A 55,492-nucleotide genomic window follows, 5' to 3' on the forward strand; every position below is an offset into this window, starting at 1 on the left:
CCCCCCCCCCCCCCCCCCCCCCCCCCCCCCTCCTTTTTTTGGGGGCGTCGCGTTATTTCGCATCCTCGCCCATGATCTCTTCAAAGTTTTCCGCCGTCACCATGACCGCGCTGAACGGATAGACGCCGTAGGCCTTATCCGTCTTGTACTCCTCAAAGATGGGCGTACCGTTGGCGATCTTCTCATAGAGCGCCTTCACCGACTCCTGTCCGGGCACCGACGCCTGAATGTAGGCGGAGGCGATGAAGCAGGAGTAGTCCTTGCGGAACTCGTCCTTCGCGTGGTAGCCGCCCAGGCCGATCACGACGGCATCCTTGTCGAGGCCCGCCTGCTCGAGCGCGCGGGTCGCGCCCTGCGCGCCCTCGTCGTTGGCCGCGGTCACGAACCAGCGCTTGATCTGGGGGTTGGCGGTGATGGTGGCCGCGGCCGCGTTGTAGCCCTCGTCGGACGAGCCGCCGCCGTAGTCGATGCGGATGATGTTCTCCTCGGGGAACTCGGGGAACGCCGCCTTGAAGGCGTCGTACTGCCCGTCGGAGCGCGGCACGCAGCTTGTAACCTTCTCCATCGCGAGGATCATCATGCCGGTGGTCTCCGGCTCGGTCATCAGCTCGTTTTTGCCGATGTAGTCGGCCAGCCATTCACCCATCGTCTTGCCAGAGAGGTAGGAGTCGAGCTCAATGGCGGGCGCGAGGTAGTTGCCCGCGTCGTCGATGAGCGGGACGTCGACCGCCACGACGGGGATGCCCGCCTCGGCGCACTTGTCCACGGTCATCTTGCTCAGCTGCTGGTCGCAGATGTTGACGATAAGCCCCTGGATGTCCTGCGAGAGGACGTTGTCCAGCACGTTGACGTAGACGGAGGGGTCCTCCTTCGAATCGCCCACGATGAGCGGCTCCATGCCGAGTTCCTCGGCTGTGGCGGTCGCGGCGGCCGCCTCCTGGATGAACCAGGACTGGGTCATGTCGCGGTAGATCGCGGCGATCTTGATCTTCTCCCCGGAAGCGGGCGTCTCGGCGGGCGCGGGGGTTTCCCCGGCCGGGTCAGCCGCGCTGGCGGGCGGGGCCTCTGGAGCGGCTGGTTCGGGCTGCGCGGACGAGCATGCCGGCAGGGCGAGCACCATCAGGAGGGTCAAGAGCAGTGCGGTGAGCTTTCTTTTCATTACGTTCTCCTTTCCACATCGGGTTTTAAAATACGAATCTGATCGTCATCCCTCGCGGGAACATCGGATGGGGCTACCCCTCCCTTCGCTGCTTTCTATAGAAGTCGAAGGTCAGTGCAAACATCATCAGCAGGCCGCGCGCAACGTCCTGCCAGAAGGTGGAGACGTTGAGCAGCAGCAGGCCGTTGTTGAACCCCTGGAGGATCAGCACCCCCAAAAAGGTCCCGCTGAGCGAGCCGGTCCCGCCGGTCATCGCGATGCCGCCCAGCACCGAGGCGGTGATCGCGTCGAAGTCGACGTCGCTCGCCGCGCCCGGCTGCCCGGTGTTCATGCGGGAGGCCAGGATGATCCCCCCCAGCGACGCGAGGCAGGAGGAGAGGATGAACAGCCCGCGCTTGACCGCGTCGGCGTTGATGCCCGCCAGCCGGGCGGCGGCCGGGTTCCCGCCCACCGCGTAGACGTTGCGGCCGAAGCGGGTCTTGGAAAGCGCGACGCCCCAGACGAGGAACATCACCACGAGGATGATCACCGGCAGCGGGATCCCCAATATGCGGGTGATGCCGATTTTGATATAGGTGTTGTGGCTGATGAAGACGGGCTTGCCCGCGCAGATGATGTAGGCCAGCCCGCGCGCGATCGACATGACCGCGAGGGTCGCGATGAACGGCTGGATCTTCAGCGCGTTCACCTGGAAGGCGCTGACCGCGCCGAAGAGCGCGCCCACCGCCACCGTGATCAGGATGATCAGCAGGATCGGCATCCCCCGCTGGGCGAGCAGCGCGGAAAAGACGCCCGCGAACGCCGCGATCGCGCCGGGGGAAAGGTCGATCTGGCCCGCTATGATGAGGTAGGATTCGCCGATAGCGATCAGCCCGCTCAGCGACGCGGCGGTCAGAATGTTCAGCAGGTTTTTCCCGGTGAGAAAGCCGGGCTTCAGAATGGTAAAGACGACGCACATCAGGATGAGGACGACGAACAGCCCCAGCAGATTGGAGGACAGCGCCCGCCTGCTCATCTCCCGCAGTTTCGACTCTTTCAAGTGGTTCCCTCCCTGTTATCCAGCATTGCGTACCGCAGCACCTGCTCCTCGGTGGCGGTGTGCCCGTCGAGCTCCCCGGCCACCCGTTGGTTGCGCATCACGACGATGCGGTCGCTCAGGCCGATGATCTCGGGCAGCTCGGAGGAGACGAGGATCACCGCGACCCCCTGCGCTGCGACGTCACAGATCATCCGGTAGATCTCCGCCTTCGCCCCCACGTCAATGCCCTTGGTCGGCTCGTCAAGGATGAGGATCTCCGGCTTGGCGGAGAGCCAGCGGGCGAGCAGCGCCTTCTGCTGGTTGCCGCCGCTGAGCTGGTAGATCGGCTTTTCAATCGAGGAGGTCTTGATCCGGAACTCCTCCACATAGTCCCTCGCAAAGGCGTTTTCCCGCCGGCTGCTGATGAACGGCCCCCTGCACAGCCCGCGGAGCACCACGACGCTGATGTTGTCCCTCACCGGCCGCAGCGGGATGATCCCCTGCTGCTTGCGGTCCTCGGGGCAGTAGGCGATCTTTTGGTCGATCGCGTCGCGCGTGCGGCGGATGCGGCAGGGCTTCCCCCGCAACTCGATCTCGCCCGCCTCGGCCGGGACCGCCCCGAAGAGCGCGAGCATCACCTCGGTGCGCCCCGCGCCCACAAGCCCGAAGAACCCGAGGATCTCCCCCCGCCGCAGCGAGAAGCCGACGTCGGCAAAGCCCCTGCCGGTGAGCCCCCGCACCCGGAGGATCTCCTCCCCCGACGGTTCGGCGCGCACGAGCCCGCTGAACATGCCGCCCACCGGACGGCCGACCATTTCGCCCACCAGGCGGTTTTCGTCGGTGTCGGCGGCCCGGTGCTCCGCGATGAACTCCCCGTCCTTGAGCACGACGATCTTGCTTGCGAGCCGGAAGATCTCGTTCATGCGGTGGGAAACGTAGATGACGATGAGCCCCTTCTCCCGCAACCGGTCGATCAGCGTGAAGAGCACCTGCGCCTCCTTGTCCGAAAGGCAGGCGGTCGGCTCGTCAAAGGCGAGCACCTTGGGCCGCCGGGAGTAGGCCTTCATGATTTCCACCATCTGCTGCATCGCCACCGAGAGGTCCCGGACCTTGTCCCCCGGGCGCAGCGGCAGCCCGAATTCCGCGATCAGCTCCCGCGCCATCCGGTTGAGGGCGGGAAAGTCGACCCGCCCGCCCCTGATGGGCAGGTTGCCGACAAAGATGTTCTCCGCCACGCTCAGGTCGGGGAACATCTGGCGTTCCTGATAGATCAGCCCGATGCCGGCGGCGATCGCCTCCTGCGGGCTGGAAAAATGCCGCTCCTGCCCGTCTAGCAGGTAGCTTCCGGACGTCTGCCGGTAGTCGCCGTTGAGGATTTTCAGCAGGGTGGACTTTCCGGCGCCGTTCTCCCCCACGAGCGCGAGCACCTCGCCCCCCTCCACGGAAAAGCTCACCCGGTCAAGCACCCGGACGCCCGCGAAGGATTTGCAGATTTCCCGGAATTCCAGTGTATGCTTCATGGTCATTTCTCCTTTGGCATCTCCGCGAAGGCGCGGACCGTCTCCTCCGGCGCGGCCAGCAGGTTCCACGAGGCCACCGCGCCCGCCGCGCCGCCGCGCGCCGCACGCCTCACGCTGTCCCCGACCTGGCCGGCCGTGACGGGCGGCCTCCCGGGGACCGTGTGCAGCTCCATTCCTGCGAGCACCTCGCAGGCGCAGAGCGCCCGCGCCGCCGCGAGCTCGGCGGAAAAGCACGCCCCGCCGCCCTCTTCGGGCCGCGCCCCCGCCGCTTCGCAGAGCGCGCGGAAGTAGGCCTCCTCCCGCCCGGCGGGCGCGAACGCGCGGGCGATCCCCCGCAGCTCGTAGAAGATCCCGGCGGGCGTGTCGGTATAGCGGTAGAGCATCGGCTTCACAAAGTCCGCCTTCTTGGAGAGGGCCCCGTAGTCCTGCCCCACAAAGGGCGCGAGCAGCGGCGAAAAGAGATCGAGCCCGACCGCGAGCCCCCGCTCGTGGAACCAGTCGGCCAGCCGCCCCGCGAGGGCGGTGACCAGCCCGGCGCGGCAGTCGAGATAGGACGCGAACGCCGGGTCGGCAAAGCGGTAGCGCCCCTCCCGGCGGCTTTCGATCCCGAGCGGCTTTTCCTCCGCCCGCAGGCGGTCGCGGCACGCACGCAGCATCTCCTCCGTCAGCCCCGCCGCCCCGTAAGCCTCCCGGCAGGCGGGGCAGAGGCAGGAAAAGAGCGCCTGCGGCCCCGCCGAGGGGGCGGGAAAGCGAATGCGGTCGAGAAACACCCCGTCGAACTCCGCCCAAGCGAACCGTTCCTCATAGATTTCCAGCAGGAACCGCCCGGTGTCCCGCCGGGTGGGGCAGCAGAAATCGAACGTCTCGTCGCCGTCGAAGCGCGCGCCGCCGAGCGGCTTTCCGCCGAACCCCTCGACGCCCCGGAAGGGGCGCAGCTCTCCGAACTCCGAGAGGACCGGGAGCCAGAGATAGAGCTTCAGCCCCCGCTCCCGTGTGAAACGGCGCAGCCACCGATAGGGCTCCGGCCGGACGGTCCAGCCGGCGATCACGCCGGCAAACGACTCCGCGCGTTCCATCGGAGCCAGCGCCGCGCGCATGGCCTCCTCCGAAACCGCCCGTCCCCCGGGCCCGCCCAGATAGAGCTGTACATACTTTTTCATCGGCTTCCTCTCTTCCACAAGCGCCGCGCCGTTTCACACGGCCTAGTCCAGCGAAATGTAGGGGTCCAGCCCGTCGGGCATGTCGGGGTTGTGGCCCCGTTCCACCGCCTTATAGAAGGCGATCATCTGGCACAGCGCGATGAACGGCAGGCCCCACGCGGCGTAATCCGCGATCCCCCGCACGGGGAAATAGAAGTCCGCGCCCCAGATGTTCTCCTCCTGCGCGCCCAGCGCGGCCACGGCGGCGCCGCGTTTGCGGATATCCGCCACCATCTGCTTCTGGTAGCTCTCCTCCCACGGTCCCATCGCGGCGATGACAAGCTTTTTGCCGTCCGCCACGACGATCGGGCCGTGCCGGTAGTCGAGCAGGCGGAAGTATTCCCCCCGCAGCATACAGACCTCGGTGAAGGCGAGCGCGCCCTCCTTGGCGATCCCGCAGAGTTCGCCGTCCGCCAGGACCGTGACGTTGTCCCAGCCGACGGAGGCGATCCGCCGGCAGTCACCGCTGTGGCCGGAAATCCACGCCCCCTGGCCCTTGACCGCCCGTCCAAGGCTCTCCCGGAGGCTTTCGTCGCCGCTGTACACCGTGAAGAGCTCCAGCAGGGCCGCGTAGAGGTTGGTGACGGTGCGCGTCTGGCAGACGCTCTCGTCGAACGCCCAGGGCAGCTCGAGCAGCAGGTCGGTCCGCCCGCGCAGGCTGCTGTCCGCCTTCATGGTGATCCCCAGCGTCCGGAAGCGCGCCCGCTGCTTCATCCGCTCCAGCGCGAGCAGCACCTCGCTCGTCTCCCCCGAGCGGGAGAGCGGGAGCACAAGCGCCCCCTCAAAGAGCCCGGCGTACCGGCCGGGGGCGAGCATCACCTCGCCGCCCGCGAGCGCGACCGCCTGCGTCCCGCCCCGCACGGAGAAGAGGTGCGCCGCCCCAGCGGCGAGCATGTAGCTCGAGCCGCAGCCCAGAAAGACGAGCTTTTCCGGCCGGTCCTCCCGGAGCGCCGCGCGGATGCCGCCGGCATATTCCTGCAAATACCGCGCCGTCCGCCCGAGGGCGCGGTCCTGCGAAAAGATTTCCTGTTCGATTGTAAACATCATTTCCGCTCCATTTCTTCAAAGCTCTTGAGGGTCTCCGCGATCTCCGCGGGATCATCGCGCCCGTCCGCCTGCGCGGCCAGCAGTACGCCCCCGCACAGCGGCGGCAGCGCCGGCGGCGTGCGGACCGCGCCCATTTCGCCGAGCAGCCGCCCGAACGGCGCGAGGATCCGCGCTCCCGCCCGGTAGACGCCGCCGTAGTAGGAGACGCGCACCGGCTCCCCCTCCGGGAAATCCAGCTGCCGCAGCACGCCGCCGACCGTCCGCGCGAGGGCCCGCGCCGCCTGTTCGTAGAGCCGCGCGGCATCCCGGTCCCCGGCCTCGGCGGCGCGGCAGAGCAGCTTCTGCACCGCCGCGATCCGTTCCCGCCGGTTCTCCAGGTTTTCGCGGTAGTAGCGGATCACCTCGTAGTCCGATTCCAGCCCCCACTCGGCCCGGAGCAGCTCATAGAGCGGCCCGCGTTCCCTGCGGCGGTCCGCCTGCTGCGCGAAGAGCGCCAGCGCCTGCCGCCCGAGCCAGTAGGCGGAGCCTTCGTCCGAAAAGAATTCGTGCCAGCCGTTCGCGCGCGCGGTTTTCCCGCCGGGATCCCGTCCCATCGCGATCGCGCCCGTGCCCGCCACGACATGCACCCCCGGCCCCAGCAGCAGCGAACCGGCGAGCCCCAGCTCGACGTCGTTGCAGAGCCTGTGCGCGCAGGGCAGGACACGGGGGAGCCTCCGGGACACATAGCCGTCGAACGCCCGGTCCTCCCCGTAGCAGGGGATTCCCCAGACCGCGCACGCCACCTCGTCCTCCCCGGCCGCCGCGTCCCGCAGCAGGAGCCGCGCGCCCTCCTCGAGCAGCTCGCACACGCCGTCCTGACCAATGTAGGAGTAGGTGCAGCCGCCCAGCCTGCGGCGGGCCACCGGGCGCCCCGCCCGGTCGGTCAGCAGGAAATCGGTCTTGGTCCCGCCGCCGTCCACGCTCAGGTAATAGTTCATCTTGTTCCTCCCGGATCAACGTTACTTCAGTTCCACAGTGTAGACGAAAAAATCCCCCTTGATGATGTTGATCGTATACTCGATGCACCGCTCCCCGCTGAAGGTCGTCCGCTCAATCTGGATGGCGCTCTCCTTCGGCTTGATGAGGAGCAGCTCCGCGTCCTCGGCGGAAACCTGGACGAGCCGCAGCTTTTCGACCGCGCGCTGGGGGATGATGTTGTAGGTCTGCATCGACCCGTACAGCCCGTGCTCCCGAATCAGCTCCCGCGTCATGCCGGGATAGACCGCCGCCGGGATGAAGGAGGTCTCCACCGTGTAGGGCTGGCTGCGCGCATAGAGGCAGCGCACCAGCTTGTAGACCCGGTCCCCGGGCGAGATCAGCAGGCTGCGTGCCAGCGCCTCGTCCGCCGCGACGGTCTCGAAGGAGAGGATCCGGTTGGTGTGGGGAATCCCCTTGGCGGCGAACTCCTCCCGCAGGCTGTAGAGCTTGGTGAGCTTCTGCTCGATCTGCCGCACCGCCACAAAGGTGCCGCGGCCCTGCTTGCGGTAGATGTACCCGTCCTCCTCCAGCCGCTTGAGGGTGTCCCGCACGGTGATGCGGCTAACCCCGTACAGCGCGCACAGCTCCCGTTCGGGCAAAATCTTGTCGTGCGGCTTCCAGCAGCCGGAATTCATCTTTTCCACGAGGGCGTCGTAGAGCTCCTCATATTTGTACTGGGTTCCCGTTTCCTTGTGATTCACGCCGATTCAAGCTCCCTTCTCTTCTGTCTCTGCCCTGATCCGCTACGCCCGCCCGTTTGAACCGCACAGGCGGATTTTTTCGACGCACAGCCGTTCCACGGCCTCCCGGCCCCGTCCGAGGTACTTTTTGGGGTCGATGACCTCCCGGTCCCCCTCCATCGTTTCCCACACGGCCGCGGTCATGGCGGCGCGCAGCTCGGTGGCGAAGTTGACTTTCGCGATGCCCAGCCCGATCGCCCGGCGGATCATCCCGTCCGGGAGCCCCGAGCCCCCGTGCAGGACGAGCGGGACGGAAACCAGTCTGCGGATCTCACCCAGCAGCGCGAAATCCAGCCTCGGCTCCCCCTTATAGAACCCGTGCGCCGTGCCGATCGCGGGGGCGAAGAGCCCGACGCCCGTCTCTTCCGCGAATGCCCGCGCCTCTTCCGGGTCGGTGAGGGCGGCCTTTGGAGCCGCGGCGGAATCCTCCTTGCCGCCGACCCGTCCGAGCTCCGCCTCCACCGTGAGGCCCATCGGACGCACGGCCTCCACCACCCGTCCGGTCAGGCGGAGGTTTTCCTCATAGGGCATCGCCGACCCGTCGAACATCAGCGAGGTGTAGCCCGCGCGCGCGGCGCGCATCACCTCGTCGAAGGAATTGCTGTGGTCGAGATGAAGCGCCACCGGCACCGGTGCCTCCTGGGCCAGCGAGGCGGTCACGGCAACCGCCTCGTCCATCCCCCAGTAGCGCGCCGTCGGCAGGGTGGTCTGCAGGATGACCGGGGAGCCCTCCCGGCTGGCCGCCTGGATGATCGCCTGCGCCATCTCCAGATTCTCCGCGTTGAACGCGGGGACCGCATAGCCCTCCTGCCGGGCTTTTCGCGTCATCTCACCGGTCGATACAAAGGACATCTCTCCGCCTCCATGTGGTCATATTTTAATATATCCTTATTGTGCATAATGTGTTTAAATAATAATATAATAAAAATTTATATGTATATTAAGCTCATGTGGTATTGTTATAATAATACCACTTTTGGCGTTTGTCAACCCCTTTTTCGACATTTTTCGGTACTGGGAAATCATCCCTGCCACCGGCCCGGGCGTGCCCGGGCCGGGGTTCCCCCGGGCAAATCCGCCGAAAAAGGCCCCGGACGGCGGGTTGCCGTCCGGGGCCGATAACAGTGTTTGGCAATGGGTTCGTGTCCCGGTTTGTCGCGCAGGGCTGCACGGCGTGGGCTTCGACGGAGATGAACGACAAACGAACGACAAATCCAGCCCCGCGGAGAGGGAACGAAAAAGCAGAAAACCCGCAAGGCGGCTTGCCTTGCGGGTTTCCGTGGAGCTAGTAGTCGGACTCGAACCGACGGCCTGCGCATTACGAATGCGCTGCTCTACCAACTGAGCCATACTAGCACGCTGATGCCTAAATAGTATAGCATCCCGCGCGAAAAACGTCAAGAACCTTTGCATAAATTCTTCCCGCGCGGGGCAAAAAGTTTTCGTTGACGAACGCTCTCCCCTGCCTTATACTGGTTTGAGAAAAGACGGCGCGGCCGCCGTCTTTACGCCGGGCGCGCCCGGAGGACGGAGGAAACAGGATGCTGCTTGCAATTGATATCGGAAACACCAACATGGAATTCGGCATATTCGACGGGGAGCGGCTCGCGGGCTCATTCCGGCTGGGGACCAACCGGGACATCACCTCCGACGAGGTGGGGCTTTTCACCTCCCAGTTTTTCCGTGAAAACGGCTTTGACCGCAGGGAAATCGAGGACGTGGTCATCACCTCGGTCGTGCCGCAGGTGATGTATTCGATCAGCAACGCGGTTAAAAAATACTTCTACGGCAAAGTCCCGCTCGTGGCGGGGGACAACCTCCCCTTTCAAATCGAGAACCGCTACGAGCAGCCGAAGGAGGTCGGCGCGGACCGGCTGGTCGCGGCGGTCGGCGGCTTCCACAAGTACGGCGGCCCGCTGATCGTGGTCGATTTCGGCACCGCGACCACCTTCGACGCGGTCGACGCGCGGGGCGCCTACCTCGGCGGCGCGATCTTCCCCGGCATCCGCATCTCGATGGAGGCGCTGTTCACCAAGACCGCCAAGCTCCCCCGCGTCGAGCTGGTTGCGCCGGGGCGTGTCATCGGGCGCAACACCGTGGCAAGCCTCCAGGCGGGCGCGGTATACGGCTATGTGGGCGCGGTGAGCAGCATCGTGTCGCGGATGAAGGCGGAGCTGGACGGCGACGTGAAGGTCGTCGCGACCGGCGGGCTCGCGCGGCTGATCGGGGACGAAACGGGCGTCTTCCACGCGATCGACCGCACCCTCACCCTCGACGGGCTGCGGCTGATCTATGAAAATTTCCGCAAATAAGCCAAAAAGAGCCAGCCGCCCGGCTGGCTCTTTTTCCCGCGCGCCGGCGCGAAAGCAAAATAAAAAGCGGCTGCATGTGCAGCCGCTTCAGGCAGATTAGAGAGAGATTTCCGGGCTGATCAGACCCGACGCCATTTTAAAACTGATTTTTCAGGAGGAGGCTTTACCAGAGCCCTTACCCTGTATTTATTATATCCCCGGAGGGGTTCCGATTCCGCCTTTTTTGATTACAAAGCGGTTACAATTCGGTTACAGCCTCCCGGGAAAAATGACAGAACCGTAACAACGCCCTTTCCCTCTCAACCGCTTCCTTTTTCCTCCAAATCCTTGGCCTTGACCGTGATCCTCCCATCCGTACGAAAACCCTCCGCCCACCGGCGCGGAGACGGCGGCGCAAAGATGGCCGTGCACTTTCGCATAAAAATCCCCTTTTTCCGCCACTCTTATAAAGGAGCGGCGGAAAAAGGGGGAAGCCCCACATCGATTCGTCAGCTGATATAGTCCTCGATGAGCGCGGTCAGTTTGTCGTAATCCTTGACGCGCACCCCGCGTTCCAGCTGCTGCTGGTCGTACTCGGGCAGCGTGCGCACGTAGACGTCGAACACGAGGTCCGGCTCCACGAGGTCGTCGGTAAACACCGCCAGCTTGCCGTCGTAGCTGCGCAGCAGGTAAGGATAGCCGGAGGTGTCCTCCGAGGAAAGAGCTTCCGCGGAGGCCCCGGAAGAAAATTCCGCGGGGGATTCCTGGGGCAGGGCGTAGACCACCCCCACGGTGAGCAGGGAAACAGCGACAATCCCCACCAAAGTCAGCAAAATCGCATTGCGCATAAGAACGCACCTCTTTGATTCGTTCAAGATTCCGGGAAGACGGATTCGTTTACAATATTTTGGACACAGTATAGGCAGAATATACAGATTGATGGAATTGTTGCTTTCCCGCGCCTTTTCGCGGAAATTCGTTTAAAAAACCGTAACACTTTGCCTTTCGATTGTGGTATACTATAGGATATGCTAAACTGCCGGAGTGTGACTTTTTCCTGATAGATGGGAGGATTCTGTTTTGGGATCTCGCAAAGATAAAAAGGGCGGGGGTGTCATCCGAGGCACCCTTGCGAATATCGGGCGGGTCATCGCCGCGCTGATTATGGTGGGGATCATCACCGGATGCATCATCGCGTCGGTGCTGACCGTCTACATCCTGCGTTATATCAACTCGGACGAGGAGATCAGCTTAAGCGACCTGAACCTGCGCTACTCCACCATCCTCTACACCGAGGAAACCGATCCGGAGACGGGCGAGCCCAAGGTGCTCCAGCAGCTCCAGACCACGGAAAACCGCATTTGGGTTTCACTGGATAAAATCCCCAAGCACATGCAGGAGGCGGTTGTCGCCATCGAGGACCAACGCTTCTGGACGCATCAGGGCGTCGACTGGAAGCGCACCTTCGGCGCGTTCGTCAACATGTTCATCCCGATCTATCCCACCCAGGCCGGCGGCTCGACCATCGACCAGCAGCTCATCAAAAACATCACCGGCGACAACGAGGTGCGTATCGAACGCAAGGTGCAGGAGATCTTCCGCGCCCTCAACCTGGAAAAACGCTACTCCAAGGACCAGATCCTGGAGGCCTATCTGAACACCATCTACTTCAACAACGGCGCCTACGGCGTGCAGGCCGCCGCGAACACCTATTTCGGCAAGGACGTCAGTGAGCTGTCGGTCGCCGAGGCCGCGTCGATCATCGGCATCACCAACGCGCCCGGCGCCTATAACCCGCTGGCCCATCCCGAGGCGAACAAACGCCGCCAGGAGAACATCCTCTTCGCGATGCACGAGCAGGGCTACCTCACCGACAAGGAGTACGAGGAGGCGCTCAACGAAAAGCTTGAATTCAAGACCGAGTTCGCCGCCTCCCGCGTCAACCCTGTCTACAGCTATTTTACCGACTATGTAATCGATCAGGTCATCGACGACCTGATGGAGCAGTACGGCTACACCAACCAGGTCGCCCAGCAGATGGTCACAAGCGGCGGTCTGCGGATCTATACGACCGTCGACGAGCGGGTGCAGGACATCGTCACCAACTTCTACAGCGACGTCAAGAACTTCCCGACCGTCACCAACGAGGGCGAATACCCGCAGTCGGCCGCCGCCATCCTCGACCCGAACGGCAAGATCATCGCCCTCGCGGGCGGCATCGGCGAAAAACGCGGCATGCGTGAATTCAACCGCGCGACCGACGCCTACCGCCAGTGCGGTTCGTCGATCAAGCCGATCTCCGCCTATTTGCAGGCGGTCGAACGGGACGTGGTCACCTGGTCCACCAAAATCGACGACGGCCCGGTCGACCTCGGCACCCACACCCTCGTCAACCACTATTCCGGCTACCTCGGCCCCATCACGGTCGACGAGGCGCTTCAGCGCTCCACCAACACCGTCCCCTATAAGCTGATCCAGCAGATTGGCCCCAAAACCTCCTTCGACTTCCTCACCGAGAAGCTCGACATGTATTCCCTCGTCGACCGCAAGGTCACCGACAGCGGAATCAAATCGGATATCGACGTCTTCCCGATGGCGCTCGGCGGCCTGACCGACGGCGTTTCCCCGCTGGAAATGGCGGGCGCCTACCAGATTTTCGCCAACGGCGGCTATTTCACCCGTCCCTACGCCTACACCCGCGTGCTTGACGCGGACGGCAACCCCATCCTCGAGCGGGACACCACCCCCCGCCGCGTCATCACCCCCGAGACGGCCACGATCATCAACCGCTTGATGCAGCGGGTCACGACTGGACCGCACGGAACGGGCGGGCGCGCCCCCTGGAACTCGGCGAGCTTCCCCGTGGCGGGCAAGACCGGCACCACCGACGACGACAAGGACCAGTGGTTCATCGGCGACACCCCCTACTATGTCTGCGCGATCTGGATGGGCTATGACGAGCCGGAACGCATCCGTTACACCGGCGTCTGGTATCCGCCGCCGGAGGTCTACCGCACGCTGATGCAGCAGGTCCACGAGGGGCTCGAGCCCAAGCAGTTCCCCATCTGGGGCGATGTGCAGCAGGCGGAATACTGCACCGAATCGGGCGACCTGGCGGGCGACAGCTGCGCCACCACCGCCACCGGATGGTACAAAACCACCAACATGCCGCCCGTCTGCACCTACTGCGACGCGATCGGCGCGGAGGACCTCGACGACCGCCGTTCCAGCGACGACGATGACGACGACCGCGGGCGCAGCTCCTCCAGCAAGAGCGGCGGCCTCATCCGCCGCTCCCCGAGCGGCCTGCGCATCATCGATAACGACGACTGAAAATGCGCGTCATTTGCGGTTCCCGTCCGCAAATGACCTATCTACATTGCCGCTGGCGGCAATGTACTGGCGCATTTTACGGGCAGGGGGCGGGCCGCCCCCTGCCGTATGCCCACCCCTGACAGACTGCAATAAAGGAGCGGCCGCCCGAAATGGGCCGCCCATTTCGGGCGGCCGCTCCTTTTTTTCATTTCCATGGCGCAGGCGGGACGCGCGTGCGCCTCACGGGCGGAGGGCAAGCCGTCCTCCCCCGTGTGCCCCCGCCCGGCAAGCTCTCCACACCTTCCGTTCCCTCAGGAGAGCGGCGAATAGCTCTGGATGATCTCATAGAGTCTGCGGTCGAAGTAGGCGGGCGGCAGGTACCGCCCGGGGTCGAGCGGGAGGTTGCGGGAGCTGTCGTAGAGCACCGCCGAAACCTGCTGGCGCTCGATCTCGACGACCTCCACGCCGCGGGCGCGCAGCTCGTCGAAGGCCGCCGCCTCCCTGTCGGTATAGACCCGCTCGAGCCCGGCGAGCAGCCCGGCGCAGGCCTCGCTGAGCACCGCGCGTTCATAGTCGGTGAGAGACGCGAGCGACTGCTCGTTCGCCCCCAGCCAGAGCGGCGCGGCCGCGTGGTAGCTCTTGATGAAGAAGAGGGTGTTGGGGTCGGCCTCAAGGGCGAGCGCCTGCTCGGTATCCACCTCGATCGTGTCGACCGTCACCTCCTCGGCGGGGCCGTCCGCCCCCTCGGGGAGCAGCTCCGCCTGCGCGCCGAGCATGTTGGGGATGGCGGAGGCCGAATAGGGCAGCACCCGCGCGCCGAGCGAGGAGAAGACCGCGAGCTTGTCCGCGTTGTCGGTGCGCAGCGCCGCGGCGATCCCCTTGTAATCGGAGGGGGTACGCAGCTCCCCCTTCGTCGAGACGAGAAAGGCGCTGCCGGAGTAGAAGGCGTTCAGCAGGCGGATCCCGCGCGGCTGGAGGCCGGTGTTGAGCCGCCCGAGCAGCTCCTCCGAATTGAGCGCGAGGCTCAAATGCTGGTGGTCGTCGTAGAGGAAGGGCAGCGCGAAGGTCGAAAAGCGTTCGTCGAGCTGGGCCATCTGCGCGTTGCGCAAAAAGGCGAGGTCCGCCTCCCCGCCCGTGAGCGCATTGGCGGGCGCCCGCCCGGTGCGCACGTCGATCACGAGCTGCCCGCCGCTCAGGCGCGCGGCGTCCGCCGCGAACGCGTCCGCCTGCTCGAGCACGACCTGGTCCAGCGTGTTGGGCACCAGGAGGGTCAGCACCCGCACGACCCGCATCGGCTCGGATTCCTGCGTCCCCGGTTCCATCGGCGCGCAGGAACAGAGCAGCGCCAGGCTGAGCGCCAGCGCCAACGCGCGTCTCCCGATTTTCATGCCGGTTCCCCTCCTTTATCCGCCGCGCGGCCGCAGCCTGCGGGGACGGTCCCCCTCGTCCGGCGGCTCCTGTTCCTCCTGCTCCCGCGCGTCCTCGTCGGACTCCTCCGGTTCCCCGGCCTGGGGGACGTCCGCCTGGAGGGCGCGCGGAACGAATACCTGGTGGCGCATGTTGTCGATGCACCGGATGTGGTAGGGGGTGCAGACCGCGAAGGAATTGTTCGCGAAGACCAGCTCGTTGATGCCGTGCTCCCTGATGAAGTCGACGAGCGGGAGCTGGAAATACCGCTGGTCGACGATATACACCTCGTCGTAGTGGTTGATCAAAAAGGGCGCGAAGGCGTTGCCGAACGACTCCTTGACGACCAGAATCCTGCGCCCGTTGCCGATGCCCGTCTTGACCTGGACGAGGGGGAAATCCCCGTGCAGGAAGACGGAATAGCTGTTGGGGCTCTGCGCGTACTCCCCCCAGAGGGTACTGTCCACCCCGCTGTAGGGGGCGTCCACCAGGAACCGCTGCGCCTCGTAGGGCTGCTTGAAGAGATAGTAGTCGACATAGTCGGGGTTCTTTAGCAGGGTGGTGTCCTGCGTCTGGGAATACATCGTGCCGATGAAATCGTCGAGCCGGCGCGTCTCAAAATCGCTCAGCTCCTTGGGCGTCAGCCCCGCCTCCCCGCAGAACGCCCGGTAGGCGTAATAGGCGCCCAGGCCCGTCCAGTGGTGATCGGTGCGGAAGTAGATATACTCGTCCGTGTGCGCCGCGAGCTCCGAATAGGCGTCCACCTTCTTGATCGACGGGTCGAGCGTCCCGTAGACGAGGTCGATCATCGCCTTCTGGGACTGGGTGAGGTCGCGGTATTTGTCCGGGACGTAGAACTCGATCGCCGTGGGGATGATCATATTGTAGATCTGAACGTCGGGCAGCTCCTCATGGTAGGCGTTAAGCACTTGCGCGTACCATCTCCCGCTGTCGGGACTGCCGCCGAAGAGGGACATCGCCATCCCCCTGTAGACGAAGGTGCCATTGTTGATCGCGCCGGGCGCGGCCCCGTCGTCCACCGGCTGCGGCGGCGTTTCGGGCGCGGAGGACGCGTCGGATTGGGATTCGGGCGCGGAGGAGGAATCCCCCGATTCGGCGGGCGCCGGCTGGGGCTCCTGCGGCGCGGCGGGCGGCTGGTTGGAGGCGTCGGGAAGGTCCTGCGCCTCGCCGCCCGAGGGCGCGACGATGCGCACGTCGTCGACACGCACGCCGTGCGCCTCGTCCACGACGGCGGAAAGGCCCACGAACCCGTCCCGGAAGGGGAAGGTGTCGGCGTACCACGTTTCGATGTCCCGCGTGAACGTCCCGCTCCTCAGCGCCTCGGCCGAAAAGGCGGGAAACCGCGCGAGGTCGCGCTTCTCCACCGCGGAGCGCTCGGGCTTGGGGCCCAGCAGCGAGCCGAAGAAGAAGGCCAGCAGCGCCCCGCAGAGCACGGCAATGTTGACCCAGCTCAGCCTGTGCAGCCGCTCCGGATCGATGCGGTGGCGGATGAGCGCGTAATACCGTTCCCGCTCCTCCTCGGGGCCGCGCGGGCGCGCGGCCCGCTTGGGAGCGGGACGGTAGACATAGTTCTGTTTGCGGTACTGGTCCATAAAGCCTCCGGAAACCGGGGATTCCCCCGGTCAGAAACGGTAATAGAGGAAGGGGTTGTAGCTCTGCCCGACCAGCTGCGCGGTGCAGACGATGAGCAGGAGGAAGCAGAGCGCTGGCGAAAGCGCCAGCAGGACGGCGGATTTCCCCGGGTCGAGCCGCTCGGAGACCGCGCGCTTGAGCCATTTGACGGCCGGCATGCAGAAGAACGCCGCCAGCGCCACCCAGAAGATGTTGTTGAGCAGGGTGATCTGCACGTTGCTGTCCCAGCCGCGCGCGCCCGAAAGGCCGAACATGACCGAGAGGTATCCGCCGAGCTTGCCAAGGTCGGTGAAGTAGAAGATCACCCAGCCGGTCGTGGCGAGCAGCAGCAGGTAGAGGTGCCCGAACACCGCCGGCAGCCGGTCGAGCAGGTCCCCGAGGAAGAGCCGCTCGAGCGCGATGAACGCGCCGTAGTAGAGCCCCCAGAGGATGAAGTTCCAGCTCGCGCCGTGCCAGAGCCCGGTCAGCAGCCACACGGCCAGCAGGTTCAGATACTGGTGCTTCCGGTTGCCGCCGAGCGGGATGTAGACGTAGTCCCGGAAGAAGCTCGAGAGGGAGATGTGCCACCGCCGCCAGAACTCGGTGGCGGAGCGGGCGACATAGGGGTAGTTGAAGTTCTCCTTATAGTGGAAGCCGAACATCCGCCCCAGCCCGATGGCCATGTCGGAGTAGCCGGAGAAGTCGTAATAGATTTGCAAAGTGAACATCGCCGCGCCGAACCACGCCCCGCCGACCGAAAGGCCCGAGGCGGGGGCCAGCAGGAACTTGTCCGCGAGGGAGCCCGCGGTGTTGGCGACGAGCACCTTTTTCGCCAGCCCGAAGCAGACCCGCGTCAGCCCCTCCGAGAAGGAGACGGCGTCGGTCGTCCGCGCGGTGATCTCCCTTGCCACGTCGGCGTAGCGCACGACGGGGCCCGCCACCAGCTGGTGGTACATCGACAGGTAGAGCAGGTAATAGACGGGGTTGGGCTGCGCCCTGGCGTCCCCGCGGTAGACGTCGACGACGTAGGAGATCGTCTGGAAGGTGTAGAAGGAGATGCCGATGGGCAGCGCAAAAGCGGGCACCGGAAAGGCGGTGCCCAGCAGGGCGTTCAGGTTCTGAACGAGAAAGCCGCTGTACTTGAAGGTGCCGAGCAGCCCGAGGTTGAGCGCCAGCGAGGAGGCGAGCGCCGCCTTGGCCGCCCAGGTCCCCCGGTAGCGCTCGATCAGCCGTCCGTGCATGTAGTCGAACGCGGCGGAGGTCAGCAGCAGCAGGAACCACACCGGCTCGCCCCAGGCGTAGAACAGGAAGGAAAACGCCACCAGCACCAGGTTGCGGTAGACGAGCTTTTTCGAAAGAAAGTAAAAGAGGATATTGAGCGGCAGGAACAGATAGATAAACAGCAGATTTGCAAAAACCATGCGGCGCTCCTTCAACGGGTGATGATAGGTATTATTATACACAGTTTTTCCCGTAAAATAAAGCAATTTGTTGAATAAGGACCTTGTATTTGAGGCTTTTTTACGATAGGATAGGAACTGTTGTAAATCACTGAAACGGAGGTCTTCCCCATGAGCTCCCAAAAGGCGCAGCAGCGCGCGATCTTCCTGATGATGATCTGTGCCACCCTCTGGAGCGTCGCCGGCATCTTCATCAAAATGATCCCCTGGAACGGACTGGTCATCGCGGGATGGCGAAGCCTCATCTCCGCGGGCTGCGTCGTCATCTACCTGCGCGCCACGAAACAGCGGCTGCGCCTCAACCGCGCCTCCCTCGTGAGCGGCGTCTTTCTGGCGCTGACCTTCCTCGCCTTCGTTTCCGCCAACAAGCTCACCACCGCGGCGAACGCCATCGTGCTCCAGTTCACCGCGCCCGTCTTCATCCTGATTTTGTCGGCGATCTTCCTGCGCCAGAAATTTTCCCGCGCGGACGTGATCACCGTGTCGGTTACGATGTGCGGAATCGCGCTCTTCTTCCTCGACCAGCTCGCGCCCGGCAACCTGCTGGGAAACTTCGTCGCGATCTTCGCCGGCCTCTCGATGGCCTGCATGTATATCATCACCGGCAACACCGACGAGGAGAGCCGCATGAGCGGCATCCTGCTCGGCCATCTCTTCACGGCCGCCGCGGGCATCCCCTTCATGTTCGTCTTCGACACCCCCGTCACCGCGCCCGCCGTCCTGAGCATCCTCGCGCTCGGCGTCGTCCAGCTCGGCATCCCCTACGTCCTCTACGGCATCGCCGTCAAGGACTGCCCCGCGCTCATGTGCTCGCTGCTCGGCGCGATCGAACCGCTTCTAAACCCCGTGTGGGTCTTCCTCTTCACCGGCGAGCGTCCCGGCGTCTTCGCCCTCGCGGGCGGCGTGATCGTCATTGTCACGATCACCGCCTGGTGCGTCTGGCGCGACCGCTCGCTCGCCGCGCAGAAAACCGTCTGACGGGAGGGCTATGATGAAAACGTCCGCCCTGTTCGCCCTGCCGCTTTCGCTCGCCCTCGCGCTCACCGCCTGCGGCGCGCCAACGGCGGCGCCCGCCCCGGAAAGCGCCGCGTCCGAAAGCGCCGTACCCGAAAGCGCGGCGGCTCCGGAGGCTTCTCCGGCGCCCGCCCCTGCGGGAACGGAAGTTCCCCCGCCGCCCGTGGCGCTGGATTCGCTCGAATGGAAGAGCGACCATGTCCTGCTCGCGCTCGAATCCGGGGAGTACGAGGCCGGGGAGGACAACCTGCCCGTGGGCTTTTCCCTCCCGGCGGAGGCGGAGGACTTCTTCCTCGCCGGGTACGCCGAGGAGTTTGGGCCCGAGGTGCTCCCGCTCATGCGGTACGACATCGCGGCGGGCGACGTGAACGGCGACGGCGCGCGGGACTATATCGTCTCCGCCCTGCCGCAGGCCATGTGCTTCGGGAATTCGCCCGCGCCCGCCTATTTCTTCCACTCCCAGCCGGGCGGGGGCTACCGCATGGCGTATTTTTCCCTCGCGCAGCCCGTTTACCGCTTCCTCGACACCGGTGAAAACGGCCTGCCCGACCTGCTCTTCAACGCCTCCGGGCGGACGCTCTCCTATGACGGCGCGAGCGCCTACGAATTTTCCGACGGTTCCCCGGAATCCCGCAGCTACAATCTGCTCTCCTCCAAACCGGAGGCCGACGGCAGCGCCCTGCGCGTCCCGGTCTGCCTCAATTACGGGCTCCCGGAAAACTGCTACATCGCGGCCTATTTCAAATCGGAGGCCGACCGGCTGGAGGAAGCCGCCGTCTGGCTCACGATGCCCGACGGGTCCCGCGCCTTTACCGGAAGCGAAGGCTTCAGCCTGTGGGACTGCGGCGCGGACCTCCGGCTCCGGGACGGCGCGGCGCTCGGGGAGGACGAACTCCTCTTTCCGGACGAAATCCAGTTTGTTCCAGCCGAATAAGGCCGCGCCCTTTGACGGACGGACGGAAACGTTGTATAATCTTGGTGATTGAACCTCACAATAAACAGGTAATTTAAGATAAGGGATGGTCAACATGTCGAACGAACAAACCGCGCCCATCGGCGCGCAGCCGGAGGACGCCGTTCTGGACGCCGCGCCGGAGACCGCGGACGCCCCCGCCGGGGACGCATCCGCGCAGGAAGCGCCCGCGGCCCAACCCGAGCGGGAGGAGACCCCGGCGGGCTATGTGGTGAACCCGGAAAAGAACGAGGTCATCGAGGTGGACGGCGTCGGCTACCGGCGGCTGTGCATCAAAACGCACGTCATCACCGATCAGGACAACATCTGCGACGTGGTGGAAAAATACGTTTCCCCGCTCACCGAGCCGGGGGATATCGTCTTCATCACCGAGAAGGCGGTCGCCTGCACCCAGCGCCGCGCCATTCCGCTCGAGGACATCCACCCCCGGCCGCTCGCGCGCTTCCTCAGCCGGTTCGTGCTGCGCACCCCCTACGGCATCGGGCTCGCGATGCCCGAGACGATGGAGATGGCGCTCCAGGAGTGCGGCACCATCCGCATCCTCTTCGCCGCCGCCGTCTCCGCCGTGGGCAAGCTCTTCCACATCCGCGGATGGTTCTACAACATCGCGGGCTACAAGGCGCGCAGCATCGACGGGCCGTGCGACTTCACGCTGCCGCCCTACAACCACTACGTCGTGCTCGGCCCCGACCGTCCCGACGAGGTCGCGGCGGAGATCTCCCGGCGCATCGGCGGCACGCCGGTGGCCATCACCGACATCAACGACCTCGAAGGGCAGATCCTCGGCACCTCCGACAGGAAGATGGACCGCGATCTGCTCTGCAAAATTTTGAAGGACAACCCGCTCGGCCAGTGCAGTGAGCAGACCCCCATGGGGATCATCCGGCGGGCAGAATAAGGAGGAGCAATCATCATGAACAACGTGCATGTGGTCAACGCGGGCAAACGGATGAACAACGTCTTTGTGGTCAACGCGGGCAGTTCGTCCCTCAAGTATCAGCTCATCGACATGGAGAGCGAGCAGGTGCTCGTCTCGGGCAACTGCGAGCGCATCGGCATCGACGGCGGCAAGATCACCTACAAGTACTTCGGCACCAAGAAGGTCGTCGAGACCGACCTGCCCAACCACAAGGCCGCGCTCGACCGGGTCGTCGACCTGCTGCTTTCGGGCGAGACCAAGGTCATCGACAGCATCGACGACATCGTCGCCGTCGGCCACCGGCTGGCGTTCAGCCGGGTTTCCCCCTGTTCCAACGAGATCACCCCCGAGGTTTTGAAGGACATCGAGGCCACCACCGAGATGTTCCCCCTGCACCTGCCCGGCATGCTCACCGGCATCCGAGCCTGCCAGGACACCTTCTCCGGCAAGGTCCAGGTCGCCGTCTACGACAACTCCTTCCATCTGACCATGCCGCCCAAGGCGTATATGTACGCGATCCCCTACGACTATTACAAGGACTACGGCTTCCGCCGCTACGGCTACCACGGCACCAGCCACCGCTATGTCTCCCTGCGGCTCGCAAAGCTGCTCGGCAAGCCGGTGGAGGAGCTCAAGATCGTCTCCTGCCACCTCGGCAACGGCTCCTCCCTCTGCGCGGTCGACGGCGGCAAATCGGTCGACACCACGATGGGCTACACCGCGCTCGCCGGCCTCATGATGGGCACCCGAAGCGGCGACATCGACCCCTCGCTTCTGCTTCCGATGGCCCAGAAGGCGGGCCTCGACCTGGAGGGCATACATAACGTCATCAACAAGAAATCCGGCCTGCTGGGCGTCTCGGGCGTCTCGAGCGACCACCGCGACGTTGAGAACGCCTGCGCCGAGGGCAACGAGCGCGCACAGATCGCGATCGACATGCTCAACTACCAGATCCAGAAGTACATCGGCTCCTATGCCGCCGCGATGAACGGGCTCGACGCGGTCATCTTCACCGCGGGCATCGGCGAGCACTCCCCCGGGCTGCGCCAGGAGGTCTGCCGCAACATGGAATTCCTCGGCATCCAGATCGACGAGGAGAAAAATGCCGCCAACCACGGCGACGAGGAGGAGATCTCCACCTCCGACAGCCGCGTGAAGGTCTGGGTCATCCCCACCAACGAGGAGCTCATGATCGCCCGCGACGCCTACGCGATCTACCAGTCCAAACAGAAATAAGCAGATATCAAAAGAGCGGGGGGGGGCCCCCCCCCCCCCCCGCCGCTCTTTTTGATTTTGTCCGGAAGGCGCGGCCCGCGGGCCGCTTCAGTTGGGGCGCTCCCCCACCGAGTCCATCAGCCGTTCGACGGCCGCGCGCAGCGCGGCGTGCTCCGGCTTTTGCAGCGCCGGGTCGTCCGCAAGCACGCGGTTCGCCGCCCGCTGCGCCTCGGCCACGACCTCCACGTCGGTCGCGAGGTCCGCGATGCGCAGCTGCGGCAGGCCGTGCTGCTGCTGCCCGAGGAAATTGCCCGGTCCCCGGGTGCGCAGGTCGTATTCCGCGATGGCGAACCCGTCGTTCGTCCTGCACATCGTCTTTAATCGGTCGAGCGTCTCGGGGCTCGTACTGTCGGAGAGCAGGATGCAGTAGGACTGCTCCTTCCCCCGACCGACCCGGCCCCGCAGCTGGTGCAGTTGGCTCAGGCCGAACCGCTCGGCGTTCTCCACCATCATGATGACCGCGTTGGGCACGTCCACCCCCACCTCGACCACCGTGGTCGAGACGAGCAGTTGCACCGTCCCGTCCTGGAAGCCCGCCATCGTGCGCTCCTTGTCCGCGGCCTTCATCCTGCCGTGCAGGAGGCCGACCGTGTAGCCCTTGAATGCCCCGCCCGAAAGCTCTAGCATGTAGTCGGTTGCGGCGCGCAGGCCGGTGTCCTCCTCCCCCGCCTCGACGCGCGGGCAGACGATGTACGCCTGCAGCCCCCGGTCGAGGTGCTCCCGGATGAACCCGAAGGCCCGTTCCCGCTTGCCCGACGAGATCTTGTAGGTGAGCACCGGGCTGCGCCCGGGCGGCAGCTCGTCGATCACCGAGACGTCGAGTTCCCCGTAGATCATCAGCGCGAGGGTGCGCGGAATGGGGGTCGCGGACATGACTAGCGTGTGGGCGTGCCGGCCCTTCTGGCCGAGCGCGGCGCGCTGCGCCACCCCGAACCGGTGCTGCTCGTCGGTGATGACGAGCGCGAGGTTTTGAAAGGACACCCCCTGCGAGAGCAGCGCGTGGGTGCCGATACAGAGGTCGAATTCCCCCGCCGCGAGCGCCTCGTGCATCGCGCGCTTTTTGGCGGGCGTCATCGAGCCGACGAGCAGGCCCACCTTCATCCCCAGCCGCCCGCAGAGGGGGGAAAGGCCCTCATAGTGCTGCCGCGCGAGCAGCTCGGTGGGAGCCATCATCGCCGATTGTGCGCCTGACAGAAACGCGAAATACGCCCCCGCCGCCGCGACCATCGTCTTGCCCGAGCCGACGTCCCCCTGCACGAGCCGGTTGGCCGGGGCGGACCTGCGCATGTCGGCGGTCAATTCCTCGATCGCGCGGCGCTGCGCGCCCGTCAGCGTAAAGGGCAGCGCGTCGTAGAAGGGCTGCAGCGAATGGGGTTCCATCGGCTGCGCGGCGGCCGCGCGGGTGCGGGTGCGCAGCAGGCCGACCCCGGCGGCCAGCGTGAAGAGCTCCTCAAAGATGAGCCTCCGCTTGGCTGTTTCGATCTCGTCGGAATTTTGCGGGCGGTGGATGGCGCGCACCGCCCCGGAGATTTCCTCCAGGCGGTATTCGGCCCTGATGTCCGCCGGGATCCGTTCGGGCAGGATGGGCGAGAGCTTCAGCGCCTGCTCCACCAGCCCCGAAAAAGTCCGGGCGGAGACGCCCGCCGTCAGCGGGTAGACCGCGAAGAAGGGCCGGTCGGCACGCGGCGGGAAAATCTGGGGCGCGCGCATCTCCCGGCGTAGGAGGTTGCCCTCCACCCGCCCGTAGAAGAGGTAGGCCGCGTCGTAGTCGAGCGATTCCACCGCATACTTCGTGTTGAAGAAGGTCAGCTCCATTTCGCCGCTGTCGTCCGCAACGGTCGCCTTGTACATCTTGAGCCCGCCGCGCGTGCGGATCTCCCCCGACTTTTTGATCACCGTGGCGAGCACCGCGCAAGGCCGGTCGAGCGGCGCGTCCAGGATGCCGCAGGGCGCCGAAAGGTCGATATAGCCGCGCGGATAGTGCAGCAGCAGATCCTCCAGCGTCGCGATCCCCATCTTCGCGAGCGTGCGCGCGCGGGTCTCCCCCACGCCCCGGAGCATCCGGATATCCATCTGTCCCGCGTTCACGCGCGCACCCCCTTTCAGCCATTGGTCCCATTTTACCAAATCGGCCCCGGTTTGTCACGGGGCTTTTCCTGTCGAATCCCTTTCCCTGTAAAAATTTCGTCCCGAATAGTTGACAAGCTGTCCCTGTTTTGCTATAATAATCAAGCGTCGTACAGACACAGTGCCTGCGACCGCAGCATCGACCCATTAGCTCAGTTGGCAGAGCACTTGACTTTTAATCAAGGTGTCCGGAGTTCGAATCTCCGATGGGTCACCATGACCGTGGGGGCGTAGCTCACCTGGGAGAGCGCTTGAATGGCATTCAAGAGGTAGAGGGTTCGATCCCCTTCGTCTCCACCAAAAGGTGCAAATCCGAACACTTTGTTTTTCGTAAAACATTGTTTCGGGTTTGTGATGATAATAGAGGAAGTCTGACGTGCGTCAGGCTTCCTCTTTTTCCGTTGAAGTAGTTAAAGTAGTTGTTCTTGGCTTTTTGCGTGTAACTTTTGCTAAATACGCGCGTATTAAGAGAAAGTTTACGCAAAAACCGATTTTCCACTACTTTAACTACTTCCCCATCTGCTTCAACTGCAACACGGCAGACTCGATAAGGTTCTCTATTTCAGCCGCATTGAGGGTAAATCCCTTGCTGTTGAGGAAGTCAAGCACGTACTGCTTCTTTTCCTCACCCCTGCCTGTACCAGTGTAAATCATTTCAGCCGCTTCCACGGCGATATTGACCCACATGATGATGTTGTCGAACTGCTCTGCCTTGAGCTTGCTTTTCAGATAAGGAATCAGAAAAGCGGAGATACAAGCGAGAATGAGCGTAATCGCTGTGGTGATAACCTGAGTCAAATCAATCATTATCCTAAACCTCCTATATCATTGAATGTGTTCTCTGTGACCTCTAAATGGTTCTGCTTCATGAGTTTTATGCGGTTCTCGACCTTTGCCTTTGCGTAGTAGAAACCCGTCCCTGTGGCGGTCTCAGCCGCCACAGAGGGGATTAGATACGCCAACGGAGAGAGGTCGCACGTCCTCCACACCACTACGAGGGTGAAGACGATTACGACAAGGTTGATAACTGCCGCAAAGAGCAGTATCTTTTTGGAAAACTCCACCTTCTGCTTGGTCTTTCTTCTTCGCTTCGCCACGATTACACCTTCTTGGTATAATCGAGGGAAATCCAGCCAGCACCGCTTTTCAGCTTGCCCCACTTGATAGCACCCGCACCGTTGGCTTCCTCCACGATGGTATAGACACCCATGTCACGGATAGAGCCGTTTGCGCCGTAGTTCGTGCCAGCCCCCTTGCGGATATTAAGTACGCTCGTAGTGACTTTCACAAGGTACGGGGTAAAGGTGGTGGCGGTGCTTCCCCCGGAATAGACCACATTTCCGCTCTCGTCAAACACAGAGTACCCCGGATTTTTGTCCGCAACCTTCTTGGCGTTGTCCAGCACCTTATAAGCCCCGATTTGGCTTTTGGTGTCAGCCCATGTCTTACGCACACGATAGAGTGTAGACTTGCCCGTAGTGCCTGTGTTGGTGGAAGCGTACTTGTCGTAGAAGGTCTGACCGTAACCAGCTCTCTTTGTTTTCACACTCTCTCCCTGATTAGCTGGTTTCTCGTACCCGGTGAGGATAGCGTCAGACGCTTGCCGGACAGAGGTAGCGGATTTCAGCGTTTTCATGACGCTGGTGTACCCTTGAAGCTCTTTCCAAAGGAACTCCAACTGCATGGCGAGGTCTCCAATGGATTTCTTTGCGCTCTGAGCGTATTGGAGCAACGCCTGTTTGCGAGACCAGTACGTCCACTGAGCCAAGCCATATCCGGCAGAGTCCTTCACGAAGTTTGTGTAAGTACCATTGTCTACCGCTTGGGTATAGGTGCTGTCGGTGTACCCCAACTTTTTCTCGTAGGTGTTCTGCAAATTCTGAGGGTTCAGTGCGCTTTCCGCTTGCAGATTACCCATGATACCCGCTACCGCATAAGCGTTGAGACCCTTGCCGATGAGGAAGTCCCAAATGGTTTTCGCCGTGTCTGTGGTAGAGGGGGAGGACGGATTAGCCGGGGTAGTAGCCTGCTGAGTCTGTCCCAACAGAGCGTTGACCTTTTCTGCGATTTCACCATGTCTTTCATACAAGTAATCTCCCGGACAAGCCTTATTTGCAAACCAGCGGTGTACCGTCATGTTCTGCTTGCTGACCTGTCCGATGAGGGACTTGTCAGCTTTCCACAGGAGCTTCTTAATGCCGTTCCTCTTGCAGATGTCAGCCACCAGCTTGATAAGCGCATTGTACGCCTGTGTGGTAACTGCATACGGGTGAGTGGTGTCGCTTGCTACCTCGATGGTGATAGCCCTGTTGTCGTTGGAGGAGCTGGAACTGCACCAAGACCTGTCCTTTTCCTCCACAGACAAGCCGATAGACCCGTCCTTGCCTACAACGTAGTTTGCGGAACACTGCCTGTTCGTAGAAGCAAAGTAGTCGCACCCCTGTTTTGCTGTCCATTGACCTACAATGCAGTGAATGGTGATTGTGTCAATGGCATGGTTGCGGGGGCTTGTCCTGTTCTTGGTGATGTTTTTGTACGTCACCAACGTACTGTTTGTGTAAGCCATTTCTCAATCCTCCGTTTCTTTCAGAGGTAGTTTCTCTACCTCCTTCATTATTTTTTCCGCAGTGCCGTTCCCGCCAAGCCGCTTATATGGGACGTACAGGTAATCATGGAGGTTTTCGTAATCCTCCTTGGTGATGTACCCATGCTCCAAATAGCACGAGCCGAGGTAGCAAATGCGGTCGTGACCGAGACCTCTGAGCATTTGTGCTTCCGCACTCTTGTTCTTGTCTCTGCGCTGAATCATGGCGGTAAGGAAAGCCCAAAAGCCTGTGCTTGCGAATACCGCCCCGATTACACTCACAATGAGTGTGGTTTCTGTTATCATGTTAAGTCCCTCCTTGTCATTATGCGGAATACACCTTCCACCCGTCCGGGTACGCTTCGGGGGAATAGGTGTTGCCGTCAATTAGGGACTCATACAAAGTGCCGTTGTAATCCACAATGTCCCCTTTGTTGTATGCGTCATGTGCGCCTGTTGGCTGAGACCATACGGGGTAGCCCTCCTCGTCAAGCCCAATGGGTGTAAAGAGTGCCGGAGTGAGGTCAGGAGTCCAATCAGCCTGAGAGGTGTGTGCCTGTACCACCTTGTAGAGCTGTGGGTCTCCCACGCTGTTTACCCCGTAGGTAAGATACTCGTCCACCTTGTAGGCGGTGTTGACCGCCCACGGACGGTAGATATGGACGCAAATCAGAGCCATCTCCTCTGTAAGCGTAGCTCCTGCGTAGTCCATAGCTTCACGGATTGCCTGTGCCTGTTCAATCATGTTCATACGCTCACCCCCACAATCTCAAGAGCTTCCTTCATGTCCTGTACAATGCTTGCACCCTCGTTGATTTCGAGCGTCCTGCCCGTAATCAGCCAGTCAGTGAGGTTCGCTTCGATTTCCTCCCGCAACCCCTCCTTGTCTGCCAGATGGAAGGTGTATTCGTCATACTCGTACATGGTGACTTCCGCTTCGGTCATTTCATCGACCATGGTGACGCTCTTGACGTTCTCACGCAGTCTGACCTCCACATACCCCGGCATGGGGGCAAACGCTTCGATGTCAAGCGCATTGGGAGAGAGATTTCCTCTTACTCTCATTTCTAATTACCTCCTTTAGCTTTTTGATGTTGACCGTATCGTAATACTTTTTCTTCATGCCCTCTGAATTGGTGTGCTTGAAACAGGCGCACCGTGACAGAAAGCCGGAAGCAAGGTGATACGATACTGGACGGTTTTGACGCTGTAGCTTCTGTATGAATCGGCTTTGCCGCATGAGTGCCAACGCACGTCTTTTCCGTATGGTGGTGAACCCTACCCCGAAACAGCGACCCACAAAGTCAATCTTTCGACCTCTGCGGTGCTTGTTGCTCTTGCAGTTTCGCTGAACACGGTACAACTGGTAGTCATGCTTGATGGTCAGACCAAGACCAGTGACAAAAGCCATAACGCCCTTCATGGCTTTGCGGAGTTCCCGCTTGTTGCCGCCAATCATCACCAAATCGTCTGCGTAGCGGATATAGTGCTTCACGCCAAGCGTCTGCTTGATGAAATTGTCCAGCGGTTGCAGGAAGAACTCTGCGAACCACGGCGAGGTGTAATTCCCAATGGGAATACCCGGAGAATGGGAATCAATCACCTTGAATAGTATCTGTAGTGCCTTTTCGTCTTTGATTTTCTCCCTCAGACGCTCCTTGAGCTTGTCATGAGGGATAGAGGGATAGAACTTGCTGATGTCCATTTTCACGCAGTATTTGGCGTGTTTCTTGTCCCTCACAGTAGCTCTCTCCACTCCTTTGCAAGCATGGTCGATACCCCGGTTGGGGATATTGGCACAGCTCCACAGGTAGGACGATTTCAGAAAGATAGGTTGAAGTATCTGCACAATGGCGTGATGGGCGCATTGGTCAGGGTAGAACGCCGGGATTTGCAGTTCCCGCTCCTTCCCTGAGAGACCGTCCTTGATAATACGAGTCCTGTAAGGTGAGAGGAAATCTAAACGAATCAGACGCTCTGACAGGTCTTGTGCGTAGGTGTCGAGGTTGTTCATAACCTCTTTTACAGCTTGCCGCTTACCCTTGTGCTTGGAAGCGTTTTGGATAGCCAGCTTGCAGTTTTCGACAGAAACAATCTGTTCGTAAAGGAAACCAATTCTTTTCATATTGCTTTTGTTTCTTGCGGGGCTTTCGAGAATGAACCTACTAACCCCGTCCCTCCAAACAATTTTTTACCAATGGGTACGGCGAGACAGCATTATTGTGTATGGTGCTTAACAAAAGTAGGCGAGAGCCAATGTTCGTGTTGGAATTGGACGAAGTGTTGTTCAAATTAGCCGTAAAGAGACCGCAATTCGAGCCATTATTCCAATTGCCGCCGTGTTGGAACACTCGCTTCACTGTTCGCCTTAAACTTGCAAGTTCTTCTCAGTTATTTCTCGACCAGCATTGTGGGGGAGAAAATCCCCCACACCCCCTTAGGAGGGGATATAAAGCAGGCGAGAGCCAAAGTTCGCGCTGGAAGAGGACGAAGAGTAGTTCAAAACAGCCGTAAAGAGACCGCAATGCGAGCCATAATTCCAACCGCCGCCGTGCTGGAACACTCTCCAACCTGTGCTACTCCAACAAGCGTCACAGTAGTAGGTGGACTCACTGCCGCTACCAGCCGCAGACGGGAGCATGACGTGAGAATTGTTGCCAGTGTCAAGACCCTCTGTGGTGATGTAGGACGAAGACCAGCCTGTGTTACCCTTATAAGAGAGCGCAGTGTAGTTGGTGGCGGTATCATCGGCATAATTGGCAGGATTGTTGCAGACGTAGTACGTGCCGCCGTTCCAGTTCACGCCGTCAACCCACTCCCACACGTTGCCCCAAAAGTCCTCGATACCTCTGTAGACAACGCCTGTCTTGCCGTCTGTGCCAGCGGGTCTGCCCGTCAGGTTGGCAACATTGTTGCAAGAGCCAGTGGAGAGAGCCGCACTGTTGCTGTCGCAGTAGCCCCTGCCGATTGCCGCCTGTGCGTTGGTTGTCGCAAACTCCACCATGCAGAGCATTTGGATTGCAGACACCGCCGCAATATCAATCAAGCTCCAACCCGTTCCCTTCGCCTTGGCGTTGCTATGGAAGGTAGCCCTCGTCTGAGACACCTGCGGGGACGCACCGCTGACCGACTTGTTATTGCTGGAAGTCTTGTATGCGCCAACGTAAGCGCAGTCAGACTCGACTCCTGCATGGTTAAACAGCGGGTGCAGGGTAAAGCCTGTGGTGGCTTTGTCTGCGATTTTGATGTACTCGATGTCCCCCTCTTTGTAACGGCGATACCAAAACTTGGGAATTTTCACCATTACGTCACCAGTGGAGAGGGTTTCTCTCGTCATGCCGCTCCAAGGGGCGCAGTTGTCGAAGTCGCTCGACCCGGCAGTCGTGCCGACAGAAGCGGTTGCGGTGAGACCTACAGCATCGTCCGTTCTCGCCCACGCAGGGGAGGAAGAAGTCACGTTGCGGCTGATACCATAGATTTTAACGAAGGACAGTTCAACGCTCTCGCTCTGCCCGTCAGTGGTGATGGAGACAGAGGTGGAGACTTCCTCAGAGCCTTGCACCGCCTTGATAACCCATGTGCCGACCTCATGCACCTTGAACTGGTAACTGCCTGTGGTAGTGGTAGCGGTGTAGACCGTAGAGCCGTAGGAACAGGTCAGCGTTGCGCCAGACGGATAGGTGACGTTGATGGTGGCGGTGAAATAGTAGTAGGTAGCTTCGTAGGTAGTGGTCTCTCCCGCAACAGACACCTTGGAAGCGGTGTTGTCCGGTTTGGAGTACCCGTCAGCCGCACCGTACTCAATGTGGTAGGTGTCACCGATGGGAACGGTGAAACTTGCGGTTCTCTGCGTAGCGGTGATGGTAGCCGTCTTGGTCTCTGTGGGATTGGTCTCGTCCACACAGGTGATGGTGACACTGCTGAACCCTGTGGTATCGTCAATACTGACGTTGACCGTGACCTTCTCTCCGTCAGCCGGAGAACCCGTTGCCCGGTTGCTCTCGTCACTCGACAGGTTATACACGCCCTGAGAGGAATACGGGAAAGCGGAGAAGTAATAGGTTTTCCCCTCTACAAGACCGCTCACCTCGAAAGCGTCCGTAGCGCACTTCCCAAGGTCTTTGTTGTCGATTACCAGTGTACCGTCACTGGTGTTTGCGGGATAATCCGTTTCGCTCATGCGAATCATAACGCCCCCAACGGAGCAAATCAGATTTCCTGCGCTGTCGTAGCTGTCTTCGGGTTCAAGGAATCTCACGCCAAGACTGGTCTTAGAGACCGAAGAAACCGAAAACGCTCTCATGTTGTTGGGGGCTTGTCCCACTTTTTGCAGGATATTATCCACCACCCATTTTGCTTCTGCCCAACTCATTACTTAACCTCCTCGCTGATACTTAATCCGTCAGCACTGAATGTGACGGTCTTGGTGAGGGCAAGCACTTCGCCCTCATAGAGCTTCTGTACGATTTGTCTCTCAGAGACAAATTCTGTCTCAACACGCTTCGTGCCGTAGGTTTCGGTAATCGTGTTCCCGTCCTGAGAGAACACGGTTTCACGGGCTTCAAACCCGTCTGTCTTTGTGTCGAGGACATCAATCTGATTTTGCAGATTTCCTGCAACGTCCTCCCCAAGCTGACCCTTGATGAACTCAAACCAAGTGTTGAACAAGGCTTCCTGATTGTTCTCAAAGGCGGTGATTTCGTTGCGGTAGTCTGTCTTGATGGTCTCGATGGTAGCGTCACCTTCAGCTTTCAGCCCCTCCACATACTCGTTGAAACCAGCCTGAGTAGCGTTGGCGGTGTCCTCAAACAGCCCCTTTTGGGTGTTGAAGTAGTTTTGGAACGCCGTGTACAGGTCAGTTCCGCTCTCCACCATGCTCATGAGCGTGTTCAGTGCTTCGTTCATGCGGTTTGCGTCCTTCGCACCGAAAAAGGACGTTTCTTTGCCACTGTATACGGTCACATCTTGGAAGGACACAGTGCCATCGTCATTGTTGACGGTGTTATACCGCTTGAGTCCGCTCCAAACAGCGTCCGTATAATTGACAGGTAGCAGTTCCCATGCCATTTACAGGTCTCCTCCTTTCATACCAAAATTCCAAGTGAACATTCTTCTCCCTTCTGACTCGTTGGTGAGCCTGTCATAAAGGTCGAGGATTGCACCTTCGAGCCTGTTAAGCTCTACGTAATCCATGACGTTGCCGTTATCTACATACGTAGGCGCAGTGCCATACGACCTTTGCAGGGTGTTGTCGTTCACCGTGTTCAGATTTTCCTCAAGCTGATTGATTTCGTCAGCGTAGAAGTAATCTACGGGGGTACGGTCTTCACCGAGGGAGACCAGCGAAAATTCTTCATAGAGCTTGATTGCCAGCTCTCTAAGGTAATCGAGGTTATTCTTGATACGGTTGAAGTCAGCCGCATTAAATCTGTCCCCGGTATAATTCCCGTCAGCGTCCGTTGCCCCGTACCAATCGGTTTTAGGTGTTTCCCACGCCATACTTAACCTCCTATCCTTCGAGCCGTTACCTTGCCCGAAAAACTTTGATTGAAGTTTAGGGTCTGCCTGTAAACCTTCACCTTCATGCCCTCATGGAACTCGTTTTCCTGATAGATGATGTCGTTCACATCGAGTTCGGGGTTTCCTCTCGTGTCGTACTCGTACTCAATGCCGGATTTGTAGTAGTCACCGAGCCAGTCCGCAAGGTCAGTAGCCATTTTAATATCCGACATGAGCGGGTTTTCCCACTTGATTGTCTTGCCCCTGTTGTTGAGGGTCTTGGTGGCGTACCGCTCCACGATTTTGTAACGATAGCCGAATACCTCAAGCCTGTATGTGCCTGTCACGCTGAATTGGACGGTGACGAAGTAATTGCCCCATTCAAGGATAGTCACCCCGCCGCTCACGTCCTGCAAAGTAGCTCTGAAATCGTAGGAGGGTTCTCCGATGAAGAACGTCTCTATATCGCCAGCCGCTACAGTCACTTCCTCGCTGACAAGGCTTTCTTCCTCCACGCCGCTCTGATAGCTGTAGCAAGGCACGACAACTTCTTTGATAAGCTCCTGCTTGATAGCTTTCGGGGAGGAGGTCATGTCGTTGCGGGTCATGGTGAAGTCCGTAATATCACCGAAACTGAAATTGTTCAACACAATGCGGTTGTAGGGTTCTGCGGTCTTCGTAAACTCGATTCTCATGACATCGAAGTCATAGAACGGTTCGTGCAAGACCGTAATCCTGCTGATTTCGTCCGCTCCCACCTCATACTCTGTGACCAGTGTCCCGTTGTTGTAGGTGCGAATGGTGAACGCCGCAGGGACAGCCTGACCGAATACCAGTCTCACACCGTAGCACATACAGGCAACTTCCTGAGTGATGGTGACAACAGGATTGCTCTCAAACGTCCCGTCCTCCCCGGAAATCTCAGCAGACACAAAGCCTGTGTTGAGGACATTCCCGCTGATGTTGCGAGGGAGGAAGAACATAGTACCGCCAGCGGTGGTGTAGTTCGTAGCCAGCGTAGCGTACTCGTCCTTCACCGTATCGTCCATAATGCCCTCGATGTTGGAATACTCCGCTTCCGTATCTGCGCTTGCCGCCGCTTCGGGTACGAAAGAGGACTTGATTTGGATTGTCCCATACCGTGTCTGCGAGAGGGTACACCGACAGGCATTGGCGATAATCTGTAACGCTTCCTTGTGGGTTACTCTTGGGAGGGGGTTTTTGGAGTAAAGGTTCTTGAGTTGCGGGTCAAGGTAGTAATCCTCCAACCCTGCGTCTGCAAGGACGCTGACCGCCAAATCGTAGTAGCTCACTCCCGCACTGTTGTACATTCCCCGGTAGAACTCCGAGTCCATGTTGCGGAAGATGTCTTGGCAACGAATGGTAGCGGTGTAATCATCCGACTCCCACTCAGAGCAGAGAAGACGGTTGCCACGAATCCACTCGATGTCCCCGCCATTTGGAAGCTGATATCCGTAATAAATCTCCATTTCCTGCCCCGTTTCGAGGAAGTTGATGGCAGACTTCGGGTTATCTACGTTGAAGTAGTGGTCGTAGTTTTTAAGCTGTACCGTGAAATCAATCTGCGGCACGTCTGCCCCGATGGGGGAAACATAGCTTTCCAGCGAAGAACTCATTACGTCCTTGTTGTAGTACACAAGCCCGTAGCCGAAGCGGATAGAGTAAATACGCAATCGGCTCTGTGGGTTTTTCATCGTGTAAAAGACCAGCTTTACCTGAGTGGTGTTCTCCAACACTTCTTCCGTACTGAACAGGGACTCTGTATTGTTGCGGAACTCAATCACCTGTCCGCTACTGCTCACCATGTCGAAGTCCACAGGGTAGTTCTCACCGAAATTGATGGTAATGCCCTTGAAGTCAGTAGCGACCATGTTGAGGTTGATGGTTAGTTCAAACAACGCTTCTGTGAGAAGCTGTCTGCTGATAATACCCGTATCAAGATAGGCGTTGGAGAGATTCTGCCGGGGAAGGAAAAACATCGTCCCGTCAACCTTGGTGAAGTTTTCCTCAAGGGTGGCGTAAATGGTATCGTCCGTTTTCTCCCCGAAAATGTTCTCCGAATTGGAGTAGTAGGCAAAATCTCCCTCACCAATTTTGGCTTTCGCCTGTGCTTCCTGATTGATGAGTCCGAAAGAGAGCATGATGTATGCTCTCTCCCGGAGAGAGGATTTCATGCTGTCCTGATACGCTTTGGAAACCTTCTGCATAAAACCCCTCCTTTACTCACCGCAGTCAATTAAATTCACCTTGCAATTTCTGTAATGCGTAGGTTTGTCGTTCCCGTCCACCCAATAAGGTTCGGCAGTTCTATCGCCGGGGTACATCTTAATGGTTTTCCGGGAATTGGTCACAGGGTCAACGAAAGTCACATACACGAAGAACCCGCTGAGAGCGTTGAGTATGCGACTCCACTGTTCAGCGGTGAGCCAAGGCCATTCAAGACCGTCAATCTTGTACTGGTCTCGACCCACACGCTGTCCCACGACCGCACCGTTGGCATTTCTGCCAGCGTCCACTACCGTTGTTACGATAGGGTGTACTCCTCGTTTCGGAGGAGGTAATTCATAACCGTTGATTGCCAAATAAGACATTACCTTCCCTCCTTATTTCACAAACACATATCCGTTGGCTTTCCGCTGAGTGGTCACAGCGTCCGAAACAGTTCGGTTGCCAATCTGGACAATGGTCTGCTCATTCTTGTCTGCCTGACGGCGCATATCCTCTGCCATCTGAGCCATCGTAGGTTCGATGTACTCATGGTAGAACTCCTCCATGCCCTCCTTGAACCCGCTAACAGCCACAGAGCTGGTGCTTGTAACGCTTGCCGATACGGATTTTGCGAAGGAATCACTGCTGTAGTAGCGCAGTGCGGAGGTGTCCACCGCAAAGCTCATGACAGGGCTGACGCTCGTGAACGAGTCCGCCCAACTGGTTACGACACCCCTTGTGGTCTCGCCAAGGTTCATAATGCCGAGGTTATAACCAAGGACGGTATCTTCACCGATACGCATGAACACCTTAGACGGGGAGTTAGAGTCCAACTCAGCCTTATACGCCTGTTTCGCCGCATTAGCCCACTTCCGCATATAACTTGCGGTTGTGTAGTAGAAGTCATTGATACCCTTGTTGAACCCGTCAATCACGTCCTTGGCAATATCCTTGAACGTGTCGTAGGAGACAATCTCCGTAAACGCTTTTTTCACAGTATTGGCGAAGGAGGTTATACCGCTTTTCGCCGTACTGTAATTGTTCGTGATACCAGTGTTGAAGCCGTTGATGATGTCTTTGCCGTAGTTTTGGAACGTCTCCCTGTTAATGCCGCCATAGCTGTTGTTCGTGAACCACATCTTGATATTGGAAGCCCACGAGGTAATACTGCTCTTGGAATTGCTCGAAGACGAAGAAACACGGTCTTTGAAGCCGTTGATGATGTTGTTGGCAAACTCAGACCACTTCTCCCGGTTGATACCGCCGTAGGAGGAGTTGGTAAACCACTTCTGCACGTCCGTACCCCATGTGGTGATGGTGGACTGAATGGTGGAATACTTGTTCCTTATACCATCATTGAAGCCCGTGACGATGTTCTCACCGACAGTTCTGAGGTTTACTTTCAGCCCTTCGGAGAGGTTTACCGTACCGCCAGACCCCGCAATTGTGCCGAGTTCGTCAATGAAGTCAACATACTTGTTGAGGAGGTCTATAGCGGTCTCCAACTCAGGGATTGCTATGTTCAGCTTGTCGTTGAGGTCAGACGCTTGGTTCGCCACATTGTCCACATCATTGGACATCTTCTCAATCGGGTCTTGCGTGAACCAACCGATGATGGTGTCGATGGTAGCGGACAACCCGGCAATCGTGCTTGCACCCGAATACCTCACGACTTCTCCGGCAAACGCACACATGAAGTCTACGAAGTTGGACATATTGGTAGTCAGGTCAGGGAGCTTGACGTTTAGGTCTTCCAGTGCAGGAGACAGGTTGTTGCTGAGTTCATTGGACACTGCCACAAGGCTTTCGATGAACAGTATCAACGCCGCAGTCAGCTCCACAAGCAGAGCCGTACCGAGACCGATTGCCAGCGGCAACAGACCCGCAGAAGCGACCGTAGCCACACCGAGAGCCGCCGTCACAACGCCGATACCGATGAGCAAGGCAGTGCCAAGACCGATACCAGCCGCAATCGTTTCCCCGTTGTCGAGGACAGGTTGCCATGCTTTGCCAACTTCGTCCAAGCCCTTGCCGATAGCCCAAATCTCAACGATGAACAGCCCTGTAGCGACACCAAGCTCCAAGAGGATAGCTGTGCCGAGAGCTATGTTCACGATGAGGGAAGTACCCACAGAGCCGAGCAGAGCGGTTACGACACCAACTGCCGCCAAGATACCAGCACCGATACCCATAGCCGCCGCAACTGTACCGCCGTTGTCAATGACAGGTTGCCATGCTCCTGCTACCTGTGCCAACAGCTCACCAAGCCCCCAAATGGCGGCTACGATAAGACCAGCGGCAACCGCCACCTCTGCGATAATGACAATCCCCAATCCGAGGTTCTTCGCAAGGGAGGTGAGGTTCGGAGACAGCTTTGTGCTGACGGTGGTGTCCAACGCCTGTGTTGCGTCAGCCACGGTAGATACAGACTGTGCCGCCTGTCCAACGGTGGTTACGCCCTTGAGCTTGGAGAACCAGTCGAGGGCAAGCGCAAGACCTCCGATGATTTCAAGTGCGCTGATAATCAGTGTCACCTTGTCAACGCCGCTCCAATCACCAGTGCGAATAGCGGTCATGATGTTTCCGATTTCTCCGATAACGCCGCTTATACCCTGTGCGACAAGACTCCACCCGGCAAGTTTCAGCCCACCCGTTTTGGCGGTAAGCAGACCGATACCAATGCCGATGTTGCTGACACCACGGATTGCCGTACTTACGTTTTCCCAATTGACACCGTTGTTGGCAATATCCGCACACGCACTGACAATCTCACCAATACCCTGTATGATTTTGAGGGACGCACCAAGCTCCACTTTGCCGAGGATTATGAAAGCGTCACCAATTGCCCCAAGACCTTCTGCGGTAAGTCCAGCCACATTCTGAACAGACGCACCGTTCTCCAAAATATCTTGCAGATACTCTGTGAACTTCTTGAGGTCTGCCACCAGCATGAGGAAACCCACCAAACCCGTAGGAGCAGTGAAGCCCTTCATGTTGCTGAGAGTGTTGAGAAATTCTGTAATGCCTTTTGCGATTTTCCATGCGGCAAACCCCGCACCGATACCAGCGACCGTAAGCAGGATTTTACCCAAACGAGTGTCGAACAGGTCAGCCCAAGAGTCAATTTCTCTCGTAATGCCGAGCCATTCTTTCATCTTCTGCACGATTTCGTCTATGCGCTGGTTTACAGCGTCACCGAGGAAGTCATATTCGGGCAGTTCAAAGCCGAGACCGCCGCCACCTCCACCAACGCCGCCAGCACCGCCGCCAGAGCTTTCGGGAGGACTGATTACATTCAGCTCGTCAATGCCGAGCAGAGCGTTTTTCAGTTCCTTTGCCTTGTCCGTTGCGTCACCAAGATTGTCGGCAACGTCAGCCGCACCGCCTGCCGCACCCGACAAGCCGCTGTAGTCAATCTCAGGGAGAGAGAAACCAAACAGGCTTGCTAAGATGTTGGCTACCATGCGAATGACCTTTGCCAATGCGATTGCATACGGCAGTACCGCATTGAGAGCCGGGATAAAGATGTTACCGAGCGCACGAGCGCACTGTGTCACCTGTGCCTGTAGCACTCGAAGCTGGTTCGCAGGAGCTTCCAAAGTACGAGCCATATCGCCCTGCGCCGTAGTGACCTGAGTCATAATGGCGTAGTAGCGCAACTCAGCCTTTTCAGCCTGAGTCATGGCACTTACGCTCTTTTCAATACCGAGGTTCAATGCTTCCTGCTGTAGTCTTGCCACAGACAAGTCATAGCCGAGCCTACGGAGCGGTTCAAGCTCTCCGGCAATACCCGACTGCAACTTCTGAAAAGCGTCCTCATAGCTGATATTGAAGAACGAGGACAGGTCATAGCCGAGCTGAGTCAGGTTCTTACTCATGATGTAAGCTCTGTCGTTTACCACGCCAAAACCTGTTGCCAGCGTCATGAACACGCCTTGATTTCTCAGCCATTCTGCCGGGTCGATACCCATGATTTCCGCAACGGTCTCAGCGTATTTCTGCGCTTCTCCCGCATACTCGCCGAGGGCAACGGTAAAGAGGTTCAAGTCCTCTACGTACTGATTGGATTTCGTAATCCACGAAGCGACCACACGGGCAATCCTCGTCAGCGCAACATAGGCAATACCTATCTGTGCCGCAAGGTTGGCGTAGCTTTTTCCGAGACCGCTGTTGGAAGCACTGAGCTTGCTGTTGCTCTGAATAAGCCGCTGAATACGTGCAGGGAACGCAGAGAAGCCGTTTGCTATGGATTGCATTTGCGTAGCCAGCGGGGAGAGTGCGTTTGCCAACTGCTGAATCTGCGAAGCAAGCTGACCCATGTTCACAGACCGCAGAGCGGTCATGACCTGTGGGAGCTTCTGCAACTGCGTTACAAAGGAAGTCAGGTTGTTCCTTCCCATCTGCGAAAGCGGAGATAAAGCCGAAACAAGCTGATTTATCTGCGAAGCAAGCGAACCCATATTCACAGAATTAAGAGCCTGTACCGCTTGCGGTAGCCTTTGCAACTGAGAGATAAAGCTGTTTAGATTTGCTTTCCCAATGTTGGAAAGCGGGGTAAGAGCATTGGCAAGGTTCGTGAGGGCAGAGAAGTCAGTGCCGCCGAGAGACCGAACCGCACTGCCAATGTTCGTTATCTGTGTGGAGACAGAGGACGAGAGCTTGAGATTTCCGCAGGAGGAGAGCGTCTGCAATCCCTGTGCGAGTTTGTTCAAGTTGTCCGCATTTGCCCCACTAATTCCACTCAGGGCAGAATTGAGCGTAGTGAGCTGTTTTGCAACAGCGGTCAACCCAACCCCGCCCTTTGTAGCGTTTTTCAACTTACCAAGCGAGGAAGCAAGTGCGTCTATGCCACTAACAGCAGAGGTAGCATTAGACTGTACCTCCATCTGCAACGATTCAATTGTCGTAGACATTGTTCTCACTTCCTTCCGAATTTTTTATTGTGCTGTACCATAAAGCCCTCCATCATTTTCTTGCCCTTATCAAAGACCTTCTTAGACTTTTCCTCCTCAATCAGTTCGGCTTGTTTCTCGTTAAGCGCAAACGGTTCGGAGAGATACGGGCTTGCTTTCGTTCCCTTTTTCGCAAAGGCATGAAGGAGAGGAGACACCCGACACAGAGCTTCGTAGAAATATGCACCCTGTAGCCACAATTCCTGATTTTTCCGGGTAAGACGGATTTCATCGGCTTTACGGAACGAAATCACGAGCTGGTTATCCTTGTCCCAATACTGCTCCTCCGTCATGCCGATGGAGAGGTAGTACGGGAACAGCTCAATGAATTTCTCTGTGTAAGATTTGAGGGGAGCAGTGGCAGAAGCACCACCACCCCCCTCAGAGGAGGACAGCGAGTTACTTACCAAGTCGCTGTCCAGTTTACGTTTCCCTCGTCTTCGTCAGGTTCTTCAACGAGAGCCATAATCGGTTCGTTATACATTTCTGCCAACTTACCGATTAAATCTTCCTTTTTGGTAAGTTTAGAAAAGATTTTGTCAATCGTCTCCTGCTTCACGAAACGGTGATGAGCAAGGAACGCTCCGGCAAACAACGCCGGGAGAGTGGTCATGGGCTTGTCGGTAATCTCAGACGCAACGAAGCCCTTTTTCTCCATTTCGGAGACGGTTCTGCGAGTAAACTCAAGGGTGTACTCCTTGTCCTCAAAAGTGAAATTTAACTGCTTTGCCATTTTTGCTGTCCTCCTAAATTATTTCTTAGTCTGTGGCCAGTTCGATAGGCGTAGACGGAGCGATAGTGACGGTCATATCAACGACCTCGTTCACGCCGCCGCCAACGGGAAATGCGGAAAGCTGACCGCTGAAAGTGAACTTACCGTCAGCACCAGTAGGCGTGAGCGTACCGCCAGTCTCGTCACCGCCAAACCAAACGGCGAACTCCTTCTCCTGACCCTCAAGTGCCTTGAGCTTGGTGAAGTCTGTTTTGGTGTAGTTCGCAGTGAACTCAAGAGCGTCAAGGGACTGGATACCCGGAATATAGGTCTGCATTTTGTCAGACAGGGTGGTGGTCTCAAGCATTTCGGGAGAGCCGCCGAGGTCAGGGAAGTCCTTGATGTCGATGAGCTTCTCGTAAGCGGCTTCTTCGCCCTTCATCATCAGGAAAATTTTATAAGTGGAAATAGCCATAACTCTTTACCTCCTAAATATGGTCTTGTCTTTGGATATGACTGCCCGGTATCTACCAAGCATACGGTAGATGGTGGCATCGTCTTGGTTCGGAACAGGTTCAAGCATGGTTCTCGTGAAATTAAGCTCCATGAGCAGTGCGTCCACGAAAGCCACAAGCTCTTTGCACTCAGCCTTTTTACCGACTGACTTGTTCGTGTAGACATTCAGCTCGTACATGACAGCCACATGGTTTTCGTGACCCTCCGTAGTCTGCGAATTGCGGAAAACCGCATTATCTACCTCAACGAGCGACACGCAAGGAAAAGAAGGGGGAGACTTGACGTATTCACCCGTGACGAACAGGTCAGGGTATTTCTCAGAGAATTGTTCATAAACCCTCTCCGATACTTCGCCAAAAATCTCGTCTTCCATGTCAATCATCGAAACACCTCCCTTGCGATTTCGGAAATCTCGTCACACACTGTTTTCAGAGCGTTGTACATCGGCATAGTAGCGGGTGCGCCATGGGTCAGGCGCAGCTCACCGTCCTCGTAGAACCCCCAAATGTCCTTCTTACCCATGCCTTTTCCGTAGCTCCCGATGGTGAAACCAAGCTCCGAACCCTTTGGGTGCGGGGAACTGCCGGGAGAACCGTTGTGATGAACGCCAGCACCAAACTCAGCCCAAATTGCGTCCTCGCCGCTTGCAATCACAAGAGTCACGTTTTCACGGTCTTCGATGGTGACATCGACCTGTGCGGTGCGTTGTCCACCTCTGAGCAAATCGTCCACGACTGCCCCGGCAAATCCGCTTTTCACCAGCTCCGCAAGCCTGTCGGCAACCTTTTCCCGAAGGAGGTCAGTCTTCCGAATGATTTCCTGCTTGTACTGCTCAAGCTCTTTGATAGCCCTGTTGATTTCTCTTGCGGACAACCCGAATGTGATAACTTTCTTACCCACTGACTGTCACCTTGCTTATCGCAATCGACACATTGTTCAAGCTCTTTGCGACCTTCTTCACCACGTAGTCATGAGGAGTGATAACCTCACCCTTGTCATTGACCGCCAGCGAACCGTCCTCATTGAGCTGTGGTTCTGTATCGACCCAAAGGATAGAGTATTCATCAATGGACAGAGTACCCAAGTCCATGACAATCACCTTGTCGTAGGACTCGTTTTCCCCGAACTGCCGTGTTTGGGTTTCCCCCTTGGCGGCAGAGATATTGGCGTATTCCTCAATCGGATTGCCGTAGATAACCTTGTGCTGACCCGAAGGTTTCCCATACTGGTTCATGATGGGTTCACGGCTTTCGTACAAGGCGTAATAAAACTTGACCTTGTTCCTGTTCATGCACCTCATGAAATCACCCCGCAGTACGGAGTAATCGCTTTCAGCATGGAAGCGGGTACGTCAGCGTTTTCATACTGTCTCGTGATACCGTTTTCGGTGTGAGAGGTCTGCCCTTCTGCACCACGCTTGTTCAGCATATAAGCGGCTATCTCAACTTGCAGATAGTCATATTGAGCCGGGACAACTGTCTCGTCAGGCTTGTATGGATAGGCTTTGGCGATAATCTTTCTTCCGGCGAGAGTCAGGTAAGCGGATAACACTTCTTCAGTGTCAGAACCGCCGACCATAGCCTTGAGAGCCGCCAGCTTTTCAGCGTCAGTCATGTTATCCGTCCTCCTTCCTCGTTACTCCTCAGACTCGTTCTTGTCGTTCTCAGGTACGGGGGTCTGCCCCTTACCCTTATCGGTGTCCTCAAGAACCTCCTCGATGAACACCTTGCCGAGCCTGTTCTTACCCTTCGCCAGCTCCTCGATACGAGCCTTGGTAGGCTTATAGCCAGCTACGGGGTAATCGTCACCCACCTTGTACAGGTGGTTATCGTTCTTTGCGTCACGAAAATCGTTTACGACTTTGTACATAGTTCTGTCCTCCTGTCCTCACCGATTACACGGACGGTGTAACGGTAATCTTCACTGCCTTGGTAGCGTCCGTCAGAGCCGCAAGGTAATACTTACGGGAGAAGATGGTGTTGAGACGGGTGTTCGCCGCAGTCTCAGAACGAGCGTTCTTGGCAATCTGCTCAATCTCAGTGCCGAGCTTGTTGAACAGGGTCACGGCTTCCTTGGTGGCAATGATGATAGTGCCGGAAACAGCGTCCTTCTTGGTGTACAGGTTCACGCCAGCCACAGTGCCAACGTAGCCGTTACGGGAGAAGGACTCAACGTACTTGAGGTCTTCCTTCAAAGCCTTACGCACCTCTGCCATGTCAGCCGCATTGACGAAACCGAAGATGTTCACGCCCTCGATTTCCTCAAGGTTCAGCTTCGCAACAGCGTCAGCAAAAGTGCCAAAACCGTAATCAGTAGCGGCAAGCTCAAGAGTAGCCTTGTTGTACTCTGCGAAAATGTCCGCATTGACGGTGTTGAACATATCCGTAGCCATGTGACGCACACCAACGGGAACGAGCATGGGGTCAATCATAGCCTGCTCATCGTAGTACTCGAAGCGGTTCTGAGCGAGGAGGATTTCGTACTCCTTCTCCGCATAGGAGACCTCAATGGACTTGGTGTTACCAGCACCCATAGCCAGCTTTTCAGTACCATCGGTAGCCGTGTAGACGTTGATTTTGCGCTTCATACCAGCTTCGCCCACAAGAGAATTGTCAACAGTGCAGAACTGCTGTAGATTCAGATGGGAGTTAAACTGGTCTTCCACCTCGTTGGAGAGGAAGAAATTATCGTAAATAGTGTGAGTGAAAGCCATTATTCTTTACCTCCGTATAATTCTTTGTATTCCTCCGGGTGTTCCGCATAGAAAGTGGCACGTTCCGCATGGGACATCTTTCGGAATTTTTCAAGTGTCATTGTTTTGGAATCTCCATCGGGAGTAGGTTTGGGAGTGTCTTTCAAGGCTTCCGCACGTACCTTCTTCTCGAAGGAGTCAAGGTGCTTCTTCTGATTGACGAACACTTTCTCCAAATTTCCGTCTGCCATAGCTTCTGCTGTCTCGTCAACCAGCTTCTCCTCATAACCGAGAGCAACCAGCTTCGCCTTGTTCTTGGCGATTTCAGATTCACGCAGGAGCTTTTCATACTTGTTCTGCAACTCCTCACGTTCCTCTTGTTCCTTCTGCTTTGCCGCTTCATCATCGGTCATTTTCTCTTTGAGCTGTTTCTTGAGAGCCGCCATCTCAGAAGCAGTCTTGTCAAAGCTCTCTTTCTTCACGTAGCCGGAATAGTCCGGGTCAGGAAGGTCAAGAGCTTCGAGAGCTTTCAGCTTGTCCTCTGCGGACATTTCCGCATAACCCTCAATCTGTGTCACGTCAATCTTCGCCATAAAAATTCCTCCTTGTCTTTTAGGGTCTTCTGTGACCATGCTTGCGATTTAAGGTTTCTCTACCTTTTTGCGATTAACGACTTCTCTGTCAATATTCAAACGGCGAACCGTTCAAATCATTCTTTGGTCTCATCATCGTCCGGGTCTTCGGACGGGTTCTGAGCCTGCTGTTGCTGTAACAGCTTTTCCTGTTCCTCCTCATAGTGCTTCATGCTGACCGCATACGCACTCTCCGGGTCAGTAAACAGACCGCAGTGCGAGAACGCCAGCATCGGGTGTATCTTCGGTTGCTGTAGCATGGAAATCAGCACTTGAGCCTTGCTCTGAATGGCTTCGTAGTTCCTGCGGGTGAACTTCATGTCGATGTCCTTCAAGCGAAGGTCAATGTCAGTCAGGTCACGGCAGATACGAAGCACCAGCTTGAGCATTTTCTTCTCAGCCTTTTTGAACATATGTTCACTGTCCTTTGCCCTCGCTTCCGCAAGAGACCAGCCATCACGGAGAAGTACCGCCGCACCCGTATCGGAGGTGGAAGTACCGCCGTTTCGGTTCGGTATGCCGCAGATAGTGAGGATAGCCGAGTAACAGTCTTCTTTAAGGGTCTGAGACTGGTCTTGGTTAAGGTCATTGGTAACAACGTCCACGTCAGCGTTTGCGCCGTCTACGGACTTCACCTTGATTGCCCCAAGCTCTTTGAGTTCCTTGAAGTCCTCAGAGGTAATGTCGCAGTTCACAAACTTAATGAACGCCTGTATGGTCTGCTCCATACCGTCCATACGGTTGGACTCGATGTTGTTGATGGTATCGAGCAGAGGAAGAACAATCTCAAAAGAGCCAAGCCGAGCGTTGTTCGCCGGGTACTCAAAAATCGGAATCATGTCGAGAGCGTGAGCCTTTTCCTCTTTGAGAATGTCACCCTCGATGAGGTAGTACCTGTTCTGCGTGTAGACCGAGAAGCGCAGGACTTCATCATCGTCTTTGTAATACTTCACGCCCATCAGCGGCTTGTTGCCGATTTCGCTGGAATAGACCACGAAGGTATCACGGGGGTCAAGGGTGTAGATTTCAAAGGGAGACTCGTCTTCCTCTCCGGCTTCATCAGGCAGAACCAAGCGGTAGCCAGTGCCGCAAATCATCTGCCACTCCACAATCTCTTGGTCTTTCGTTGCCTTGTCTTCTGCAAACATCAGCTCATTGAGAGCCGTGATAGCCTGAGTGGTATGTTCATCTGCGTTCCTGCCGACATACTGTATCGGTTCGCCGCAGAGATAGCCGACCTTGAAGGAGACAATCTCGTTTGCCCGGTTCTCCACAATTTTGTTGCAGATTTCGGGACGCACGTCCTTGGTGCGGTAGAGAATCGGTTGCTTGCCACGGTAGTAATTCCACAGGTAATCAATCTCACTGCGGTTCAGCTCATGTGTGCCGAGAGCCTTTTGAAGAACATCGACCACGTTTTCACGGGTGATTTCCTTCACGCTGGTCTTGATAACCCGTCTGCCGTTCATCTGCCGTGTCTGAGACATGGATTTCGATGAGTCAATGACGTTTCCCATGATTGCCCCTCCTTTCTTCTGAAATAAAAATGGCGCATGACCGTTTGAGAGAAATCCCAAATCGCAATCATGCGCCACTTGTTTGACTATACACTTTTACCTATATCATTATAGCATAGCAATTCGCAAAAATCAAGTGCTTGTTCTTCTTTCACGAATTAAATGTGGAAAATTCTGTGGATAATGTGAATTACCAAGGTCTTTTGAACACTTCCACACGCTGACCGCTCAACGACTGTGCGTATTCAGCCAACATAGCCATGCCGTCAGGAACATCGTCATGCTTGTTTTTTCCCGCAACCGTGTAGGAGCAGAGCATATCCATCATCTTCCCGTAGTCAGATTTTTTCTGATAGAGGGAAGCGTCCCGGAACAGACAATGCTCCTTGACCCACGCCGAGTTCACGATGATTTTAGTCTCCTTGTTTGCAGTGGTGAACTTCGTTGTAATGTGGGTGATGCCGTTTTTCTTCTTCACTTCCTCCTGTATCTTCTCCGCAACCCGTCTTCCTGCCGAGTTGGACTCGAAGCGACAGGACTTCACCTTATGCCGGACAAGGATTTCCGTCAGACGAGCGTCCACGATGTTTGGCAGACCGTTGTCACAGACACAATCGTCAATATAGTAGTCCTGCCCGTACACATACGCCACTGGGAGGAAAGCGTAGTCCGCTCCTTTATCCTTGGTGTCGCACACACCGATGATAGCGTCAGGTTCTTCTCCCGGAAGCTCAAAGTAGCGGCGAAGCTCGTCAGGAGTATAGACAAGACCCTCACGCTCAATGGGTTCGTTCATGTACAATGCCTTCCAGCTCACATCGTCCATGATGTTCCGTTGCTCATGGTAGAACTTGGTAGTGAACCCAACCCCATAGGCGTAATCAAAATTGGACTCGTCATTTTCATCGAGAGCCGGGACAACGATGAACTTCGCCCTGTCGCTGTCCGCATACTCCCGCTCCAACCGACCAATCACGTCATGCACAGACCAACGGGTAGCGATATGAAGCTCCTTGCAGTGGTCTCCGATTTTACGCTGACGAAGGTCAGTGGTGTAGGTCTCCCACAGCTTGTCCAATCGTTCCTTTGACAGTGCCACCTCAATACCCGACACCAAATCGTCACAGTAGAGGAGGGTAGCCGCTCGATACAGACCCGCATTACCTGTGCCGATGGAGGTAAACTCCAAGGTCTCAAACCTCTGCCGCTTGTCGAGGTCAATACGGCAGTCTTTAGCGTTGGTGCTTGTGACCCCAACCCCCGGAAAAACGTCCCTCCACAGGTAGTCACCGTCTTTGTCGAGGATTCTGAGACATTCATCGTAGACACCCCGGATAAAAGCGTTGGAGTGGCTACCCGTCAGCATGGGTTCATTGGGTATTCTCCCCGCCAGCCAAGTCAGGTAGAAGATAGCGAGAGTGGTCTTACCACAACCGGGAGGGAGGGAGACCGCAAGCAAGTCCAGCTTATCGTCTGCCAGCTCTTGCAAAGCGTCCACCACCTGTTTCAGCACCTTACGCCGGGGAGGGTAAAACTTCTTCTCAGGTTCTCTGTTCCACTCCACGTAGAGAAGGTACGAGTCAAAATCCTCCCTTGCCGCCGCAAGGCACACCCGCTTATGCAGGGAAAAAAGCTCCTGCACGTCCTTCTCCGAGAGAGACCTGTCCCGCATGGTCTGTTCACACCGAGCGGATAGGAGCTTCAAATACCCCACCCCAAGGGAAACGTCCGTCTTCATAGCTTCCTTGCTCATGTAGTACAGGTCTTCGTACAATTGAAACTGATAGGAGCTGGTCTCAAGTTTGTTGCAAATCGTCTCAAGTAGCTTTTTCATAATACCTCCTAAAAGAAAAGGCGCATGACTGCCGAGACCGAAGTCCCAATCGCAATCATGCGCCGAAATCATCAATATATCAGTCTGCCCGCTGATAGAGAAATTCAAGCCCGTTTTGCTGGTCTCGAATACTCTCAACCTTATCGTCCTTCACATAAAACACCATGTAGTAGTACCTGTTCTGTGCGTTGGAATAGATATTGCCCGTGTACCGCTGACCCTCTGCGTAATCGTCAATCTGCTTCCACTCGTTGAGTATATTCAGAGAGGGAGGTGCATCTGTCTGCGACAGGGCATTTTCAATATCCTGCGCCAGCTCCACCGAGATACCATTTTCCTGTGCAAACTTCTCAGCGTCCGTCAATTCGACCACCTCCTCTTGCTCTTGCTGACCGCATCCGACCAGCGTAAATACCATCATAACCACGCACAAGGCAGAAATCAACTTCTTCATACTTTCGTCCTCCTTATTCCTTCCTGTTTGCACTTGCGAAAGAAAGTAGACTCCGACACTCCCGACTGCTCGACAGCCTTTTTCAGAGAGATAGACCCCTCCTGCCAGCTTCGAGCCGCACCGAGAAACCTGTCTGTCACCGCAATCGGCTTGCGCCCCTTGTATTTCCCTTCGGATTTCGCAATCTCAATACCTTCCCGTTGCCGTTCCAAGATATTCTCCCGTTCCAGCTCCGACAACGCCGCAAACACCGTCAGCATAAACCGCCCCTGCGGAGTGGTGGTATCGACCTTCTCTTTGTCCGAGATAAGATTTACCCCTCTGTCCGTCAGCGTAGCCACAGTAGCCAACAGGTCTTTGGTGCTACGGGACAGACGAGAGAAGGACTCAACGTACAACACGTCACCTTCCCGCAGGAAAGAGAGCATTTCCTTGAACTGAGGTCGATTGGTGTTCTTCCCGCTGGTCTTGTCACTGTAGATTTTCTCCACACCAAAGGACTTCATGATTTCCAACTGTCTTGCCGGATTTTGCTCTACGGTGCTTACTCGTACATAACCGACCCTCATGTACACACCACCTTCACTGTTCCTCTCGCTTGACGTAGGTCATAACAATGTCATATCCGAGAGCTTCCATTATTTCCACAAAGGTCTTATTTACAAGACTCTCCTTTTTCTTGATAATCCTATTTACATACTGAGCAGTGGTATCAACACGCTCCGCAAGCACCTGTTGGGTAGTGCCTGTCTCCACGCATTTGATTTTGACATCAAGCTCCACATTGTTGAGTACCATAACGCACCTCCTTGTTCTTATGGGACAAGCATAGCACAAAAGAAGATGATTGTCAACACAATAAAGATAATATATTGTCCTTTTTATTCTTTTTGAAATTTTGGGGAACTCAAGCCACTCCCTCCCCCCGGTTGGCGGCTTTGCCTGTCCCCCTCCGGGGGTATGCTTTGCCGCTTGCCTTGCGTCCCCCGTTGCGCCGCTGTCAATAGCATTGTTGCAAAATGACAGCGCAACCAAAAGCCAATATAAAACCATATTGACAGCATACCCGCACACATTCAATAGAATATACCCAATTGACAGCGGCAAAGGCAAGCCCCAATGCAAAGCCATGAGGAGCAAGCCCCCGCAACACAAGGATAAAGACAAGAACCCAACACGCAAGGCAAGCAACACAAGAGGAAACACAAGAACCCAATGCACAAGGGCAAAGAGCAAAGGCAAACACAACCCCCAATATATACCCCCTTATATATCCCCCTATATAGCCATATAAGCCCCCGTATAGAATAGGGGTAACAGATATACCCCCATATAAAAAGCCCCTGTAAAGGGGCAGGAGGGGCGGGAAAACGGGCATAAAATAAAGCCCCCGGTAATAGCTCCGGGGACTTGCGTTTCATTTACTTTGTCTTAAAATTTCACCCAAAAGGACAAAGGGAAAAAGGATAATACAAATCACAGTAAACATATTTTTAAAACCTCCTATCAAATGAATGTAAAACGCTTGCTTGACGTTGTACGGGTAAATTTTGCGGCTATGTCCGGCAATTCCTTTTTTAATGCTGTCGTATCTACCCGGCTACTTGAAACGGCTTTGTATGTCGCTTTGTGTTCTGTCCCTGTCAACACGTCAAGCCCGTTTTCCTCCATGTGCTTTTTCAATATGTCTTTCAAGCTATCAACCGTTGCGGCTATTTCCTCCCCTAAACGGGTATATTCTGCCAATTCCCGCATAATTTCATCAAGGTTATTTCTTGCGATAGCGTTGTAATCTGTCATTTTTAAGCCCCCTTATTATATTGCGTCCATGTTGGAACGGTTTTTACCTCGTCCCGCATTTCCTTTATAGCCTGTTTAATTGCTTCAATTGTGCCGCTGTAATCGCTATAGCCTGTACACCAACCCGGCGAACATTTCACCAACCCGAACCCGGCGCAATCAATTAAAAATTGCTTTATCCGTGTTATTTCCTTGTCTGCGTCCCGTCTATCTTCCCAACTGTCAAGCGCAACAGGGAAATTATTTTCTATATCAAGAGTGAACCCTTCATAATACCCCGGCTTTATTGCGATATGGAAATAATAGAAGCTCTGTTTTTCCAGCTCTGTTTTTACGTTCTCAAAATCGCAATTATAGCAATCTTCTATATACTCGTTTATAACCTCGTCAACCGTCCCGCCGTATTCGTCAATCTGTCGTTGCACTTCCTCCATAAAATTAACGTCATTTTCCATATCGAATCTGTCATAAGGACGAACGCCCAACGTAATATAATCACTCGTGAAATAATTGATAGCACCCATTTTTTACACCTCCATATAATCATATGCGTACTGTTTAACCGTTCCCAATGTTGCCGCTGTTGGCTTTTCCCCCGTGAACCTGTCCACATATTCAACCGGGATATAAAAGGCGGTATATTTGCCCGTTTCCGTATTCATGCAATTGTAGCACTCATACATATTTACAAGCCCGTCAAAAGTAACCGGGGCGCAATCAGCGTTTGCTTTGTTCATTTCCATATCAAGCCCCCAAAATGAACCGGGGCGCAAATTGCAAGGACAGAAAAGAACCGTTAAGCCATTGTTATATGCCCGTCTTGCTTTTGCCTTGTCTATCCGTTCAAAAGTAAAGCCGTTTTTCTGAAATGTGTATTTTCTCATCTTAATAACTCCCGTTCAGCTTGCAAAACTCTTGCAAAAGTGCTTCAATTTCCGCTTTTTTCCGCTCATACCCTCCAACGCCGTTGTAATCGGTGTAATTGTCTAAAATGGCTCTTGCTTTGTCCTCGTATTCCCTTATACCGTCAAGGCGTTTACCCGGCATATTTCTATAACCTGTACAAATCGTTACCCCGTAAACCTCGTAAACGTCAAAATTCCAACCGTAAACCCCGCACGTATAAGCAATTGGAGAATGATTATATAATAAGGCTTGTAAATCACAGTAACTCGCACACTTTACATTAACAGAACCGTTTACAATGGCTTTTCTCGTTGTCCTAATTTTCATTTTCTTTACCTCCTCTTATTTTGCGCACCGTCTTGAAATCATGGCTTTGTAACTTTGCGCCGGGGTCATATCTGCCGCCATATTGTAAACGGGCTTTTTCTCAAGCTCCAATTTTTCATACCCTGCTTTATTCAACCCGCAAAACGCTTTAATATGGCGTCCTGTCGTTGCGCTCCAACCGTCCCACAACTTGACCATTTCCCCGGAAACGAACCTTTTAATAATTGGCGTTCCATAGCTCAAAAGCGTTTCCGTTCCGTTTTCTTCAATCTGTACAACTGCTTTTCCGTAAAAGCTCTCACGTCCGTCCGTTGGCGTTAATTCGTAAATCCTCATTTTTCAAACCTCCTGTTATCCCGTCAAGATTGTTTCTTGTCTTTTGCTGATTATATTATAATTCGGCTTTTCCGAATTGTCAATAGGTTTTTCATAATTTTTTATCTTTTTCGGATAAATTTTTTTCTTCCTATTATAATAAGGTGTTCACCCGGAAAAGCGGGGTAAGCCCCCGGAAAACAGCCAATTTTGCTTTATTGCTGTAAAGTGTTAATAGTAGCCGCCAAAAATCCAAAAAATCGTGAAGATTTCCGCACAAAAAGACCGCCACCCGCTCCACGCCGGACAGAACCGGGGCAGAGCCAGTGGCGGTTTCATAGTCGATAGTCGATAGTCGCTTGAGAGTTGATAGTCGAAAGTCGTTAGTCGTTGCCAGAGTCGTTATCGTCCTCATCAGAGTCGCTTGCAGAGTCGATAAGGTATCTCTTTCGGATAGAGTCAGCGTCATAGTCGCTGTCCTGCTGAGAGTTGGGGGTCAGCACATACTCCGTCTTGTCCTGATACCCATAGTTGTTCTTGGCAAGAAAGATTGCCATAACGGGATTTATTTTACCGTTGGAGGAGTAATTTTCCCATAAAACTTCGAGCAAAGAGTACGCTTTTTTTATAACGAGGGCTACCTCGTGCGGCAACGCCGTCTTGTAACCAGCTCCACCAGTGGCATAGTCGTTGACAATCGCAATCAATGTTCTACGATTCATGCCCAACGCCATAGCCATACCAGCAACCGTAGGTTTCGTATCATATTTCGCATATATCTGAAAATACTCCTCCAACCTACGAGTAACAGCTTCCTCATCATGTAGGTCAATCTTCTCCAAGTTAAACAACTCTATGTTCAACGTCAGGTACTTCGTATTGTCCCCCGGTTCAAGGTCGTACCCATTCATACCAATCACAGGAGAGTTGCCGCCACGGGGCTTCTTTTTGACCACCTGTACGTCCTCGGTTTCGTTCTTTTTCGCCATGATTTTTACCTCCCTGAGAGTCCTCTTTTTCGCCTAAACAGACGGTGGAGAGTCCTCTTATTCTTATTCTTCTTGCGTAGTTGAAGTAGTTGAAAATCAATTTTTGCGTGTAACTTTTACTATATAGACCCCTTATAGGAGAACTTATACGCAAAAACTAAAAAACAACTACTTTAACTACTTCATGTCCTCACACAGAAAAAGATAATTTTTCAATCCTTTTTGTGCTATTTCCCAAATGTCGTTTTAGATAATTTTCTAATCCTTTTAAGACAATTTGGGTTTTAATAGGTACGGTAGAACTTATCCAGCTTCTCCCGCTGATTTTTCACTGTGGTTTTGAGACCAAAGTTCTCACGCCGGAGCTTGTCAAGCTCTGCCATGTTTGCCTTGTCATTCTCAACGAGAAAAGCCGTCAGCATACCACACTTCATCTTCCAAGAGCTTAACCAAGAGATAAGTGTCCCGTCCAATATATGCGATACGATTTCGTTTTCGTTGATGTCTTCCAACAAGCCTTGAAGCTCTCTGAGCATTTTATTTTCCATACCTACTCCTCATCTACAGTCACGCCAAGCAGAGCTTTAAGCTGTCTCCAAATGCGAAGCTGTCTGCGGTCGATGGTTCTCATGGAATAGTCGAGAAGCTGTAGCTTGCTCAAAACCCGCTGAGACTGTGCGTTTCTTTCGGTATCTACACTATGGACAAGACGGTCTCTTTCCTTTTCTGCGTCCTTCTAAATCTTGTAGCTGACCGAAAAACTTCTGCCGCTTCTGAGAAAGACCATGAGCTTGTACGGGTACTCACCTCCGACATTGGTGAGGGAGATATACTCAACGTCCTCGCCGGAAAAGTGGTAATATGAGCCGAAGCAAATCATGTCTATTCCTCCTTCGCACCAACTGCCTGTGCCAGTTCGTGCATAAATCTCTCAGCGGTGTCTTTGTCTTTGAAATATCCGTATATGGTGATGGTGTTTCCTTTCTCCACACAGATTGCTGGACGCTTTCTGTCGGAGAAGGTGTAAGCACCTATCTTGGAGTCGTTTATTCCCACTAAGACTCTTGGCATTGTTCTTCCTCCTCTATGATTGCTTTAACGCAGTCAAAGCAGTAGCAACCCTCACGTCCTTCAATTTTATATAGGAAGGAAGTCCAGTTGAGACCCCAACCTTTCAGCTCTTTGCACCGCTTACATTCTCCCTGTCCTTCACCGACACAGCGGGTGACTTTAATATCTTTCATCACACTACCTCCTTGAGCTTCACACCCCAATAAATCACGAACCCGCTGGAAGTCGATTTCCTGTCAAACCACTCCGGGTGACGCTCCATTTCAGCGTTGAACTTTCTTGCGGAGAGAACGTATGCGCCCTCAGACTTCGCCCACAGCTTGAAAGCGTTGTAGAGGTCTTTTGCCTTGATGAGCGTCCGTTTGTTCTTCTCCCCGTATGGGTTATTCTCATCTTCGGGAACACGCACACAGCGGCTTTCAAGGAATTGCAGAACAAGGTCGTTGTCCCGCTCATATTTCGCAACCACTTTCGCCATAGCGTCAGCCATAGCAAGACCGTTTTCCTTGTACTTGATGTACCCACGCACCAGCCACATGAAGATACCGCTCATGGCTTCAAGGGAAGTCAGTTCGTCCTTGAGGTGCGTGTCCTGCTCCTGCGGGGTAAAGTGGCGGTTGAACTCAATCACCTTGATACGCTGAGAAGCAAACAGGGACTTGTCTGTGACCATGGGGAGGTCGTTGCAGGAGAGCCACAAGGTAAACTGCGGTCTGTAGGTGATTGCCGACTGATACAGCGCACGAGCGGAGATTTCCTCGCCGCCTGTAAGCTGTTTGATTTTCTCCTCGTCCAGCTTGCCGTACTCGTTGCTCTCGCTCATGGTTACGAAGCGTTTACCCTTGAGTCCCGCAAGGGTAGGGGAAGCGGCTTCTGCGTCCTTCTGCCTGTCACCCCGGCAAATCATACCGACAGGGGCAACCTTGGCGTAGTCCCCAAGCATATACTCAATGGTGTTGAGGAGGGTACTCTTGCCGTTGCGAGTCGTTTTGCCGTGAAGGATAAACATACACTCCTCGTTGCTCATGCCAAGCATGGAGTAGCCAAGCGCACGTTGCAAGAAGTCTGCTTTGTCCTTGTCTCCCTGAGTGACCTCCTCGATGAACTGTTCCCACCGCTTGCACTTCACGTCTCGCCGGACGGTGTGCCGGAAATTGGTCTGCATGGTGATAAAATCGTCCCACCTTGCTTCCTGGAAAGAAAAATCTTCGAGAGAATATGTCCCGTTCTGACAGTTGATGAGGTAGGGGTTTGCGTCAAAGTCCACCGCAGAGATACGAAGCTCACCCGTAGCGTCCTTCAAAATCCTGTCCCTCATGCGCCTATCGCCCATCTTATTGACAAAGGCGGTGTAGCTCTTGCGGGTATCATCGTCCGTGATTTCCCCGCAGTAGAGAATCATGAGCCGCACAAAGTCTTTGATTTTCTCAGAGACGAGGATTGCGCCCTCGTCCTTGCGCCATGCCCCCTCGAAGTAGGTGTACCAGCTCTTATGCTCAGTGCAATAACGAGCTTCCCTGTTATAAAGCAGACCGAAAAGGTTTGCCATACCCATTTCAGACCACTCAAAGCCGGAGCTTGTTTCATCAGCCCGTTCCGGGTGATAGGACTTGATAATGTACATTTTCTCCGACAGTTCTTCGTCCATAATGACCCTGCCGTTACGCAGTTCAAAAAGTTCTCTGTCACTTGCCACGATTGCGCTCACCTCCTACTGCAATAGCGCATTTCTGTTTATCCTCTACCCACCAAGCACACATTTCCTTGCGGCACTCACAGCCCTTCATTGTCTCGAAAGCAGGAGACATCACAAAGAGGGGGCAGTATAGCTTGTCTTTCTCATATTCAGACATTGTGTAAATCCCTCCTCACGTTCTTTCTTACTTCCTCATCGTCCTGCTTTACGTAGCCTGTTTCGGCAATGATGTCACGAAGCACCTGTAGCCGCTTCTCGTCCTCCTCAACGGAAATGGACTTGATGTACTGGATAATCCTGCGGACTTCAAGAGCAGTCCAGTGAGGGATTTTGTTGCCGTAGAGCTTCTTGCCAATGGCGTTGACGGTAGCCGGGGAAAGCCCAAGCTCATAGGCAATCTCAGCGTTGGTGTAAATCCATTCTCCTTTTGTGTTAATCATTGTCTACACCTCTGCAAACTTCATGACATACAATCCTGCCGCTCTTGCACTTGGGAACGAGCATGAAGTGAAGTTCCGGGTCTACGATAGAGACCATCTTTTCTACCATCTCCCGGATTTCCCACTGCGCCCTGAGACAGAGCCGCTCGTTGGCGATATGGATAAGCTCTCTCAGGTTGCAAGACAGGTACAGCTCGGTCTCACAGGCGTTGGG

At 56.4% G+C, this 55,492-nt stretch carries 61 protein-coding genes and 3 tRNA genes (1 of these 64 cut by a window edge); 8 read left to right on the forward strand and 56 right to left on the reverse strand.

Annotated features, from left to right (window positions below; all coding sequences use genetic code 11):
• Positions 1–52: 52 nt before the first annotated feature.
• The 9 genes from NE609_RS03050 to NE609_RS03090 all read right to left on the reverse strand — a co-directional run bounded on the left by NE609_RS03050 (position 53) and on the right by NE609_RS03090 (position 9,056).
• Positions 53–1,159, reverse strand: coding sequence for a substrate-binding domain-containing protein (locus NE609_RS03050; RefSeq protein ID WP_121586412.1), 1,107 nt, complete (start codon positions 1,157–1,159; stop codon positions 53–55).
• Between the two features lie 73 nt (positions 1,160–1,232).
• Positions 1,233–2,198 (reverse strand): ABC transporter permease, encoded by a 966-nt coding sequence (locus tag NE609_RS03055; protein WP_207654190.1) that lies wholly within the window; start codon positions 2,196–2,198, stop codon positions 1,233–1,235.
• Positions 2,195–3,697 carry a sugar ABC transporter ATP-binding protein gene (locus NE609_RS03060; RefSeq protein ID WP_256151661.1) on the reverse strand — a complete coding sequence of 501 codons (1,503 nt, stop codon included), beginning with the start codon at positions 3,695–3,697 and terminating at the stop codon, positions 2,195–2,197. The genes NE609_RS03055 and NE609_RS03060 overlap by 4 nt, the downstream gene beginning before the upstream one ends.
• A 2-nt stretch (positions 3,698–3,699) precedes the next feature.
• Positions 3,700–4,857, reverse strand: a complete 1,158-nt coding sequence (locus NE609_RS03065; protein WP_256151662.1) for a hypothetical protein — start codon at positions 4,855–4,857, stop codon at positions 3,700–3,702.
• A gap of 42 nt (positions 4,858–4,899) precedes the next feature.
• Positions 4,900–5,940 (reverse strand): SIS domain-containing protein, encoded by a 1,041-nt coding sequence (locus tag NE609_RS03070; RefSeq protein ID WP_256151663.1) that lies wholly within the window; start codon positions 5,938–5,940, stop codon positions 4,900–4,902.
• Complete coding sequence (locus NE609_RS03075) at positions 5,940–6,920, reverse strand: N-acetylglucosamine kinase (RefSeq protein WP_256151664.1); 981 nt, start codon at positions 6,918–6,920, stop codon at positions 5,940–5,942. Before NE609_RS03075 ends, NE609_RS03070 begins: the two co-directional genes overlap by 1 nt.
• A 21-nt stretch (positions 6,921–6,941) precedes the next feature.
• The gene (locus tag NE609_RS17725) at positions 6,942–7,661 is read right to left on the reverse strand and encodes a GntR family transcriptional regulator (protein WP_243107418.1); all 720 of its coding nucleotides are present in this window, start codon (positions 7,659–7,661) and stop codon (positions 6,942–6,944) included.
• 42 nt (positions 7,662–7,703) lie between these two features.
• Entirely contained in the window at positions 7,704–8,552 is an 849-nt protein-coding gene (locus NE609_RS03085; protein ID WP_256151665.1) for a class II fructose-bisphosphate aldolase, read from the reverse strand.
• Positions 8,553–8,980: 428 nt separating this feature from the next.
• Positions 8,981–9,056: transfer RNA gene (locus NE609_RS03090), tRNA-Thr, on the reverse strand.
• A gap of 185 nt (positions 9,057–9,241) precedes the next feature.
• Here NE609_RS03090 and NE609_RS03095 point away from each other — a divergent pair.
• Positions 9,242–10,012, forward strand: coding sequence for a type III pantothenate kinase (locus NE609_RS03095; RefSeq protein ID WP_121586418.1), 771 nt, complete (start codon positions 9,242–9,244; stop codon positions 10,010–10,012).
• Positions 10,013–10,500: 488 nt separating this feature from the next.
• Here NE609_RS03095 and NE609_RS03100 read toward each other — a convergent pair whose 3' ends face one another.
• Positions 10,501–10,839, reverse strand: a complete 339-nt coding sequence (locus NE609_RS03100; protein ID WP_121586419.1) for a hypothetical protein — start codon at positions 10,837–10,839, stop codon at positions 10,501–10,503.
• 232 nt (positions 10,840–11,071) lie between these two features.
• Here NE609_RS03100 and NE609_RS03105 point away from each other — a divergent pair, with 232 nt between their 5' ends.
• Entirely contained in the window at positions 11,072–13,324 is a 2,253-nt protein-coding gene (locus tag NE609_RS03105; RefSeq protein ID WP_101551910.1) for a transglycosylase domain-containing protein, read from the forward strand.
• A 293-nt stretch (positions 13,325–13,617) separates the two neighbouring features.
• Here the strand turns inward: NE609_RS03105 and NE609_RS03110 are convergent, their stop codons facing one another.
• Genes NE609_RS03110 through NE609_RS03120 form a run of 3 tightly spaced genes read right to left on the reverse strand, consistent with a single transcriptional unit; the run spans position 13,618 to position 17,766 of the window.
• Positions 13,618–14,694 carry a hypothetical protein gene (locus NE609_RS03110; RefSeq protein ID WP_121586420.1) on the reverse strand — a complete coding sequence of 359 codons (1,077 nt, stop codon included), beginning with the start codon at positions 14,692–14,694 and terminating at the stop codon, positions 13,618–13,620.
• Between the two features lie 15 nt (positions 14,695–14,709).
• Complete coding sequence (locus tag NE609_RS03115) at positions 14,710–16,326, reverse strand: DHHW family protein (protein ID WP_256151666.1); 1,617 nt, start codon at positions 16,324–16,326, stop codon at positions 14,710–14,712.
• 30 nt (positions 16,327–16,356) lie between these two features.
• Positions 16,357–17,766, reverse strand: coding sequence for an MBOAT family protein (locus tag NE609_RS03120; RefSeq protein WP_256151667.1), 1,410 nt, complete (start codon positions 17,764–17,766; stop codon positions 16,357–16,359).
• A gap of 150 nt (positions 17,767–17,916) precedes the next feature.
• Here NE609_RS03120 and NE609_RS03125 point away from each other — a divergent pair, with 150 nt between their 5' ends.
• The 4 genes from NE609_RS03125 to NE609_RS03140 all read left to right on the forward strand — a co-directional run bounded on the left by NE609_RS03125 (position 17,917) and on the right by NE609_RS03140 (position 21,947).
• On the forward strand, positions 17,917–18,783 hold the full coding sequence (locus tag NE609_RS03125) for a DMT family transporter (RefSeq protein ID WP_121586423.1): 867 nt from the start codon (positions 17,917–17,919) through the stop codon (positions 18,781–18,783).
• A 13-nt stretch (positions 18,784–18,796) separates the two neighbouring features.
• Complete coding sequence (locus NE609_RS03130; RefSeq protein WP_256151668.1) at positions 18,797–19,753, forward strand: hypothetical protein; 957 nt, start codon at positions 18,797–18,799, stop codon at positions 19,751–19,753.
• 94 nt (positions 19,754–19,847) lie between these two features.
• Positions 19,848–20,690: a coenzyme F420-0:L-glutamate ligase gene (locus NE609_RS03135; RefSeq protein ID WP_256151669.1), complete on the forward strand. Its 843-nt coding sequence runs from the start codon at positions 19,848–19,850 to the stop codon at positions 20,688–20,690.
• Between the two features lie 15 nt (positions 20,691–20,705).
• On the forward strand, positions 20,706–21,947 hold the full coding sequence (locus NE609_RS03140) for an acetate/propionate family kinase (RefSeq protein WP_243107419.1): 1,242 nt from the start codon (positions 20,706–20,708) through the stop codon (positions 21,945–21,947).
• 87 nt (positions 21,948–22,034) lie between these two features.
• Here the strand turns inward: NE609_RS03140 and recG are convergent, their stop codons facing one another.
• Complete coding sequence (recG, locus tag NE609_RS03145; protein WP_370867126.1) at positions 22,035–24,074, reverse strand: ATP-dependent DNA helicase RecG; 2,040 nt, start codon at positions 24,072–24,074, stop codon at positions 22,035–22,037.
• A gap of 180 nt (positions 24,075–24,254) precedes the next feature.
• Between recG and NE609_RS03150 the strand changes: the two genes are divergently transcribed.
• Positions 24,255–24,330, forward strand: a tRNA-Lys gene (locus NE609_RS03150).
• 7 nt (positions 24,331–24,337) lie between these two features.
• Positions 24,338–24,413, forward strand: a tRNA-Ala gene (locus NE609_RS03155).
• 207 nt (positions 24,414–24,620) lie between these two features.
• Here NE609_RS03155 and NE609_RS03160 read toward each other — a convergent pair.
• The 42 genes from NE609_RS03160 to thyX form a co-directional block, all read right to left on the reverse strand.
• Positions 24,621–24,920 carry a phage holin, LLH family gene (locus tag NE609_RS03160; RefSeq protein WP_256151670.1) on the reverse strand — a complete coding sequence of 100 codons (300 nt, stop codon included), beginning with the start codon at positions 24,918–24,920 and terminating at the stop codon, positions 24,621–24,623.
• Positions 24,920–25,210: a hypothetical protein gene (locus NE609_RS03165; RefSeq protein ID WP_256151671.1), complete on the reverse strand. Its 291-nt coding sequence runs from the start codon at positions 25,208–25,210 to the stop codon at positions 24,920–24,922. Before NE609_RS03165 ends, NE609_RS03160 begins: the two co-directional genes overlap by 1 nt.
• A 2-nt stretch (positions 25,211–25,212) precedes the next feature.
• Positions 25,213–26,679 (reverse strand): phage tail tip lysozyme, encoded by a 1,467-nt coding sequence (locus tag NE609_RS03170; protein WP_256151672.1) that lies wholly within the window; start codon positions 26,677–26,679, stop codon positions 25,213–25,215.
• A gap of 3 nt (positions 26,680–26,682) precedes the next feature.
• Positions 26,683–27,003: a hypothetical protein gene (locus tag NE609_RS03175; protein ID WP_256151673.1), complete on the reverse strand. Its 321-nt coding sequence runs from the start codon at positions 27,001–27,003 to the stop codon at positions 26,683–26,685.
• Between the two features lie 19 nt (positions 27,004–27,022).
• Positions 27,023–27,448, reverse strand: coding sequence for a carbohydrate-binding protein (locus NE609_RS03180; RefSeq protein WP_256151674.1), 426 nt, complete (start codon positions 27,446–27,448; stop codon positions 27,023–27,025).
• Positions 27,445–27,762: a hypothetical protein gene (locus tag NE609_RS03185; RefSeq protein ID WP_256151675.1), complete on the reverse strand. Its 318-nt coding sequence runs from the start codon at positions 27,760–27,762 to the stop codon at positions 27,445–27,447. Before NE609_RS03185 ends, NE609_RS03180 begins: the two co-directional genes overlap by 4 nt.
• A complete protein-coding gene (locus tag NE609_RS03190) occupies positions 27,725–28,822 on the reverse strand; it encodes a reverse transcriptase/maturase family protein (RefSeq protein ID WP_256151676.1) in 1,098 nt (365 codons plus the stop codon). The genes NE609_RS03185 and NE609_RS03190 overlap by 38 nt, the downstream gene beginning before the upstream one ends.
• 312 nt (positions 28,823–29,134) lie before the next feature.
• A complete protein-coding gene (locus NE609_RS03195; RefSeq protein WP_256151677.1) occupies positions 29,135–31,069 on the reverse strand; it encodes a hypothetical protein in 1,935 nt (644 codons plus the stop codon).
• Positions 31,069–31,764, reverse strand: coding sequence for a hypothetical protein (locus NE609_RS03200; RefSeq protein ID WP_256151678.1), 696 nt, complete (start codon positions 31,762–31,764; stop codon positions 31,069–31,071). Before NE609_RS03200 ends, NE609_RS03195 begins: the two co-directional genes overlap by 1 nt.
• On the reverse strand, positions 31,765–32,196 hold the full coding sequence (locus tag NE609_RS03205; protein WP_256151679.1) for a hypothetical protein: 432 nt from the start codon (positions 32,194–32,196) through the stop codon (positions 31,765–31,767).
• 2 nt (positions 32,197–32,198) lie between these two features.
• The gene (locus NE609_RS03210; protein WP_256151680.1) at positions 32,199–34,424 is read right to left on the reverse strand and encodes a hypothetical protein; all 2,226 of its coding nucleotides are present in this window, start codon (positions 34,422–34,424) and stop codon (positions 32,199–32,201) included.
• Positions 34,425–34,436: 12 nt separating this feature from the next.
• Entirely contained in the window at positions 34,437–34,808 is a 372-nt protein-coding gene (locus NE609_RS03215; protein ID WP_256151681.1) for a DUF6711 family protein, read from the reverse strand.
• A gap of 12 nt (positions 34,809–34,820) precedes the next feature.
• A complete protein-coding gene (locus NE609_RS03220; RefSeq protein ID WP_256151682.1) occupies positions 34,821–39,338 on the reverse strand; it encodes a hypothetical protein in 4,518 nt (1,505 codons plus the stop codon).
• A gap of 5 nt (positions 39,339–39,343) precedes the next feature.
• Positions 39,344–39,787, reverse strand: coding sequence for a hypothetical protein (locus tag NE609_RS03225; protein ID WP_256151683.1), 444 nt, complete (start codon positions 39,785–39,787; stop codon positions 39,344–39,346).
• Positions 39,781–40,110, reverse strand: coding sequence for a DUF5055 domain-containing protein (locus tag NE609_RS03230; protein WP_256151684.1), 330 nt, complete (start codon positions 40,108–40,110; stop codon positions 39,781–39,783). Before NE609_RS03230 ends, NE609_RS03225 begins: the two co-directional genes overlap by 7 nt.
• A gap of 25 nt (positions 40,111–40,135) precedes the next feature.
• On the reverse strand, positions 40,136–40,564 hold the full coding sequence (locus tag NE609_RS03235) for a phage tail protein (RefSeq protein ID WP_256151685.1): 429 nt from the start codon (positions 40,562–40,564) through the stop codon (positions 40,136–40,138).
• A gap of 6 nt (positions 40,565–40,570) precedes the next feature.
• On the reverse strand, positions 40,571–40,987 hold the full coding sequence (locus NE609_RS03240; RefSeq protein ID WP_256151686.1) for a hypothetical protein: 417 nt from the start codon (positions 40,985–40,987) through the stop codon (positions 40,571–40,573).
• Positions 40,984–41,505, reverse strand: coding sequence for a hypothetical protein (locus tag NE609_RS03245; RefSeq protein WP_256151687.1), 522 nt, complete (start codon positions 41,503–41,505; stop codon positions 40,984–40,986). Before NE609_RS03245 ends, NE609_RS03240 begins: the two co-directional genes overlap by 4 nt.
• The gene (locus NE609_RS03250) at positions 41,498–41,896 is read right to left on the reverse strand and encodes a hypothetical protein (protein ID WP_256151688.1); all 399 of its coding nucleotides are present in this window, start codon (positions 41,894–41,896) and stop codon (positions 41,498–41,500) included. The genes NE609_RS03245 and NE609_RS03250 overlap by 8 nt, the downstream gene beginning before the upstream one ends.
• 5 nt (positions 41,897–41,901) lie before the next feature.
• On the reverse strand, positions 41,902–42,219 hold the full coding sequence (locus tag NE609_RS03255; RefSeq protein WP_256151689.1) for a phage head-tail connector protein: 318 nt from the start codon (positions 42,217–42,219) through the stop codon (positions 41,902–41,904).
• A gap of 21 nt (positions 42,220–42,240) precedes the next feature.
• Complete coding sequence (locus NE609_RS03260) at positions 42,241–42,474, reverse strand: hypothetical protein (protein WP_256151690.1); 234 nt, start codon at positions 42,472–42,474, stop codon at positions 42,241–42,243.
• A gap of 25 nt (positions 42,475–42,499) precedes the next feature.
• Positions 42,500–43,318: a hypothetical protein gene (locus NE609_RS03265; protein ID WP_256151691.1), complete on the reverse strand. Its 819-nt coding sequence runs from the start codon at positions 43,316–43,318 to the stop codon at positions 42,500–42,502.
• The gene (locus NE609_RS03270; protein ID WP_256151692.1) at positions 43,318–43,890 is read right to left on the reverse strand and encodes a hypothetical protein; all 573 of its coding nucleotides are present in this window, start codon (positions 43,888–43,890) and stop codon (positions 43,318–43,320) included. The genes NE609_RS03265 and NE609_RS03270 overlap by 1 nt, the downstream gene beginning before the upstream one ends.
• A gap of 116 nt (positions 43,891–44,006) precedes the next feature.
• Positions 44,007–45,446 carry a phage portal protein gene (locus NE609_RS03275; RefSeq protein WP_256151693.1) on the reverse strand — a complete coding sequence of 480 codons (1,440 nt, stop codon included), beginning with the start codon at positions 45,444–45,446 and terminating at the stop codon, positions 44,007–44,009.
• 190 nt (positions 45,447–45,636) lie between these two features.
• A complete protein-coding gene (gene terL, locus NE609_RS03280; RefSeq protein ID WP_256151694.1) occupies positions 45,637–47,280 on the reverse strand; it encodes a phage terminase large subunit in 1,644 nt (547 codons plus the stop codon).
• 79 nt (positions 47,281–47,359) lie between these two features.
• The gene (locus tag NE609_RS03285; protein ID WP_256151695.1) at positions 47,360–47,734 is read right to left on the reverse strand and encodes a hypothetical protein; all 375 of its coding nucleotides are present in this window, start codon (positions 47,732–47,734) and stop codon (positions 47,360–47,362) included.
• Positions 47,731–48,303 carry a recombinase family protein gene (locus NE609_RS03290; protein ID WP_256151696.1) on the reverse strand — a complete coding sequence of 191 codons (573 nt, stop codon included), beginning with the start codon at positions 48,301–48,303 and terminating at the stop codon, positions 47,731–47,733. The genes NE609_RS03285 and NE609_RS03290 overlap by 4 nt, the downstream gene beginning before the upstream one ends.
• Before the next feature lie 13 nt (positions 48,304–48,316).
• Complete coding sequence (locus tag NE609_RS03295; protein WP_256151697.1) at positions 48,317–48,532, reverse strand: helix-turn-helix transcriptional regulator; 216 nt, start codon at positions 48,530–48,532, stop codon at positions 48,317–48,319.
• Between the two features lie 708 nt (positions 48,533–49,240).
• Positions 49,241–49,534: a hypothetical protein gene (locus NE609_RS03300; protein ID WP_256151698.1), complete on the reverse strand. Its 294-nt coding sequence runs from the start codon at positions 49,532–49,534 to the stop codon at positions 49,241–49,243.
• 2 nt (positions 49,535–49,536) lie between these two features.
• The gene (locus NE609_RS03305; RefSeq protein ID WP_256151699.1) at positions 49,537–50,058 is read right to left on the reverse strand and encodes a hypothetical protein; all 522 of its coding nucleotides are present in this window, start codon (positions 50,056–50,058) and stop codon (positions 49,537–49,539) included.
• Positions 50,059–50,061: 3 nt separating this feature from the next.
• Positions 50,062–50,418, reverse strand: a complete 357-nt coding sequence (locus tag NE609_RS03310) for a hypothetical protein (protein WP_256151700.1) — start codon at positions 50,416–50,418, stop codon at positions 50,062–50,064.
• Position 50,419: 1 nt separating this feature from the next.
• The gene (locus NE609_RS03315) at positions 50,420–50,767 is read right to left on the reverse strand and encodes a hypothetical protein (RefSeq protein ID WP_256151701.1); all 348 of its coding nucleotides are present in this window, start codon (positions 50,765–50,767) and stop codon (positions 50,420–50,422) included.
• Between the two features lie 15 nt (positions 50,768–50,782).
• The gene (locus tag NE609_RS03320) at positions 50,783–51,103 is read right to left on the reverse strand and encodes a hypothetical protein (RefSeq protein ID WP_256151702.1); all 321 of its coding nucleotides are present in this window, start codon (positions 51,101–51,103) and stop codon (positions 50,783–50,785) included.
• Positions 51,104–51,465: 362 nt separating this feature from the next.
• Positions 51,466–52,071: a DNA-packaging protein gene (locus tag NE609_RS03325; protein WP_256151703.1), complete on the reverse strand. Its 606-nt coding sequence runs from the start codon at positions 52,069–52,071 to the stop codon at positions 51,466–51,468.
• A gap of 284 nt (positions 52,072–52,355) precedes the next feature.
• Complete coding sequence (locus tag NE609_RS03330; RefSeq protein ID WP_256151704.1) at positions 52,356–52,619, reverse strand: hypothetical protein; 264 nt, start codon at positions 52,617–52,619, stop codon at positions 52,356–52,358.
• A 188-nt stretch (positions 52,620–52,807) separates the two neighbouring features.
• On the reverse strand, positions 52,808–52,951 hold the full coding sequence (locus tag NE609_RS03335; RefSeq protein WP_256151705.1) for a hypothetical protein: 144 nt from the start codon (positions 52,949–52,951) through the stop codon (positions 52,808–52,810).
• Between the two features lie 2 nt (positions 52,952–52,953).
• A complete protein-coding gene (locus NE609_RS03340) occupies positions 52,954–53,142 on the reverse strand; it encodes a hypothetical protein (RefSeq protein ID WP_256151706.1) in 189 nt (62 codons plus the stop codon).
• The gene (locus NE609_RS03345) at positions 53,127–53,315 is read right to left on the reverse strand and encodes a hypothetical protein (RefSeq protein WP_256151707.1); all 189 of its coding nucleotides are present in this window, start codon (positions 53,313–53,315) and stop codon (positions 53,127–53,129) included. The genes NE609_RS03340 and NE609_RS03345 overlap by 16 nt, the downstream gene beginning before the upstream one ends.
• The gene (locus NE609_RS03350) at positions 53,315–54,838 is read right to left on the reverse strand and encodes a phage/plasmid primase, P4 family (protein WP_256151708.1); all 1,524 of its coding nucleotides are present in this window, start codon (positions 54,836–54,838) and stop codon (positions 53,315–53,317) included. Before NE609_RS03350 ends, NE609_RS03345 begins: the two co-directional genes overlap by 1 nt.
• A complete protein-coding gene (locus NE609_RS03355; protein ID WP_256151709.1) occupies positions 54,828–54,995 on the reverse strand; it encodes a hypothetical protein in 168 nt (55 codons plus the stop codon). The genes NE609_RS03350 and NE609_RS03355 overlap by 11 nt, the downstream gene beginning before the upstream one ends.
• Positions 54,988–55,278 (reverse strand): hypothetical protein, encoded by a 291-nt coding sequence (locus NE609_RS03360; RefSeq protein WP_256151710.1) that lies wholly within the window; start codon positions 55,276–55,278, stop codon positions 54,988–54,990. Before NE609_RS03360 ends, NE609_RS03355 begins: the two co-directional genes overlap by 8 nt.
• Positions 55,271–55,492: the 3' portion of an FAD-dependent thymidylate synthase gene (gene thyX / locus NE609_RS03365; protein WP_256151711.1), read on the reverse strand. Its footprint extends 402 nt past the window's final position; the window shows 222 of its 624 coding nt (coding positions 403–624); its start codon lies beyond the right edge, outside the window; the stop codon is at positions 55,271–55,273. Before thyX ends, NE609_RS03360 begins: the two co-directional genes overlap by 8 nt.

It is taken from the genome of Anaerotruncus sp. DFI.9.16, assembly GCF_024461615.1.
Taxonomy (GTDB): Bacteria; Bacillota; Clostridia; order Oscillospirales; family Ruminococcaceae; genus Anaerotruncus; species Anaerotruncus massiliensis.

Excerpts from the sequence above, each read along its gene's own strand:
- NE609_RS03325 (WP_256151703.1), bottom strand. The coding sequence starts at position 52,071 with ATGGCGAAAAAGAACGAAACCGAGGACGTACAGGTGGTCAAAAAGAAG.
- NE609_RS03190 (WP_256151676.1), bottom strand. The coding sequence starts at position 28,822 with ATGAAAAGAATTGGTTTCCTTTACGAACAGATTGTTTCTGTCGAAAAC.
- NE609_RS03265 (WP_256151691.1), bottom strand. The coding sequence starts at position 43,318 with ATGGCTTTCACTCACACTATTTACGATAATTTCTTCCTCTCCAACGAG.
- NE609_RS03315 (WP_256151701.1), bottom strand. The coding sequence starts at position 50,767 with ATGAAAATTAGGACAACGAGAAAAGCCATTGTAAACGGTTCTGTTAAT.
- NE609_RS03160 (WP_256151670.1), bottom strand. The coding sequence starts at position 24,920 with ATGATTGATTTGACTCAGGTTATCACCACAGCGATTACGCTCATTCTC.
- NE609_RS03070 (WP_256151663.1), bottom strand. The coding sequence starts at position 5,940 with ATGTTTACAATCGAACAGGAAATCTTTTCGCAGGACCGCGCCCTCGGG.
- NE609_RS03320 (WP_256151702.1), bottom strand. The coding sequence starts at position 51,103 with ATGAGGATTTACGAATTAACGCCAACGGACGGACGTGAGAGCTTTTAC.
- NE609_RS03205 (WP_256151679.1), bottom strand. The coding sequence starts at position 32,196 with ATGGCGTGGGAAACACCTAAAACCGATTGGTACGGGGCAACGGACGCT.
- NE609_RS03095 (WP_121586418.1), top strand. The coding sequence starts at position 9,242 with ATGCTGCTTGCAATTGATATCGGAAACACCAACATGGAATTCGGCATA.
- NE609_RS03335 (WP_256151705.1), bottom strand. The coding sequence starts at position 52,951 with ATGATTTGCTTCGGCTCATATTACCACTTTTCCGGCGAGGACGTTGAG.
- NE609_RS03295 (WP_256151697.1), bottom strand. The coding sequence starts at position 48,532 with ATGGTACTCAACAATGTGGAGCTTGATGTCAAAATCAAATGCGTGGAG.
- NE609_RS03305 (WP_256151699.1), bottom strand. The coding sequence starts at position 50,058 with ATGGGTGCTATCAATTATTTCACGAGTGATTATATTACGTTGGGCGTT.
- NE609_RS03185 (WP_256151675.1), bottom strand. The coding sequence starts at position 27,762 with ATGAGAGTAAGAGGAAATCTCTCTCCCAATGCGCTTGACATCGAAGCG.
- NE609_RS03260 (WP_256151690.1), bottom strand. The coding sequence starts at position 42,474 with ATGTACAAAGTCGTAAACGATTTTCGTGACGCAAAGAACGATAACCAC.
- NE609_RS03250 (WP_256151688.1), bottom strand. The coding sequence starts at position 41,896 with ATGAACAGGAACAAGGTCAAGTTTTATTACGCCTTGTACGAAAGCCGT.
- NE609_RS03215 (WP_256151681.1), bottom strand. The coding sequence starts at position 34,808 with ATGTCTTATTTGGCAATCAACGGTTATGAATTACCTCCTCCGAAACGA.
- NE609_RS03340 (WP_256151706.1), bottom strand. The coding sequence starts at position 53,142 with ATGCCAAGAGTCTTAGTGGGAATAAACGACTCCAAGATAGGTGCTTAC.
- NE609_RS03075 (WP_256151664.1), bottom strand. The coding sequence starts at position 6,920 with ATGAACTATTACCTGAGCGTGGACGGCGGCGGGACCAAGACCGATTTC.
- NE609_RS03255 (WP_256151689.1), bottom strand. The coding sequence starts at position 42,219 with ATGACTGACGCTGAAAAGCTGGCGGCTCTCAAGGCTATGGTCGGCGGT.
- NE609_RS03240 (WP_256151686.1), bottom strand. The coding sequence starts at position 40,987 with ATGATTGACATGGAAGACGAGATTTTTGGCGAAGTATCGGAGAGGGTT.
- NE609_RS03170 (WP_256151672.1), bottom strand. The coding sequence starts at position 26,679 with ATGGCTTACACAAACAGTACGTTGGTGACGTACAAAAACATCACCAAG.
- NE609_RS03115 (WP_256151666.1), bottom strand. The coding sequence starts at position 16,326 with ATGGACCAGTACCGCAAACAGAACTATGTCTACCGTCCCGCTCCCAAG.
- NE609_RS03060 (WP_256151661.1), bottom strand. The coding sequence starts at position 3,697 with ATGAAGCATACACTGGAATTCCGGGAAATCTGCAAATCCTTCGCGGGC.
- NE609_RS03220 (WP_256151682.1), bottom strand. The coding sequence starts at position 39,338 with ATGTCTACGACAATTGAATCGTTGCAGATGGAGGTACAGTCTAATGCT.
- NE609_RS03310 (WP_256151700.1), bottom strand. The coding sequence starts at position 50,418 with ATGAGAAAATACACATTTCAGAAAAACGGCTTTACTTTTGAACGGATA.
- NE609_RS03270 (WP_256151692.1), bottom strand. The coding sequence starts at position 43,890 with ATGGCGAAGATTGACGTGACACAGATTGAGGGTTATGCGGAAATGTCC.
- NE609_RS03345 (WP_256151707.1), bottom strand. The coding sequence starts at position 53,315 with ATGAAAGATATTAAAGTCACCCGCTGTGTCGGTGAAGGACAGGGAGAA.
- NE609_RS03175 (WP_256151673.1), bottom strand. The coding sequence starts at position 27,003 with ATGATAACAGAAACCACACTCATTGTGAGTGTAATCGGGGCGGTATTC.
- NE609_RS03355 (WP_256151709.1), bottom strand. The coding sequence starts at position 54,995 with ATGTCTGAATATGAGAAAGACAAGCTATACTGCCCCCTCTTTGTGATG.
- NE609_RS03360 (WP_256151710.1), bottom strand. The coding sequence starts at position 55,278 with ATGATTAACACAAAAGGAGAATGGATTTACACCAACGCTGAGATTGCC.
- NE609_RS03110 (WP_121586420.1), bottom strand. The coding sequence starts at position 14,694 with ATGAAAATCGGGAGACGCGCGTTGGCGCTGGCGCTCAGCCTGGCGCTG.
- NE609_RS03200 (WP_256151678.1), bottom strand. The coding sequence starts at position 31,764 with ATGGCATGGGAACTGCTACCTGTCAATTATACGGACGCTGTTTGGAGC.
- NE609_RS03140 (WP_243107419.1), top strand. The coding sequence starts at position 20,706 with ATGAACAACGTGCATGTGGTCAACGCGGGCAAACGGATGAACAACGTC.
- NE609_RS03300 (WP_256151698.1), bottom strand. The coding sequence starts at position 49,534 with ATGACAGATTACAACGCTATCGCAAGAAATAACCTTGATGAAATTATG.
- NE609_RS03330 (WP_256151704.1), bottom strand. The coding sequence starts at position 52,619 with ATGGAAAATAAAATGCTCAGAGAGCTTCAAGGCTTGTTGGAAGACATC.
- NE609_RS03100 (WP_121586419.1), bottom strand. The coding sequence starts at position 10,839 with ATGCGCAATGCGATTTTGCTGACTTTGGTGGGGATTGTCGCTGTTTCC.
- NE609_RS03130 (WP_256151668.1), top strand. The coding sequence starts at position 18,797 with ATGAAAACGTCCGCCCTGTTCGCCCTGCCGCTTTCGCTCGCCCTCGCG.
- NE609_RS03285 (WP_256151695.1), bottom strand. The coding sequence starts at position 47,734 with ATGAAGAAGTTGATTTCTGCCTTGTGCGTGGTTATGATGGTATTTACG.
- NE609_RS03275 (WP_256151693.1), bottom strand. The coding sequence starts at position 45,446 with ATGGGAAACGTCATTGACTCATCGAAATCCATGTCTCAGACACGGCAG.
- terL (WP_256151694.1), bottom strand. The coding sequence starts at position 47,280 with ATGAAAAAGCTACTTGAGACGATTTGCAACAAACTTGAGACCAGCTCC.
- NE609_RS03210 (WP_256151680.1), bottom strand. The coding sequence starts at position 34,424 with ATGCAGAAGGTTTCCAAAGCGTATCAGGACAGCATGAAATCCTCTCTC.
- NE609_RS03135 (WP_256151669.1), top strand. The coding sequence starts at position 19,848 with ATGTCGAACGAACAAACCGCGCCCATCGGCGCGCAGCCGGAGGACGCC.
- NE609_RS03195 (WP_256151677.1), bottom strand. The coding sequence starts at position 31,069 with ATGAGTTGGGCAGAAGCAAAATGGGTGGTGGATAATATCCTGCAAAAA.
- NE609_RS03235 (WP_256151685.1), bottom strand. The coding sequence starts at position 40,564 with ATGGCTATTTCCACTTATAAAATTTTCCTGATGATGAAGGGCGAAGAA.
- NE609_RS03050 (WP_121586412.1), bottom strand. The coding sequence starts at position 1,159 with ATGAAAAGAAAGCTCACCGCACTGCTCTTGACCCTCCTGATGGTGCTC.
- NE609_RS03085 (WP_256151665.1), bottom strand. The coding sequence starts at position 8,552 with ATGTCCTTTGTATCGACCGGTGAGATGACGCGAAAAGCCCGGCAGGAG.
- NE609_RS03180 (WP_256151674.1), bottom strand. The coding sequence starts at position 27,448 with ATGAACATGATTGAACAGGCACAGGCAATCCGTGAAGCTATGGACTAC.
- NE609_RS03125 (WP_121586423.1), top strand. The coding sequence starts at position 17,917 with ATGAGCTCCCAAAAGGCGCAGCAGCGCGCGATCTTCCTGATGATGATC.
- NE609_RS03230 (WP_256151684.1), bottom strand. The coding sequence starts at position 40,110 with ATGGCAAAGCAGTTAAATTTCACTTTTGAGGACAAGGAGTACACCCTT.
- NE609_RS03120 (WP_256151667.1), bottom strand. The coding sequence starts at position 17,766 with ATGGTTTTTGCAAATCTGCTGTTTATCTATCTGTTCCTGCCGCTCAAT.
- NE609_RS03290 (WP_256151696.1), bottom strand. The coding sequence starts at position 48,303 with ATGAGGGTCGGTTATGTACGAGTAAGCACCGTAGAGCAAAATCCGGCA.
- NE609_RS03065 (WP_256151662.1), bottom strand. The coding sequence starts at position 4,857 with ATGAAAAAGTATGTACAGCTCTATCTGGGCGGGCCCGGGGGACGGGCG.